This is a genomic window from Isoptericola sp. NPDC057559 (assembly GCF_042801555.1).
GTDB lineage: Bacteria > Actinomycetota > Actinomycetes > Actinomycetales > Cellulomonadaceae > Isoptericola.
This window is the reverse complement of record NZ_JBHVFQ010000022.1, coordinates 1-56,363: the sequence shown is the minus strand read 5'-3', so window position 1 is coordinate 56,363 and position 56,363 is coordinate 1. Positions and strand designations below refer to the sequence as shown.

At 74.3% G+C, this 56,363-nt stretch carries 52 protein-coding genes (1 of these 52 running past the window's edge); 16 read left to right on the top strand and 36 right to left on the bottom strand.

The window, feature by feature from the left end; translation table 11 throughout:
* Positions 1–736, top strand: the 3' portion of a protein-coding gene (locus ACFU5J_RS17335) for an LLM class F420-dependent oxidoreductase (RefSeq protein ID WP_430579555.1). The gene continues 50 nt to the left of window position 1, outside the view; the window shows 736 of its 786 coding nt (coding positions 51–786); its start codon lies beyond the left edge, outside the window; its stop codon occupies positions 734–736.
* A 49-nt stretch (positions 737–785) separates the two neighbouring features.
* Here the strand turns inward: ACFU5J_RS17335 and ACFU5J_RS17330 are convergent, their stop codons facing one another.
* The 4 genes from ACFU5J_RS17330 to ACFU5J_RS17315 form a co-directional block, all read right to left on the bottom strand.
* A complete protein-coding gene (locus ACFU5J_RS17330) occupies positions 786–1,682 on the bottom strand; it encodes an SDR family NAD(P)-dependent oxidoreductase (RefSeq protein ID WP_430579554.1) in 897 nt (298 codons plus the stop codon).
* Positions 1,675–4,287, bottom strand: coding sequence for a phenylalanine--tRNA ligase subunit beta (pheT, locus tag ACFU5J_RS17325; RefSeq protein ID WP_430579553.1), 2,613 nt, complete (start codon positions 4,285–4,287; stop codon positions 1,675–1,677). The genes ACFU5J_RS17330 and pheT overlap by 8 nt, the downstream gene beginning before the upstream one ends.
* Positions 4,287–5,360 (bottom strand): phenylalanine--tRNA ligase subunit alpha, encoded by a 1,074-nt coding sequence (gene pheS, locus ACFU5J_RS17320; RefSeq protein WP_430575292.1) that lies wholly within the window; start codon positions 5,358–5,360, stop codon positions 4,287–4,289. The genes pheT and pheS overlap by 1 nt, the downstream gene beginning before the upstream one ends.
* 179 nt (positions 5,361–5,539) lie before the next feature.
* A complete protein-coding gene (locus ACFU5J_RS17315) occupies positions 5,540–6,211 on the bottom strand; it encodes a 2'-5' RNA ligase family protein (RefSeq protein WP_430579552.1) in 672 nt (223 codons plus the stop codon).
* 87 nt (positions 6,212–6,298) lie between these two features.
* On the opposite strand from ACFU5J_RS17315, the gene ACFU5J_RS17310 reads away from it, so the two are divergent.
* Positions 6,299–6,964: an SRPBCC family protein gene (locus tag ACFU5J_RS17310; protein WP_430579551.1), complete on the top strand. Its 666-nt coding sequence runs from the start codon at positions 6,299–6,301 to the stop codon at positions 6,962–6,964.
* Positions 6,965–6,990: 26 nt separating this feature from the next.
* Here ACFU5J_RS17310 and ACFU5J_RS17305 read toward each other — a convergent pair whose 3' ends face one another.
* The 4 genes from ACFU5J_RS17305 to infC all read right to left on the bottom strand — a co-directional run bounded on the left by ACFU5J_RS17305 (position 6,991) and on the right by infC (position 9,645).
* Positions 6,991–7,854: a TrmH family RNA methyltransferase gene (locus ACFU5J_RS17305; RefSeq protein WP_430579550.1), complete on the bottom strand. Its 864-nt coding sequence runs from the start codon at positions 7,852–7,854 to the stop codon at positions 6,991–6,993.
* A gap of 46 nt (positions 7,855–7,900) precedes the next feature.
* Entirely contained in the window at positions 7,901–8,284 is a 384-nt protein-coding gene (rplT, locus tag ACFU5J_RS17300) for a 50S ribosomal protein L20 (RefSeq protein WP_079576292.1), read from the bottom strand.
* A 90-nt stretch (positions 8,285–8,374) separates the two neighbouring features.
* Complete coding sequence (gene rpmI / locus ACFU5J_RS17295) at positions 8,375–8,569, bottom strand: 50S ribosomal protein L35 (RefSeq protein WP_430575288.1); 195 nt, start codon at positions 8,567–8,569, stop codon at positions 8,375–8,377.
* Positions 8,570–8,670: 101 nt separating this feature from the next.
* Entirely contained in the window at positions 8,671–9,645 is a 975-nt protein-coding gene (gene infC / locus ACFU5J_RS17290) for a translation initiation factor IF-3 (RefSeq protein WP_430575382.1), read from the bottom strand.
* A 463-nt stretch (positions 9,646–10,108) separates the two neighbouring features.
* On the opposite strand from infC, the gene ACFU5J_RS17285 reads away from it, so the two are divergent.
* The 5 genes from ACFU5J_RS17285 (at position 10,109) to ACFU5J_RS17265 (ending at position 14,049) form a co-directional block, all read left to right on the top strand.
* Complete coding sequence (locus ACFU5J_RS17285; protein ID WP_430579549.1) at positions 10,109–10,579, top strand: Fur family transcriptional regulator; 471 nt, start codon at positions 10,109–10,111, stop codon at positions 10,577–10,579.
* A gap of 33 nt (positions 10,580–10,612) precedes the next feature.
* Positions 10,613–12,130 (top strand): catalase, encoded by a 1,518-nt coding sequence (locus tag ACFU5J_RS17280; protein ID WP_430579548.1) that lies wholly within the window; start codon positions 10,613–10,615, stop codon positions 12,128–12,130.
* A gap of 92 nt (positions 12,131–12,222) precedes the next feature.
* Positions 12,223–12,588, top strand: a complete 366-nt coding sequence (locus tag ACFU5J_RS17275; RefSeq protein ID WP_430575285.1) for a DUF1844 domain-containing protein — start codon at positions 12,223–12,225, stop codon at positions 12,586–12,588.
* A 1-nt stretch (position 12,589) separates the two neighbouring features.
* Positions 12,590–13,183 (top strand): hypothetical protein, encoded by a 594-nt coding sequence (locus ACFU5J_RS17270; RefSeq protein WP_430579547.1) that lies wholly within the window; start codon positions 12,590–12,592, stop codon positions 13,181–13,183.
* Entirely contained in the window at positions 13,180–14,049 is an 870-nt protein-coding gene (locus ACFU5J_RS17265) for a trypsin-like peptidase domain-containing protein (protein ID WP_430579546.1), read from the top strand. Before ACFU5J_RS17270 ends, ACFU5J_RS17265 begins: the two co-directional genes overlap by 4 nt.
* A 17-nt stretch (positions 14,050–14,066) precedes the next feature.
* Here ACFU5J_RS17265 and ACFU5J_RS17260 read toward each other — a convergent pair whose 3' ends face one another.
* From ACFU5J_RS17260 to ACFU5J_RS17235, 6 genes are all read right to left on the bottom strand, one after another.
* Positions 14,067–14,879, bottom strand: coding sequence for an SseB family protein (locus ACFU5J_RS17260; RefSeq protein WP_430579545.1), 813 nt, complete (start codon positions 14,877–14,879; stop codon positions 14,067–14,069).
* On the bottom strand, positions 14,876–15,607 hold the full coding sequence (gene priA, locus ACFU5J_RS17255; protein ID WP_430575281.1) for a bifunctional 1-(5-phosphoribosyl)-5-((5-phosphoribosylamino)methylideneamino)imidazole-4-carboxamide isomerase/phosphoribosylanthranilate isomerase PriA: 732 nt from the start codon (positions 15,605–15,607) through the stop codon (positions 14,876–14,878). The genes ACFU5J_RS17260 and priA overlap by 4 nt, the downstream gene beginning before the upstream one ends.
* Positions 15,608–15,673: 66 nt before the next feature.
* Positions 15,674–16,456 (bottom strand): imidazole glycerol phosphate synthase subunit HisH, encoded by a 783-nt coding sequence (gene hisH, locus ACFU5J_RS17250; protein WP_430575280.1) that lies wholly within the window; start codon positions 16,454–16,456, stop codon positions 15,674–15,676.
* An 8-nt stretch (positions 16,457–16,464) separates the two neighbouring features.
* On the bottom strand, positions 16,465–17,013 hold the full coding sequence (locus ACFU5J_RS17245; protein ID WP_430575279.1) for a hypothetical protein: 549 nt from the start codon (positions 17,011–17,013) through the stop codon (positions 16,465–16,467).
* A 4-nt stretch (positions 17,014–17,017) separates the two neighbouring features.
* Positions 17,018–17,620, bottom strand: coding sequence for an imidazoleglycerol-phosphate dehydratase HisB (gene hisB, locus ACFU5J_RS17240; protein WP_430575278.1), 603 nt, complete (start codon positions 17,618–17,620; stop codon positions 17,018–17,020).
* A complete protein-coding gene (locus ACFU5J_RS17235; RefSeq protein ID WP_430579544.1) occupies positions 17,620–18,834 on the bottom strand; it encodes a histidinol-phosphate transaminase in 1,215 nt (404 codons plus the stop codon). Before ACFU5J_RS17235 ends, hisB begins: the two co-directional genes overlap by 1 nt.
* Before the next feature lie 291 nt (positions 18,835–19,125).
* Between ACFU5J_RS17235 and adhP the strand changes: the two genes are divergently transcribed.
* Complete coding sequence (gene adhP, locus ACFU5J_RS17230) at positions 19,126–20,157, top strand: alcohol dehydrogenase AdhP (RefSeq protein ID WP_430575276.1); 1,032 nt, start codon at positions 19,126–19,128, stop codon at positions 20,155–20,157.
* A gap of 88 nt (positions 20,158–20,245) precedes the next feature.
* On the opposite strand, the gene ACFU5J_RS17225 is transcribed toward adhP, so the two are convergent.
* Complete coding sequence (locus ACFU5J_RS17225) at positions 20,246–20,761, bottom strand: Rieske (2Fe-2S) protein (RefSeq protein ID WP_430575275.1); 516 nt, start codon at positions 20,759–20,761, stop codon at positions 20,246–20,248.
* Between the two features lie 90 nt (positions 20,762–20,851).
* On the opposite strand from ACFU5J_RS17225, the gene ACFU5J_RS17220 reads away from it, so the two are divergent.
* The 6 genes from ACFU5J_RS17220 (at position 20,852) to ACFU5J_RS17195 (ending at position 29,790) form a co-directional block, all read left to right on the top strand.
* Positions 20,852–21,274 (top strand): hypothetical protein, encoded by a 423-nt coding sequence (locus ACFU5J_RS17220; protein WP_430575274.1) that lies wholly within the window; start codon positions 20,852–20,854, stop codon positions 21,272–21,274.
* A gap of 316 nt (positions 21,275–21,590) precedes the next feature.
* A complete protein-coding gene (locus tag ACFU5J_RS17215; protein WP_430579566.1) occupies positions 21,591–23,831 on the top strand; it encodes a RecQ family ATP-dependent DNA helicase in 2,241 nt (746 codons plus the stop codon).
* Between the two features lie 189 nt (positions 23,832–24,020).
* A complete protein-coding gene (locus ACFU5J_RS17210) occupies positions 24,021–25,004 on the top strand; it encodes an ABC transporter permease (protein ID WP_430575273.1) in 984 nt (327 codons plus the stop codon).
* Position 25,005: 1 nt separating this feature from the next.
* Positions 25,006–25,941, top strand: coding sequence for an ABC transporter permease (locus tag ACFU5J_RS17205; protein WP_430575272.1), 936 nt, complete (start codon positions 25,006–25,008; stop codon positions 25,939–25,941).
* A complete protein-coding gene (locus ACFU5J_RS17200) occupies positions 25,938–27,992 on the top strand; it encodes a dipeptide ABC transporter ATP-binding protein (protein WP_430575271.1) in 2,055 nt (684 codons plus the stop codon). Before ACFU5J_RS17205 ends, ACFU5J_RS17200 begins: the two co-directional genes overlap by 4 nt.
* A gap of 70 nt (positions 27,993–28,062) precedes the next feature.
* Positions 28,063–29,790, top strand: coding sequence for an ABC transporter family substrate-binding protein (locus ACFU5J_RS17195; protein ID WP_430575270.1), 1,728 nt, complete (start codon positions 28,063–28,065; stop codon positions 29,788–29,790).
* A 97-nt stretch (positions 29,791–29,887) separates the two neighbouring features.
* Here ACFU5J_RS17195 and ACFU5J_RS17190 read toward each other — a convergent pair whose 3' ends face one another.
* On the bottom strand, positions 29,888–33,217 hold the full coding sequence (locus ACFU5J_RS17190; protein ID WP_430579543.1) for an SNF2-related protein: 3,330 nt from the start codon (positions 33,215–33,217) through the stop codon (positions 29,888–29,890).
* A gap of 113 nt (positions 33,218–33,330) precedes the next feature.
* Positions 33,331–34,656, bottom strand: a complete 1,326-nt coding sequence (hisD, locus tag ACFU5J_RS17185) for a histidinol dehydrogenase (RefSeq protein WP_430579542.1) — start codon at positions 34,654–34,656, stop codon at positions 33,331–33,333.
* Positions 34,657–34,714: 58 nt separating this feature from the next.
* Here hisD and ACFU5J_RS17180 point away from each other — a divergent pair, with 58 nt between their 5' ends.
* Positions 34,715–34,942 carry an RNA-binding S4 domain-containing protein gene (locus ACFU5J_RS17180; RefSeq protein ID WP_380316390.1) on the top strand — a complete coding sequence of 76 codons (228 nt, stop codon included), beginning with the start codon at positions 34,715–34,717 and terminating at the stop codon, positions 34,940–34,942.
* Positions 34,943–34,971: 29 nt separating this feature from the next.
* Here the strand turns inward: ACFU5J_RS17180 and ACFU5J_RS17175 are convergent, their stop codons facing one another.
* Positions 34,972–35,376, bottom strand: coding sequence for a pyridoxamine 5'-phosphate oxidase family protein (locus tag ACFU5J_RS17175; protein ID WP_430575267.1), 405 nt, complete (start codon positions 35,374–35,376; stop codon positions 34,972–34,974).
* A gap of 87 nt (positions 35,377–35,463) precedes the next feature.
* On the opposite strand from ACFU5J_RS17175, the gene ACFU5J_RS17170 reads away from it, so the two are divergent.
* Entirely contained in the window at positions 35,464–36,249 is a 786-nt protein-coding gene (locus ACFU5J_RS17170; protein WP_430579541.1) for a DUF899 family protein, read from the top strand.
* 44 nt (positions 36,250–36,293) lie between these two features.
* On the opposite strand, the gene ACFU5J_RS17165 is transcribed toward ACFU5J_RS17170, so the two are convergent.
* The 18 genes from ACFU5J_RS17165 to murF all read right to left on the bottom strand — a co-directional run bounded on the left by ACFU5J_RS17165 (position 36,294) and on the right by murF (position 56,346).
* Positions 36,294–36,809, bottom strand: coding sequence for an NUDIX domain-containing protein (locus tag ACFU5J_RS17165; RefSeq protein WP_430579540.1), 516 nt, complete (start codon positions 36,807–36,809; stop codon positions 36,294–36,296).
* Positions 36,806–40,360: a DNA polymerase III subunit alpha gene (gene dnaE / locus ACFU5J_RS17160; RefSeq protein WP_430579539.1), complete on the bottom strand. Its 3,555-nt coding sequence runs from the start codon at positions 40,358–40,360 to the stop codon at positions 36,806–36,808. The genes ACFU5J_RS17165 and dnaE overlap by 4 nt, the downstream gene beginning before the upstream one ends.
* Positions 40,361–40,428: 68 nt before the next feature.
* The gene (locus ACFU5J_RS17155; protein ID WP_430575263.1) at positions 40,429–40,845 is read right to left on the bottom strand and encodes a YkvA family protein; all 417 of its coding nucleotides are present in this window, start codon (positions 40,843–40,845) and stop codon (positions 40,429–40,431) included.
* Positions 40,846–40,853: 8 nt separating this feature from the next.
* Positions 40,854–41,786 (bottom strand): RluA family pseudouridine synthase, encoded by a 933-nt coding sequence (locus ACFU5J_RS17150; protein ID WP_430575262.1) that lies wholly within the window; start codon positions 41,784–41,786, stop codon positions 40,854–40,856.
* Positions 41,787–41,789: 3 nt separating this feature from the next.
* Positions 41,790–42,440: a signal peptidase II gene (locus ACFU5J_RS17145; RefSeq protein ID WP_430579538.1), complete on the bottom strand. Its 651-nt coding sequence runs from the start codon at positions 42,438–42,440 to the stop codon at positions 41,790–41,792.
* A 76-nt stretch (positions 42,441–42,516) separates the two neighbouring features.
* Positions 42,517–42,978 (bottom strand): TraR/DksA family transcriptional regulator, encoded by a 462-nt coding sequence (locus ACFU5J_RS17140; RefSeq protein WP_430575260.1) that lies wholly within the window; start codon positions 42,976–42,978, stop codon positions 42,517–42,519.
* A gap of 159 nt (positions 42,979–43,137) precedes the next feature.
* Positions 43,138–43,770, bottom strand: a complete 633-nt coding sequence (locus ACFU5J_RS17135) for a DivIVA domain-containing protein (protein WP_430575259.1) — start codon at positions 43,768–43,770, stop codon at positions 43,138–43,140.
* A gap of 154 nt (positions 43,771–43,924) precedes the next feature.
* On the bottom strand, positions 43,925–44,215 hold the full coding sequence (locus ACFU5J_RS17130) for a YggT family protein (RefSeq protein WP_430579537.1): 291 nt from the start codon (positions 44,213–44,215) through the stop codon (positions 43,925–43,927).
* A gap of 114 nt (positions 44,216–44,329) precedes the next feature.
* Positions 44,330–44,803, bottom strand: coding sequence for a cell division protein SepF (locus ACFU5J_RS17125; RefSeq protein ID WP_430579536.1), 474 nt, complete (start codon positions 44,801–44,803; stop codon positions 44,330–44,332).
* A 134-nt stretch (positions 44,804–44,937) separates the two neighbouring features.
* A complete protein-coding gene (locus ACFU5J_RS17120) occupies positions 44,938–45,747 on the bottom strand; it encodes a polyphenol oxidase family protein (protein ID WP_430579535.1) in 810 nt (269 codons plus the stop codon).
* 7 nt (positions 45,748–45,754) lie between these two features.
* Complete coding sequence (gene ftsZ, locus ACFU5J_RS17115; protein WP_430575255.1) at positions 45,755–47,104, bottom strand: cell division protein FtsZ; 1,350 nt, start codon at positions 47,102–47,104, stop codon at positions 45,755–45,757.
* A gap of 211 nt (positions 47,105–47,315) precedes the next feature.
* Positions 47,316–48,266, bottom strand: coding sequence for a cell division protein FtsQ/DivIB (locus ACFU5J_RS17110; protein WP_430579534.1), 951 nt, complete (start codon positions 48,264–48,266; stop codon positions 47,316–47,318).
* Positions 48,266–49,774 carry a UDP-N-acetylmuramate--L-alanine ligase gene (gene murC / locus ACFU5J_RS17105; RefSeq protein WP_430579533.1) on the bottom strand — a complete coding sequence of 503 codons (1,509 nt, stop codon included), beginning with the start codon at positions 49,772–49,774 and terminating at the stop codon, positions 48,266–48,268. Before murC ends, ACFU5J_RS17110 begins: the two co-directional genes overlap by 1 nt.
* Entirely contained in the window at positions 49,771–50,943 is a 1,173-nt protein-coding gene (gene murG, locus ACFU5J_RS17100; protein ID WP_430575252.1) for an undecaprenyldiphospho-muramoylpentapeptide beta-N-acetylglucosaminyltransferase, read from the bottom strand. Before murG ends, murC begins: the two co-directional genes overlap by 4 nt.
* A 10-nt stretch (positions 50,944–50,953) precedes the next feature.
* Entirely contained in the window at positions 50,954–52,291 is a 1,338-nt protein-coding gene (gene ftsW, locus ACFU5J_RS17095) for a putative lipid II flippase FtsW (protein ID WP_430579532.1), read from the bottom strand.
* Between the two features lie 40 nt (positions 52,292–52,331).
* Positions 52,332–53,810, bottom strand: a complete 1,479-nt coding sequence (gene murD, locus ACFU5J_RS17090; protein WP_430575250.1) for a UDP-N-acetylmuramoyl-L-alanine--D-glutamate ligase — start codon at positions 53,808–53,810, stop codon at positions 52,332–52,334.
* Positions 53,807–54,889 (bottom strand): phospho-N-acetylmuramoyl-pentapeptide-transferase, encoded by a 1,083-nt coding sequence (gene mraY, locus ACFU5J_RS17085; protein ID WP_430575249.1) that lies wholly within the window; start codon positions 54,887–54,889, stop codon positions 53,807–53,809. The genes murD and mraY overlap by 4 nt, the downstream gene beginning before the upstream one ends.
* On the bottom strand, positions 54,886–56,346 hold the full coding sequence (gene murF / locus ACFU5J_RS17080; protein ID WP_430575248.1) for a UDP-N-acetylmuramoyl-tripeptide--D-alanyl-D-alanine ligase: 1,461 nt from the start codon (positions 56,344–56,346) through the stop codon (positions 54,886–54,888). The genes mraY and murF overlap by 4 nt, the downstream gene beginning before the upstream one ends.
* Positions 56,347–56,363: the final 17 nt, after the last annotated feature.

Below are 56,363 nucleotides of genomic sequence, written 5' to 3'. Positions count from 1 at the left end.
GCACGCCGACTACGCCCAGATGCGCGACGCCGTCCGGCGCGCCGAGGACGCCGGCGTGGACGTGATCTTCAACTGGGACCACTTCTTCCCGCTCTCGGGCGACCCCGACGGCAAGCACTTCGAGTGCTGGACGATGCTCGGCGCCTGGGCCGAGCAGACCGAGCGCGTGCAGATCGGCGCGCTCGTCTCGTGCAACTCCTACCGCAACCCCGAGCTCCTCGCGGACATGGCCCGCACGGTCGACCACATCAGCGGCGGCCGGCTGATCCTCGGCATCGGCGCGGGCTGGTTCGCCAAGGACTACGAGCAGTTCGGGTACGAGTTCGGCACCGCGGGCTCGCGCATCGCCGACCTGGGCGAGGCGCTCCCCCGCATCAAGGCGCGGCTCGCGGCGGGCAACCCCGCCCCGACGCGGGAGATCCCGGTCCTGATCGGCGGCGGGGGCGAGAAGAAGACGCTGCGCCTCGTGGCCGAGCACGCCGACGTCTGGCACTCGTTCGGCGACGTCGACACCCTGACCCGCAAGTCCGCGATCCTCGACGAGCACGGCGCGGCCGTCGGGCGCGACACCGCCGCGCTCGTGGAGCGCTCGGTCGGCGTGGGTGCCCCGCCGGAGGAGGTCGGGCAGAAGCTGCTCGACGCCGGCGCCACCCTGTTCACGATCGGCACGAGCGGGCCCGACTACGACCTGTCCCTCGTCGAGCAGTGGGTCCGCTGGCGCGGCGAGCGCCACTGACCCGTCCGCCCTGGGCCCGCCGGCCGCCGGTCAGCGACCGGTGAGCACGTCAACGACCGACGAGCATCGGGCCGAGCGGGTCGTCGTCCGCCGCCGGCTGCACCCGCAGCCGGCGTGCGGCCGGCGCCGTCGCGGCGCGCGCGAGCCGCGACAGCGAGTCCGGGGTGTCGTGCGAGGCGCGGACGAACCACCCGGAGCAGGCGTCCAGGTCGCCGCGCGCGAACGCCGTCACCAGGTCCACGGTCCGCTCGACCGGCGTCCACTCGGTCCGCCCCACGTGCGCGCGCATCGCGCCCGTCATGTCCGTGCGCACCACCCCGGGCGCGACCTCCAGGACCCGCAGGCCGCGCGAGTGGCCGGCGTCGTGGAGGCCGGCGCCGAGGCGCATCAGCGCCGTCTTGCTCGCGTTGTAGGCCGTCGCGTCCGCGTTGTCGTGCGAGCCCGCGCCGCTGTTGAGGTCGACGACGCGCCCGCCGCCCCGGGCGAGCATCCCCGGCACCGCGTGCCGGGCCAGCAGGAACGGCCCGCGGACGTTGGTCTCGACCACCGCCCACCACTCGTCGGGGTCGGCCTCCCACAGCGGCACCTCGGCGTCGATGCGGCCCGCGTTGTTCACGAGCAGGTCCACCGAGCCGAGCCCGCCGTCTGCCGGTGCCGCCTCGGCGGACCGCACGGCGGCCGCCACGGCGGCCACGTCGGTCACGTCGGTCGGGAGCTGGAGGGCGACCCGGCCGAGAGCGCGCACCTCGGCCGCCACCTCCGCGAGGCGGCCGGGGTCGCGCGCGACGAGGGCGACGTCCAGGCCCGCCGCCGCGAGCCCGAGCGCGACGGCGCGGCCGATGCCCCGGCTCGCGCCGGTGACGAGCGCGGTCCGGGCCGCGGGGACCGTCGTGGGGACGACCTCCCGCGGCCGGGGGCCGACGCGCGACCCGGCCTGCTCAGCCACGCAGCACGGCCCCCACGCGCTCCGCGGCCGCCGCGACGACGCCCTCGCGGACGGCACGCACGTCGTCCGCGGTGAGGGTGCGGTCCGCGGCGCGCAGCCGCACCGAGTAGGCGAGGGACTTCTTGCCCTCCCCCACCTGGTCGCCGGTGAAGACGTCGAACAGGCGCGCGTCCTCCAGCAGCGAGCCGGCGCCCGCCACGACGGCGGCCTGCACGTCCGCGGCGGGCACCGCGGCGTCGACGACGAACGCGAAGTCCTCCTTCGCGGCCGGGAACGCCGACACCGGGGACGCCGTGACCGGCTCGTCCCCGCCCGCGGCGATCAGCGCACCGAGGTCGAGCTCGAACGCCGCCGCGCGGGCCGGCAGGGCGAGCGCCTCGACGACCTTCGGGTGCAGCTCGCCCGCGTGCCCGACGACGGTGCCGTCGGCGAGCGTGAGCGCCGCGCAGCGCCCGGGGTGCCACGGCATGGTGACCGCGTCGGCCACGACCGTGACCTCGGCCCCGGTCCGCTCGGCCACCAGGCGGGCGGCGGCGAGCGCGTCCGTCCAGTCGGCCGCGCGGCCGTCGCCCCACCAGCCGGCCGGGCGCGCCCTGCCGGTGAGCACACCCGCGACGTGCCGCGGCTGGGCGGGCACCGCGGTGACCAGCGCCGTGAGGTCCTCGTCGGACGGTCGGACGCCGACGGGCAGCTGCGGCGGCGCGGGCGTGCCCGGCACCGGCCGCGTGACCAGGCCGACCTCGAACACCGCGACGTCCGGCAGCCCGCGCGAGACGTTCCGGCGCGCGGTCTCGAGCAGCGTCGAGAGCAGGTCGGCGCGCAGGAACGGGCGGTCGTCGGCCAGCGGGTTGGCCAGCCGCAGCGTCTCGCGGCGGACGTCGTCGGCGGGCAGGCCGAGCGCGTCCAGGTCCGCCTGCCCGACGAACGGGTAGGACAGCACCTCGACGAGCCCTGCCTCCGCGAGGGCGCGCGCCACCGAGCGGCGAGCGCGCTGCTCGCTGGTCAGGCCGCGCCCGCCGGGCGCGGCCGGGAGCACCGACGGGATCTGGTCGTAACCCGCGATGCGCACGACCTCCTCGACCAGCGCCGCCGGCTCGGTGAGGTCGGGACGCCACGACGGCGGCGTCACGCGCACCGCGTCCACGGCGGCACCCGCCACCGCGTCGGTCACGGTGCAGCCGATCTGGACGAGGATGCCCACCACCTGCGCCCGGTCGTACTCGACGCCCGACAGCCGGGTGGGCAGCGTGACGTCGAGCCGCACGGGCTTGGGCGGCGTCGTCGCGTCCAGGTCGCTCACGGCCGGGTCGGCGGTGCCGCCGCCCAGCTCGACCAGCAGGTCGACCACGCGCTGCGCCGCGACGGCGGGCAGCAGCGGGTCCACGCCGCGCTCGAACCGCTTGGCCGCCTCGGACGGCAGCCGGTGGCGGCGCGCCGTGCGGGCCACGGTGATCGGGTCGAAGTGCGCGGCCTCGACGAGCACGTCGGTGGTCGCGTCGCCCACCTCGGACGACGCCCCGCCCATGACGCCGGCCAGGCCGAGCACCCGCGCGCCGCGCCCGCCCGCGGGCGAGTCGGTGATGAGCAGGTCCTCGGCGTCCAGCGCGCGGTCCACGTCGTCGAGCGTCGTGAGGCGCTCCCCCGGAGCCGCCCGGCGGACGACGATCGGCGCGGCGACCCCGGCCAGGTCGTAGGCGTGCAGCGGCTGTCCCAGGTCGAGCATCACGTAGTTGGTGACGTCGACGGCCAGGGAGATCGAGCGCATGCCCGAGCCCTCCAGGCGCCGCTTCATCCAGTCCGGGGTCGGGGCGGCGGGGTCGATGCCGCGCACGACGCGGGTGACGAACCGGTCGCAGCCCACCTGGCCGTGGATCGGCGCCGCGTCGTCGACCTCGACCGCGAACCCGTCGGCCGTGGCGGCCGGCGGGGGCACGGGGAGGTTCGCGGCGAGCCCCCGGTCCGTGAAGCGCGCGCCCGTGGAGTGGGAGTACTCGCGCGCCACGCCGCGGTAGCTGAACGCGTACCCGCGGTCCGGGGTCACGTTGATCTCGAGCACCTCGTCGCCGAGCCCCAGCAGGGCGATCGCGTCCTGGCCCGGGGTGAGGTCCGCGGCGTCGAAGCCGGCGCGGGTGAGCACGAGGATGCCGTCGTGGTCCTCGCCGATGCCCAGCTCGCGCACCGAGCAGATCATGCCGTCCGAGACGTGGCCGTAGGTCTTGCGCGCCGCGATCGCGAAGCCGCCGGGCAGCACCGTGCCCGGCAGCGACACCACGACGAGGTCGCCCACGCCGAAGTTGTGCGCGCCGCAGATGACGCCGCGCGCGCCGCCGGCGGGGACGTCGGCGTCGTCGACGCCCTTGATCTGCGTGGCGTTGTGCTCCGGGCCGACGTCGACCAGGCACCAGTTGACGGTCTTGCCGTTCTTCTGCGGCTCGGGCGTCTGCGCGAGCACGCGGCCCACGACGAGCGGGCCGGTGACGGCGGCGGGGTGGATCTCCTCCTCCTCCAGGCCGACCTTCACCAGCGCCGCCGCGAGCTGCTCCGCGGTGAGGTCCGCCGGCAGCTCGACGTAGTCGCCGAGCCAGTCAGTGACGATGCGAGGCATCAGATCTCCGTCCCGAACTGGGTGGAGAAGCGCACGTCGCCCTCCACGATGTCGTGCATGTCCGCGATCGTGTGACGCAGCATGAGCGTGCGCTCGATGCCCATCCCGAAGGCGAAGCCCTGGTACTCCTCGGGGTCGATCCCGGCCGCCCGCAGCACGTTCGGGTTGACCATGCCGCAGCCGCCCCACTCGATCCAGCCGGCCCCGCCCTTCTTCTGCGGGAACCACAGGTCCATCTCGGCGCTGGGCTCGGTGAAGGGGAAGAAGCTCGGGCGCAGCCGCGTACGCGCCTCCGGGCCGAACATGGCGCGCGCGAACGCGTCGAGCGTGCCGACCAGGTTCGCCATCGTCAGGCCCTTGTCGACCGCGAGGCCCTCGACCTGGTGGAAGACCGGGGTGTGCGTGGCGTCCAGCGCGTCGGTGCGGAACACCTTGCCCGGGCACGCGACGTACAGCGGCACGCCGCGGGAGAGCAGCGAGCGCGACTGCACCGGCGACGTGTGCGTGCGCAGCACGAGGTTGGACGGCTTGCCGCCCTCGCCCTCCACGTAGAACGTGTCCTGCATCTGCCGGGCCGGGTGGTCCGGGTCGAAGTTCAGGGCGTCGAAGTTGAACCACTCCGCCTCGACCTCGGGCCCGTCGGCGATCTCCCAGCCCATCCCGACGAAGAAGTCCGCGACGCGCTCCTGGACCAGCTCGATCGGGTGCCGCGCCCCGAGCGGTCGCCGGTCGGTCGGCAGCGTGACGTCGACGGCCTCGTCGACGAGGACGCGCTCGTCCCGCTCGGCCTCGAGCTCGGCCTGGCGCGCGGCGATCGCCTGGTTCACGCGGCCGCGGCGGGGGCCGACGTTCTTGCCGGCGGCGGCCTTGTCGGCACCGGGGAGGGCTCCGATGGCGCGGTTCGCCTGCGCGAGCGGGCTCTTGTCCCCGGTGTGGGCGCTGCGGACGGCCTTGAGCTCGTCGAGGTCGCTCGCCGCGGCGACGGCGGCGAGGGCGTCGTCGACCGCGGCGTCGAGGGCCGGGACGTCGAGCGGGTCGGGGCCGAGGTCTGAGGGGGGTGCGGGCGTGGACATGCGTGCCTTCCTGAGAGGGTCCCTGCGTAGGGGTGTGGCGGCGGGGTCAGTTTAGGTGCCCGCCAGGGCCTGTCAGGTCGGCGTCCGCGGTGCCGCGCGCGCTCAGCGCGCGGGCGCAGCCGGGACCGGGCCCGTGGCGGGCCCGGTAAATCGACGGTCGCGGTGTGTCACGCCTCCCATCATGGCACGGGAGGTTCGGCGCCGTCGTGGCCCGCGAGCGGGACGACCGCGACGTCCTCGTGCAGCGGGCCGCCGGAGCGACCCTCGCCGAGCCGCGAGGCGACCACGTGGACGGTGTCCACCTCCCAGGTGGGCCCGCGGTAGACGGCGAGGGCCTGCGCCCACGGCACCAGCGGCGAGGCCTCCGGTTCACGGCCGCGCGGGCGCCGCGAGCCGCCGCGCGCGCCGGCCACGGCCCGGCCGCCGTCCCCGGCGCGCAGGGTGGCCCGCGCGACGGTGAGGTGCGGGCGGCCCGAGGCGCGGTCGGAGGCGGGCAGGCCGGCAGCGCCGACCGCGGCGTCCTGCGCGAGCCCGGCCGCGCGGCGCAGGTCGTCGACCGCCCCCGCCACCCCCACCCAGAGCGTCCGGCCGCCGAAGGACCCGCTCCCGGCCAGGGCCAGCCCGAACGGCGGCACGTCGGCCAGCGCGAGCCGCAGCGCCTCCACGTAGCCGGGCACGGCGCCGTCGGGCACCTCGCCGTGGAAGACGAGCGTCACGTGGCGCTGCTCGGGCGGCACCCAGCGCAGGCCGCGGCCCGGGTCCGAGCGCGCGCCGCCGCCCACCCCCGCGAGGGCGAGCTCGAGGTGGCCTCCGGCGGCGGCGGAGGGGTACACGGCCGTGAAGAGGCGCATGGCGCGATGCTAGGCCCGCACCGGGCGACCGGACAGGTCGGCGCCCGTTCCCGCGCGCCCCGCCCCGGGTGACGGCAGGCTGGGCTCATGCCCTCGTCCAGACGTGTCCTCGCCGCGACGACCCTGGCCGCCCTCGGGGTCGGGGCAGCCCTCCTGACGCGACGGATGACGCAGACCTGGGGCACGTCGGCCCTGGAGGCCGACCTCCCGCTGCCGGGCGACGACCTCGTGCCGGCGGCCGACGTCGTCGCGACCCGCGCCGTCGGCATCGGCACGCCGCCGTCCGAGGTGTGGCCCTGGCTCGTCCAGCTCGGGTACGGCCGCGGGGGGTTCTACTCCCACGACCGCCTGGAGCGGATGGTCGGGCTGGACATCCGCTCCGCGGACCGCGTGGAGGCGGCGTGGCAGGACCTCGCGGTGGGCGACCAGGTCGACCTCGCCGACGGGTTCGGGCTCCGGGTGGCGGCCGTGCAGCAAGGGCGCCACCTCGTCCTGCACGGCGGCGGTCCCGGGCCCGGTGGGCCGGCGACAGGTCCGCCGCCGTTCGACTTCTCGTGGGCGTTCGTGCTGCTCCCGTGGGAGGGGCGCGCCGTCGGGACGCGGCTGCTGGTGCGCGAGCGCTACCGGGCGCGCGGCGTGGCCGGCCGCCTGGTCGTGGAGGCCACCCAGCTGGTGAGCTGGGTGATGTCGGCCGCGATGCTGCGCGGCATCCGCGACCGGGCGGAGGGGCGCCTCGCGCGACCCGCGGGCTAGCGCTGGGCGCGGCCGCTGGCGTGGAGTCAGTCGGAGCGGACCGCGCGCTGCGCGCGCCCGCTCGCGTACAAGCACACCGTGGCGGCGGTGGCGAGGTTGAGCGACTCGGCGCGGCCGCGGATGGGCACGCGCACGACGGCGTCCGCCAGGGCGCGGTCCGCCTCGGGCAGACCCCACGCCTCGTTTCCGAAGACCCAGGCCGTGGAGCCGGCGAGGTCGGGCCGCCCGGCCGGTGCGGAGCCGGCCACGTCGAGCAGGTCGTCGAGGTCGTGGACGCCCGTGCCGTCGGCGGCGAGGACGACGCAGCCCGCGTCGTGCACCGCGCCGACGACGTCGGCCAGGGGCACCCCCGTCACGACCGGCAGGTGGAAGAGCGAGCCGGCCGTGGAGCGCACGACCTTCGGGTTGTGCACGTCGACGCTCTCGCCGGCGAGCACCACGAGGTCCGCCCCGGCGGCGTCGGACGCGCGGATGACGGTGCCGGCGTTGCCCGGGTCGCGGACGTTCGCGAGCACGGAGACCAGCAGGGGCCGCGCGTCGAGCCCGCGCAGGGCGTCGTCGAGCGCGAGCGGGCGGGCCCGCACGACCGCGAGCACGCCCTGGGCGTCGGGGCTCATCGCCTCGAGCACCTCGGGCGTGCCCACGTGCAGGCGCAGCCCGGCGTCGTCGGCCGCCGCCACGATCTCGTCGTAGCGCTCGGCCGCCGCCGGGGTGAGGTACAGGTCCCGGACGTCGGCGGGCGCGTGGCGCACCGCCTCGCGCACGCCCTGCGGTCCCTCGACGAGGAACTGTCCGTGCCGGGAACGCGCAGGACGCCCGGACAGCGCCCTGACCTGCTTGACCCGGTCGGCTCGCGGGTTGGCGAGCGTCACGTCGGGGATGCGGGGCATCGACAGATCAGGGGTGTCCGGGCGTCCGGGGTGCTGAGCGGTCGGCTCAGGCGGCCTTGGGCGCGTTGACGTCGGCCGGCAGCGCGTCCTTGGCGACCTGGACGAGCGCGTTGAACGCCGCCACGTCGTTGACCGCGAGCTCGGCGAGCATGCGACGGTCGACCTCGACACCAGCGGCCTTCAGGCCCTGGATGAGGCGGTTGTAGGTCAGCCCCTGCGCGCGGGACGCAGCGTTGATGCGCTGGATCCACAGCTTGCGGAAGTCGCCCTTCTTCGCCTTGCGGTCGCGGTACGAGTAGACGAGGGAGTGGGTGACCTGCTCCTTCGCCTTCCGGTACAGGCGCGAACGCTGGCCGCGGTAGCCGCTGGCGCGCTCGAGGGTCGTACGGCGCTTCTTGTGGGCGTTGACCGCCCGCTTCACGCGTGCCACGTGATGCTCCTTGCAGTGTCGGGACCGGAAGTGGACCCGGCGGTCGAGCTCGCCGGTGTGGTACCGGAGAGCGGGTGACCGCCGAGGGCGTCACATACCGAGCAGCTTCTTGATGGTCTTGACGTCGGCGGCCGAGACCACCTGGTCCTGGGCCAGACGGCGGGTGCGGCGGCTGGACTTGTGCTCGAGGTAGTGGCGAGCGTTCGTCTGCTCACGCATGACCTTGCCGCTGCCGGTGACCCGGAAACGCTTCTTGGCGCCGGAGTGCGTCTTGTTCTTCGGCATGACTGCCGTCTCTCCTCGTGTCGGTCACCCGCCGGGTGGCGGGGACGTGGTGCGGACCGGGGCCGGCGAGCGGCCCGGTGCCAGATGGTCGGTATGAGGCCTCAGCGCCCCGCGCGGGGGGTCGGCTTCGGACGCGGGGCCGGCGGCCGCGGGGTGCCGGGCTTCGGCGTCGCGGGCTTCGGCGTCGCGGCCGCAGCCGGCTTGGCCGGGGTCGCGGGCTTCGGCGCAGCGGCGGGCTTGGCCGGCGCCGCCGCAGCGGCCTTGGCCGGAGCAGCCTTCGCCGGAGCGGCCTTGGCCGGGGCGGGCGCCTTCTTCTCGGCCACCTTCCGGGGCTCCGGAGCCGGCTCGGCGACGGGCGCCTCCTCGACGACGGGCGTCTCGGGGGCCTCGTCGACGACGGGAGTCTCGGGAGCCTCGTCGACGACGGGCGCCTGCTCGACCGCGGGCGCCTCCTCGACGACGGGCGTCTCGGGGGCCTCGTCGACGACGGGCTCGGCGGAGACCGGCGTGGTGTCGCCCTCGGCGCGCGCACGCGCCTCGGCCTTGACCTCCGACTTGGTCTTGCGCTGCGCGTTGATCTCGCTGGACCGCTTGCGCTGCTCGACCTTGGCGTCGGCCTTCTTCTTCACCGGGCCGAGCACCATGGTCATGTTGCGGCCGTCCTGCTTCGGCATCGACTCGACGAAGCCGAGGTCCGACACCTCTTCCGCGAGGCGCTGCAGCAGGCGCACGCCCATCTCCGGGCGCGACTGCTCGCGACCGCGGAACATGATCATGACCTTGACCTTGTCCCCCGCCTCGAGGAAGCGGACGACGTGGCCCTTCTTGGTGCCGTAGTCGTGCGGGTCGATCTTCAGGCGGAACCGGATCTCCTTGAGGACCGTGTTCGCCTGGTTGCGCCGCGCCTCGCGCGCCTTCATGTCCGACTCGTACTTGAACTTGCCGAAGTCCATGAGCTTGGCGACGGGCGGACGGGCGTCCGGGGCCACCTCGACGAGGTCGAGGTCGGCGTCCTGGGCAAGCTTCAGGGCGACTCCCGTGGCGACCACGCCGACCTGCTCCCCGCCCGGGCCGATGAGTCGGACCTCGGGGACGCGGATCCGATCGTTGATGCGAGGCTCGCTGATGGTGATGCTCCTAGGAACTCGTCGGTAGACCGCCAGGGACGGGAAAGGCCCCCGACCTGAGCACAGGTGGAGGCCATCTACCGACGCCGGGGCGCGAACGCTCCGGCGACCGAGGCGGACGCCCACGACGAGCGTCCGACCGGGACCCGGCCCCTGTCGGCGCCATGGGCGCTCGGTCGGTGCTCGGGTGGGATGGAATCCACTTGATGCACCTGGACCCGACGACGGCGGCTCGCTCGGAGCACCGTGCGCACGGATACAGGTCGGTCAGCCATCGAGATTAGCACGAGATCGGCGCCGGCACGGTCTCGGCCACGGCCCGCCGGGTGTGACGTGCGGCTCCCGCGCGCCCCCGACGCCACCCCGCGGACTTTACTGGAATCGTTCCAGAATGTGTGGCAGGGTCGCCGTCATGACCACGGCAGGGACGGACGACGTGCTGCTCCGGGAGCGCGGACTGCGCGTCACCGGCTCGCGGCTCGCCGTCCTGCGCGCGCTCTCCGAGCACCAGCACGCCACCGCGGACGACGTCGTGCGCGCGGTGCGCGCCGACCTCGGCTCGGTGTCCGTGCAGGCCGTCTACGACTGCCTGCACGCGCTCACGTCCGTCGGCCTGCTGCGCCGCATGGAGCCGGCGGGCCACCCCGCGCGGTACGAGCGCCGCACCGGCGACAACCACCACCACGTGGTGTGCCGCTCCTGCGGCACGGTCGCCGACGTCGACTGCACGGTGGGGCACGCGCCCTGCCTGACGCCGAGCGCGTCCCACGGCTTCGCCGTCGACCTCGCCGAGGTCACCTTCTGGGGCCTGTGCCCCGCCTGTGCCGGCGGCACCGCTGCCGACCCCGTCCCGGCGGCCGGGTCCACCGGCACGACCATCTGAACCGGAACCCCCCCTGAGAGAGGACGTCATCACATGACGACGCCGTTCACGACGACGCAGACCGGTACCCCGGTCGCGAGCGACGCGCACTCCCTGACCGTGGGTGCGGACGGGCCCACCGTCCTGCACGACCGCTACCTGGTCGAGAAGCTCGCCTCCTTCAACCGCGAGCGCGTGCCCGAGCGCAACCCGCACGCGAAGGGCGGCGGCGCCTTCGGCGAGCTCGTCGTCACCGAGGACGTCTCGCGCTACACCCGCGCCGCCGTCTTCCAGAAGGGCGCGACGAGCGAGACGCTCCTGCGCTTCTCCTCCGTCGCGGGCGAGCAGGGCTCCCCCGACACCTGGCGCGACGTGCGCGGCTTCTCGCTGCGCTTCTACACGACCGAGGGCAACCTCGACATCGTCGGCAACAACACCCCGGTGTTCTTCCTCCGCGACGCGATGAAGTTCCCCGACTTCATCCACTCCCAGAAGCGCCTCGGCGCCTCGGGCCTGCGGGACGCCGACATGCAGTGGGACTTCTGGACCCTCTCCCCCGAGACGGCCCACCAGGTCACCTACGTCATGGGCGACCGCGGCCTGTCGAAGTCGTGGCGCCACCTCAACGGCTACGGCTCGCACACCTACCAGTGGGTCAACGCCGAGGGCGAGCGCTTCTGGGTGAAGTACCACTTCATCTCCGCACAGGGCGTGGAGCACATGTCGGCCGAGGACGGCGAGCGCATCGCGGGCGAGGACGCGGACTACTACCGCCGCGACCTGTACGAGGCCATCGACCGCGGCGACTTCCCCTCGTGGGACGTCAAGGTCCAGGTCATGCCGTACGAGGACGCCAAGGACTACCGCTTCAACCCCTTCGACATGACGAAGGTCTGGCCGCACGCGGACTACCCGCTCATCAAGGTCGGCACGTTCACGCTGAACCGCAACCCGCGCAACTTCTTCGCGGAGATCGAGCAGGCCGCGTTCTCGCCGGGCAACCAGGTGCCGGGCACCGGCATCTCGCCCGACAAGATGCTCATGGCCCGCGTGTTCGCCTACAACGACGCGCACCGCCACCGCATCGGCGCCAACTTCAACCAGCTGCCGGTGAACCAGGCGCACGCCGCGCCCGTGGCGAACTACATGCACCAGGGCCCGATGCAGTACCACTTCAACGGCCCGGAGCACCGCGTCTACACGCCGAACTCCTTCGGCACCGAGGGCGGCCCCGTGGCCGACCCGGCCCGCGGCGCCGAGGCGGCGTGGGAGTCGGACGGCGCCCTGCTGCGCTCCGCCCAGACCCTGCGCTCCGAGGACTCCGACTTCGGCCAGGCGGGCACCCTCTACCGCGAGGTCTTCGACGACGGCGCCAAGGCGCGCTTCCTCGAGACCCTCACGGGCCAGGGCCTCGCGATCACGATCGACGAGATCCGCGAGCGCTTCTACGGCTACTGGACGAACGTCGACGCCGAGCTCGGCGCCAAGCTGCGCGCCGAGGTCGAGGCCGGCCGTGCCCCCCGCCCCACGGCGGTCGGCTCCGGCCCCGACGTGGAGCCCGTCGGCATCTGACCGTCGCACCACGCGCAGCCGAGGCCGGGTCCCCGCCGGGGGCCCGGCCTCGGCCGTCGTCGCCCGCCCGCCCCGATGCGAAGATGGTCCCCATGAGCACCACGCCCGACGCGACCCCCACCACCACCGAAGACTCCGCGACGCGCGACATCGCCGATGTCGCCGCCGTCGAGGTGATCACCGCCGCCGCGGTGCACCTCATGAGCGCCGCCGCCGTGAAGTGCGGCCTGGCAGAGGACGCCGAGGCGCAGGATCACCTCGACCTCGACGAGGCCCGCAAGCTCATCACCGCGCTGGCCGCGCTCGTCACGGCCAGCGCCCCCGACATCGGCAACCAGCACGCCCGCTCCCTGCGCGACGGGCTCAAGTCGCTGCAGCTCGCGTTCCGCGAGGCGTCGGTCGTGCCGGACGCCCCGGGCGAGGGCCCCGGCGAGAAGTACACGGGCTCCGTCGTCTGACATGTCCGCCCCGTCCGCCTGGCCGCCGCCTCCGTCGCCGGACCCGGCACCGGACCCGGCGACGCCGGCCGGCGCCGGGCCGGCGCGACGCCGCGACCGGCGGACGGCGGTCGTCGTGCTCGCCCTGCTCCTCGCGGGCGCGCTCGGCGTCGGCGCGTACCTGTGGGTCACCACGGCGCGCTGGCAGGCCCACAGCGACACCTGGGAGGGCGAGGCCCGCGGGTACGCCGACCGCGTCGCGGCCCTCGACGCGGAGCTGAGCGCCACCGACGCCGAGCTCGTCGCCGCCCGCGAGCAGCTCGCCACCGCGACCGCCCGCATCACCGACCTCGCCAACGAGAAGGCCCAGCTCGGCGACGAGAACGTGGCCTCGCAGCAGTACGTGGACTACCAGCGCCGCGTGAGCGAGGCGGCGGGCGTCGTGACGACCGCCCTGGGGGACTGCGTCGACGCGCAGTCCCAGCTCATCTCCGCGCTGGAGGACCGCGACGCCTACGACGCGAAGGACCTCGACCGGTTCGCGTCCGACGTCGGCACGCTGTGCAAGCAGGCCTCCAAGGCGAGCGACCAGCTCCAGCGGGAGCTCGATCAGTGACCCGGCCGCCCGGCCGCCGGGCCGAACGGGCGCTGCGGGCGGCGCCCGTCCTGCTCCTCGCCGCGGCCCTCGCCGGGTGCGGGGTGCTGCCCTCGTTGCCGGACCCGGTGCCGAGCGACGTCGTACCGACCGGTGTGGCCCCCAGCGCCGCCCCGTCGCTCGACCCGAGCGGCGCCGAGGGCCTCTCCCCCGACGGCTTCGACGCCGTCCAGCGGATGGCCGTGCGGATCCGCAACGTCGGCTGCAGCGGGCTGTCGACAGGCTCGGGCTTCGCGGTCGACGAGCACACCCTGATCACCAACCGGCACGTGGTGGCCGACTCGGAGACGCTCGAGGTCAGCACGTACGACGGCCGTGACCTCACGGTCGCGGCCGCGGGAAGCGCGTCGCTCGCCGACCTCGCCCTCGTGCGTACCGCCGACCCGCTGCCCAGCCACCCGACCCTCGCCGACGCCGACCCGGAACCGGGCGACGCCGTGACCGTGGTCGGCTACCCGGAGGGCGGCCGTCTCACGATCACGGCCGGGGAGGTCATCGGGCCCACGACGGACCCGTTGCACGAGAACCTGGGCGAGGTGCTGCTCACCGACGCGACCGTCGAGCCCGGGTCGTCCGGGTCCGCCGCCCTCGACGAGGACGGCAGGGTGATCGGCGTCGTGTACGCGAAGACCTCCGACGACCGGTCCCTGCTGGTGCCCGTGTCCACGCTCGAGCGCGTGCTGGACGACACCGACGGCTTCCGGGCGCTGCCGCCCTGCGCCGAGCCGACCGACCAGCCGACCGATCAGCCGACCGATCAGCCCACGGACCAGCCCTCGGGCGAGGCGACGGACCGCCCCGCCGGCACCGCGACCGACGAGCCGTAGCCGCGCCGGGCGCGCGGTCAGCGAGCGGCGCCGACGCGCAGCTCGAGGGAGTCGACGCGCGAGGAGATCACCGCCGAGGCGCCCAGCCGGGCGTTCACCTGGGCGAGCACGCGGTCCAGCCCCGCCCGGTCCAGGCCGGGGTCGAGCGCCAGGACGACGGCGATCTCCGCGCGCCGGCCGCGCTCGGCGTGCGCGCGCACGACGTGCTGCACGGGGGCCGCGGCGTCCGCCACGGCCGCGGCGACCTCCGCGTCGACCTCGGGGGCACCCTCCGGGCCGTCCACGAGGGCGGGCAGCCACTCGTGCCCCTGCGCGAGCGCCCACACCGCGGGGCGCGGCACGAGGGCGGTGGCCGGGCCGGCGGGGTCGACCACGAGCAACGACCAGTCCTCGCTGACCGCCGACAGCGCCGCGCGGGGCGCCTCGACGGGCACGGGGCGCGCATCGGCGCGCCAGGCCCGCATCGCGTCGACCGACGTGAAGACGGGCAGGGCGCGGCGTCCGTCGGGCGCCTCGATCGCCACGACGCCGGCCGCGGCCTCCTTGTCGACGTGCAGCTCCTGCGTCCCGGACGGGCCCTCGTGCTCGACGACGTCCGCCACCGCGAGCTCGGCCAGCACGGGCACGAGCACGCGGGTGGCGGCGAGGCGGCGGACGACGTCCCGGAGCGACCCGGCGCCGTCGGCGTGCGCCCGGAGCAGCTGGGCGAGCTCCGGGTCGGCGGTGCCGTCGTCGCCCGCGAACTGCGAGGTGGGCTGGATCGACTTCAGGTGGCCCGGCAGGGCCCGCCCCTCGCCGGCATCGCCGGTGCCGCCGGCGGGGGTCGTCACGGCCGGCCCGCCACGTCGAGCGCCTCGGGGAGCGTGAACGCCCCGGCGTACAGCGCCTTGCCCACGACGGCGCCCTCGACGCCGTCCGGCACCAGGGCGCGCAGCGCCTCCAGGTCGGCGAGGGACGAGATCCCGCCCGACGCGACCACCTTGGCGGGCGTGCGCGACGCGACCTCGCGCAGCAGGTCGACGTTGGGGCCGCGCAGCGTGCCGTCCTTGGTCACGTCGGTGACGACGTAGCGCGCGCACCCGGCGTCGTCGAGCCGCGCGAGCACCTCCCACAGGTCGCCGCCCTCCTGCGTCCAGCCTCGGGCGGCGAGCGTCGTGCCGCGCACGTCGAGGCCCACCGCGACGGCGTCGCCGTGCTCGGCGATGACGCGGGCGGTCCACTCCGGGTCCTCGAGCGCCGCGGTGCCGATGTTGACGCGGCGCGCGCCGGTCGCGAGGGCGCGCTCGAGGGACGCGTCGTCACGGATGCCGCCGGACAGCTCGACCTGCACGTCGAGCTCGGCCACGACCTGCGCGAGGAGCTCGGCGTTCGACCCGCGCCCGAAGGCGGCGTCGAGGTCGACGAGGTGGATCCACTCGGCGCCGCCGGCCTGCCAGTCGCGGGCGGCGGCCAGCGGGTCGCCGTAGGACGTCTCGGAGCCGGCCTCCCCCTGCACGAGGCGGACGGCCTGGCCGTCGGCGACGTCGACGGCGGGCAGGAGCACGAGGCGGTCGGTCACGGGGTTCTCTCCATCGGTCGGTGAGGTCGGGGTGCCCCCGGCGCTGCGCGGGCCGGGCGGCGGGGGTCAGAGCGAGCGCACCCAGTTCTCCAGCAGGGTGGCGCCGGCGTCGCCGGACTTCTCGGGGTGGAACTGCGTGGCGGCCAGCGGACCGCTCTCGACGGCGGCGACGAACCGCGCCTCGGAGCCGGGCGCGCCGTGCCGGGCCCACGTGACCAGCGGCGGCGTGTACCGCGGGTCCGCGTCGCCGTCGTGCCCCTGGGTGAACTCCTGCGCGGCGTAGGAGTGCACGAAGTAGAACCGCTCGTGCTCGACGCCGGCGAACAGGCGCGACCCGTCGGGCACCTCGACCGGCGACCAGCCCATGTGCGGCACGACCGGGGCCTCGAGGCGCTCGACGACGCCGGGCCACTCGCCCAGCCCTTCGGCGCGCTCGCCGTGCTCCACTCCGGCGTCGAACATGACCTGCATGCCGACGCAGATGCCGAGGACGGGTCGCCCGCCGGCGAGGCGACGGTCGACCACCTGGTCGCCGCGCACCGCGCGCAGGCCGGCCATGCAGGCCGCGAAGGCACCCACGCCGGGGACGACGAGCCCGTCCGCTTCTGCGGCGCGCGCGAGGTCGGCGGTGAGCTCCACCTCCGCGCCGACGCGCTCGAGCGCGCGCACGGCCGAGCGGACGTTGCCGAAGCCGTAGTCGAGCACCACCACGCGGCGGCGCCCGGCCGACGGCGTGGTGGGCGCGGGGTTCAGGTCGGCGGCGGCGCCACCGTGCGGCAGCAGCGGGGAGATCCCCGCGGCGGCCTGCACGGCGGCCAGGTCGGCCCCCTCGCGAGGCGTGTCGGGCATCCGTCCCCCTACTGCTGCTTCTTGCGGGCCTTGCGCGCGGCGCCCGTGAGCATCCGCATCGCCTTGAACCGGCCGATGCTCGCCGACGGCACGACGCCCGGCAGGTCGGCCACGGTGATCTGACCGGTGACGAGGTCCTCGAGCGCCTCCGGCGCGCCGCCGAGCACCAGCCCCGGCGGCAGCTCGCCCTCGGCGGCGCCGTCGACATAGCGCACGCAGGTGAGCTGCTCCCCCTGGCGGGTCACGAGGACGAGCGGCACCCCGGCCACGAGCTTCGAGATCGCGGCGGCGGCCTGCGCGGGCGCGTCGTCGCCGGTGGAGCGCAGCACGGCGAGCGCGCCGACCGGCGTGGGCGCGGCGTCGACGTCGAGCTCGGCGAGCGCGCAGGCGGCCGCCAGGGGCTCCGCCCCCGCGATCTGCGTGATCAGGACGGCCAGGTCCGGGTCGGCCGACGTGCCGTCGAGGCCCGACAGGTCGTCGGGGACCTCGAAGCCCTCGGGCAGCTCGTCCGGCAGGCCCGGCTGCTGGTCAGGGTGCTGGTCGGGATCGGTGGTCATGCTTCTACAGCGCACCCTTCGTGGACGGGACGCCCTCGACCCTCGGGTCGGGGGCGACGGCGGCGCGCAGCGCACGGGCCAGCGCCTTGAACTGGGCCTCGACGATGTGGTGCGGGTCGCGGCCGGCGAGGACGCGCACGTGCACGCAGATGCCCGCGTGGTGCGCGATCGACTCGAGCACGTGCCGCGTGAGCGACCCGGTGAAGTGCCCGCCGATGAGGTGGTACTCCTGCCCCTCCGGCTCCCCCGAGTGCACCAGGTACGGGCGGCCCGAGACGTCGACCACGGCGAGCGCGAGCGCCTCGTCGAGCGGCACCGTCGCGTCGCCGAAGCGGGAGATGCCGCGCTTGTCCCCGAGCGCCTCGCGCAGGGCCTCCCCGAGCACGATGGCGACGTCCTCGACGGTGTGGTGCGCGTCGATGTGGGTGTCGCCCGTGGCGCGCACGGTGAGGTCGATCAGCGAGTGCTTGCCCAGCGCCGTGAGCATGTGGTCGTAGAAGGGCACGGTGGTCGAGACCTCCGTGCGCCCCGTGCCGTCGAGGTCGAGCTCGACGACGACGCTCGACTCGCTCGTCGTGCGCTCCACGCGGGCCGTGCGGTGCTGCATCAGTCCTCCTTCTCGGGCGCCTCGGCGCCGGTGACGACCTCGGTGAAGGCGGCCCGGAACGCGGCGTTCTCCGAGGGCGTGCCCACGGAGACCCGGAGCCAGCCGTCGGGGCCGGTCTCGCGGATGAGGACGCCGCGGTCGAGCAGGCCCTGCCAGACCGCGTGCCGGTCGCCGAACGTGCCGAACAGCACGAAGTTCGCGTCGGAGTCGGCCACCTGCAGGGGCCGGCCCGCGACCCGCTGCTCCCGCAGCCAGCCCACGAGCGCGTCGCGCTCGCCGCGCACGTCGCGCACCTGGGCACGCAGCTCCTCGTGGTGGGCGAGCGCGCCCCGCGCGGCCGCCTGCGTCACGGCGGACAGGTGGTACGGCAGGCGCACGACCCGCAGCGCGTCGACGAGCGCGGGCGACGCCGCGAGGTAGCCGAGCCGCAGCCCGGCCGCGGCGAAGGCCTTCGACATCGTGCGCGTCACCGCGAGGTGCGGGTGCGCGGCGAGCAGCTCGAGCGCCGACGGCGTGCCCGGGCGGCGGAACTCGGCGTAGGCCTCGTCCACGACGACGACGGCGCCCGCGCGGCGGCCGGCGTGCGCCGGGGCGTCCGGCACCTCGACCCGCGCCGCGGCGGCGAGGATCGCCTCCACCGTCGCGAGCGGGAGCGCCGTCCCGGTCGGGTTGTTGGGGCTCGCCAGGAGGATCACCGACGGGCGGACCTCCTCGATCGTCGCGACCGCGTGCTCGACGTCGAGCGTGAAGTCGCTCTCCCGCCGGCCGGTGACCCAGCGCGTGTGGGTGTCCCGCGCGTACTCGGGGTACATCGAGTAGGTGGGCGCGAACGACACCGCCGTGCGTCCGGGGCCGCCGAACGCCTGCAGGAGGTGCAGCATGACCTCGTTGGACCCGTTCGCGGCCCAGACCTGCTCGGGCGCGAGGCGGACCCCGGACTCGAGCTCCAGGTAGTCGGCCAGGTCGCCACGGAGGGCGGCGAAGTCGCGGTCCGGGTAGCGGTTGAGCCCGCGCGCCGCGTCGGCCACGTAGCGGGCGATCGTCGCGACGACGGCCTCGGACGGCGCGTACGGGTTCTCGTTCACGTTCAGCAGCACGGGGACGTCGAGCTGCGGGGCGCCGTAGGGCGCCTCGTCGGCGAGCTCCGGGCGCAGCGGCAGCCGCGCGCCGTCGACCCCGCCCGCGGGCGCGGGGGCGGACAGAGGGGTGGTCACCTCGTCAGTCTACGGAACCGGCGGGACGCCGGGAGCGCCGTCCGCCCCTCGGCCGCGTGCCCTGTCGCACACCCCCGCCCGACGTCGCCCCGCACCCCCGGATGCCGCTCCGCATCCCATGCCCGATCGCTTGTGAATGATTTCACATGCCACGACCGGCCGGATCCTGCGGCTTGTGACGGTATTCACAATCCGCTCCCGGTGCGACGGCGGTGCTCTGCGCCTACCGTCGAGATATCAGCAGCACGCCGTGTGGGCCGCCCGTCGCGCGGCCCGTGAAGGGAGAAGCAGATGAGCACCATGCAGGCCGCGGTCGTCCACTCGTTCACCGAGCCACTCGTCGTCGAGGACCGGGAGATCCCCGCCCCCGGACCCCACGAGGCACTCGTCAAGGTGGACTACACCGGCGTCTGCCACACCGACCTGCACGCGGCCCACGGCGACTGGCCGGTCAAGCCGGCCCCGCCGTTCGTCCCCGGGCACGAGGGCGTGGGCCACGTCGTCGCCGTGGGCGACCAGGTGACGCGCGTCAAGGTCGGCGACACCGTCGGCAACGCCTGGCTGTGGAGCGCCTGCGGCGAGTGCGAGTACTGCGAGACCGGGTGGGAGACGCTCTGCCCGAACCAGAAGAACGGCGGCTACTCGGTCGACGGCTCCTTCGGCCAGTACATGCTCGTCGACTCCCGCTACGCGCCGATCGTCCCCGAGGGCGTCGACCTGTCCGCCGTCGGGCCGATCCTCTGCGCCGGCGTCACCGTCTACAAGGGCCTCAAGGTCACCGACACCAAGCCCGGCGAGTGGGTGCTGATCTCCGGCATCGGCGGGCTCGGGCACATCGCCGTCCAGTACGCGGTCGCGATGGGTCGCCGCGTGGCCGCGGTCGACGTGGACGACGCGAAGCTGGAGCTGGCGCGCAAGCACGGCGCCGAGGTGACGGTCAACGCGGCGACGTCGGCCGACGCGGCCGCCGAGCTCCAGGAGAAGACGGGCGGCGGCGTGCACGGCGCGCTCGTCACGGCGGTCAACGCGCACGCCTTCCCCCAGGCCGTCGGGGCCCTGCGCCGGGGCGGCACGGTCTCGCTCGTCGGCCTGCCCCCCGAGAAGTTCCCGCTCGACATCTTCACCACCGTCCTGTTCGGCCTCACCGTCCGCGGCTCGATCGTCGGCACGCGCAAGGACATGGCGGAAGCCCTGGACTTCTTCGCCCGCGGCAAGGTCGACCCGACCTACACCGTCCGCCCGCTCGGCGACATCAACGCGATCTTCGACGAGATGATCGCCGGCAAGATCGACGGCCGCGTCGTCATGGACATGCGGAGCTGACGCTCCCTGGCCCGCGACGCGACGAGGCCCGGCGGCGCGTGCCGCCGGGCCTCGTCGCGTCACCGGACCTGCCGCACGCCCCGGGCGCTCAGGCGAGGACGACGTCCGACCCCGACACCTCGACCTGGATCGCCGGCAGCGGCTCGGGAGCGGGCCCGCCCAGCACCGCGGCGTCCGTGAGCGCGTACCGCGACTGGTGGCACGGGCACACGAGCTCGCCGTCGCCGGGCGCCACGGTGCACCCCGCGTGCGTGCAGATCGCGCTGAACGCGTGCACCTCCCCCTCGGTCGGCCGGGTGACCAGCACGTCCTGGCCCGCCACCTTCGCGGACACCGCACCGCCCACGGGCACGTCCGCGAGCGCCACGACGACGGTCCCCGCCCCCGCGGCGCTCGCGGAGGCCGCGGCCTGCTGCGGGGTGGGCTTCTGCTCGACGCAGGCGGCGAGCACCCCCGCGCCGGCGACCGCGCCCGCCAGCACGCCGGTGCCGCGCAGCAGCTGCCGGCGGGTCGGCCCGCAGGCGCAGGCGCGCACCGCCTCGGCGGTCGGCGTGGGCGACGGCGTGCGGGGCATCGTCGAGCTGGGCAAGGGCGTGGTGGGCATGGGGCCTCCGGGCTGGTCGGTCCCCGGACGACGCCGCGTGCGCGTCCCGCTCCGGAGACGGCGGGCCCGAGGAGTGGGAGCATCATCATCATGGACTCGTCCCACGGCGCGGTGCCACCCAGCCCCCGGGCCACGGGTGGTGCACGGCCGCCCTTCGCCCGTGGATGGCGGCTGGCCGCGGCCGCCGCGGCGCTCGTGTCGGCGATCGTGCACGTGCTGCTGTACGTCGACGGCTACGACGCCATCGCGGTCGTCGGGCCGCTGTTCCTGCTCAACGCCGTGGCGGGGCTCGTGCTCGCCGTGCTCCTGGTGGTCTGGCGGCACTGGCTGCCCCTCGTCGGCGGCATCGGGTTCGGCGGCCTGACCCTGCTGGCGTTCGTGCTGTCGACGACGGTCGGCTTCTACGGCGTGAACGAGACGTTCGCGGGGACGAACGAGCTCCTCGCGGCGGTGTCCGAGGTCGTGGCGGTGGTCGCGTCGGCGGTCGCGCTGCTGCGCGAGTACGTGCGCTGACCGACACCCCGGCAGGTCGCGGCACGCTGTGGAGGACGGCCGCCCGCCGTGGGCGGCGCCCCCTACGATCGGGAGCGTGAGCCATCCCGACGACCCGTACGCCGACCTCGTCTTCGACCCGACCGACGACGACGCCCCGCCGCCGGACGACCAGGCTCCCGAGCCCGAGGCCCGCCGGGCGGTGCGTCCGGCGCCGCCCGCGGACGCGCCTCCCGCCCCGGCGCCGGTCGCCCCGGCCTCCGAGGCTCCGGAGCCGCCTGCCGCCCCGGGGCCGGCGGCCGGGGACGCCGACCCCACGAAGCGCGCGAAGCTCGCCATGCTGCGCGGCCTCCTCGACAGCGCGGGCGAGGGCGGCGGCACGCTGCGCGAGCAGGCGGAGGAGTCGCTCCGGGCGCTCGTCGGCCGCGAGGACGCCGCCCTGCGCGACGACCAGTGGCGCGCGATCGAGGCGCTGGTCGCCTTCCGGAGGCGCGCCCTCGTCGTGCAGCGCACCGGGTGGGGCAAGTCCGCGGTCTACTTCGTGGCCACCTCCCTGCTGCGTTCCCGGGGTGCCGGGCCGACCGTCATCGTGTCCCCGCTCCTCGCGCTGATGCGCGACCAGATCGCGGCGGCCGCCCGGGCCGGGATCCGGGCCGTGACGATCAACTCCTCGAACGTCACCGAGTGGGACCAGGTGCACGCCTCGATCGCCGCCGGCGAGGTGGACGTGCTGCTCTGCTCGCCGGAGCGGCTCAACAACCCGGCCTTCCGCGACGAGGTGCTCCCCCGGCTCGCCGCCGACGCCGGCCTGGTCGTGATCGACGAGGCCCACTGCATCTCCGACTGGGGCCACGACTTCCGCCCGGACTACCGCCGCATCCGCACCCTGCTCGCCGACCTGCCGCCGGGCATCCCCGTGCTCGCGACCACCGCGACCGCGAACGCCCGCGTCACGGCCGACGTCGCCGAGCAGCTCGCCGTGCACGGGTCGCTGCCGGCCGCCGAGGGCGCCGCCGGCGGGGACGAGGTCCTCGTGCTGCGCGGCGGGCTCGACCGCGAGTCGCTGCACCTGGCCGTCCTCGAGCTGCCGGACCAGCCGACGCGCGTCGCGTGGCTCGTCGAGGCGCTGCAGGACGTGGACGGCTCCGGGATCGTGTACTGCCTCACTGTCTCCGCGGCCGAGCAGGTGGCCGAGCAGCTGCGCGGGGCGGGGCTCGCCGTCGCCGCGTACACCGGGCGCACGGACCCCACGCAGCGGGAGCAGCTCGAGGAGGACCTCAAGGAGAACCGGGTCAAGGCCCTCGTCGCCACGTCGGCGCTCGGCATGGGCTTCGACAAGCCGGACCTGGCGTTCGTCGTGCACCTGGGCGCACCGTCGTCGCCCATCGCCTACTACCAGCAGGTGGGCCGCGCGGGCCGCGGCGTCGACGACGCCGTCGTCGTCCTGCTGCCCGGGCAGGAGGACCGCGCCATCTGGGACTGGTTCGGGTCGCAGGCGTTCCCGGCCGAGCCCCAGGTGCGCGCGACGCTCGGCGCCCTGTCCGCGTCCGAGGGCGCGCAGAGCACCGCGGCGCTCGAGACCCAGGTGGACCTCAAGCGCTCCCGCCTGGAGACGATGCTCAAGGTGCTGGACGTCGACGGGGCGGTGCGGCGCGTGCAGGGCGGCTGGGTCGCCACCGGCACGCCGTGGGCCTACGACGCAGAGCGGTACGCCCGCGTGGAGGCCACCCGCCACGCCGAGCAGCAGGCGATGGTCGACTACGTCGCCACCGACGGGTGCCGGATGGCGTACCTGCGGGCGCAGCTGGACGACCCGGAGCTCCCGCAGGGCTGGACCTGCGGCCGCTGCGACCGGTGCGGCGGCGTCACGCTGCCCGCCGTCCCCGACGCCGAGGCCGTCGCCTCGGCGCGCGCCGAGATGGACCGGCCGGGGGTCGAGGTCGGCTCCCGCGCGATGTGGCCGTCGGGCCTGGCCGCGCTCGGGCTCGACCTCAAGGGCAAGATCGCGCCCGAGGAGCGCGCCGCCCCGGGCCGCGCCGTCGCCCGGCTCGACGGGCTGGGCTGGTCCGGGCCGCTGCGCGACCTCTTCGCGCCCGGCGCCCCCGACGGCGAGGTGCCGGTGCCCCTGCGCCGCGCCGCGGCACGGGTGCTGGACGACTGGGAGGCCGTCCGCGGTCCCGCCGAGGGAACGTCGTCCGACGACGGTGCCGAGGGTGCGCGCCGCACCCTCGTCGACGGCGTCGTCGCCGTCCGCTCCACCACCCGGCCGCAGCTGTCCTACCACCTGGCGTCGGGCCTGGCCGCCTACCTCGGCGTGCCCCTCATCGGGGCGGTGGGCCCCGCCCAGGGCGCCGAGGAGCCGGCCCGGCACGACGTGAACTCGGCGATGCGCCTCGCCGGGGTGGCTCGGCGGCTCCGGCTCGAGCTGAACGACGCGGCCCTGCGCGGGCTGCCCGGGCGCTCGGTGCTCCTGGTCGACGACTGGACCGAGTCGGGCTGGACGCTCACCGTCGCCGCCCGGCTGCTGCGCCAGGCGGGGGCGACGGCCGTGCACCCGTTCGTGCTGGGCGTGCGCTGACCCCACCGGCCGTACGGGACTGCCCCGGAGCCCTCGCTCCGGCGGCGGTCCCGCATGTTTCGGGAATGTGAGCCTCGGGCACAAAACCGTAACGATCCGAGTCCGCGCCGTCCAGATGTGTCGGAGGCCACTCCGGACGCCTGTAATCTCACGGCACCGCCATCGTCCCTGAAGAAAGCCCCTCCGACATTGACCCGATATCTGCTGCGCCGCACCACAGGCTGGTTGCTCATGGTCGTGGCCGTCACGAACCTGACGTACTTCCTCGCCTGGGCCTACCTCGACCCCCGGAGCAACTACGTGGGGAGGCGGCCCCCGCTCAGCGAGGAGCAGATCCACAACCTGCTCGAGCCGCGCAACCTGGACGACCAGACGCCGCTCCTCGTGCGGTGGTGGAACTGGTTCAGCGGAATCCTCTTCCACTGGGACTGGGGCGTCAGCCCCACGGGTCAGTCGGTCAACGAGCAGGTCTCGTACCGCATGTGGGTGTCGGCTGAGCTGATGCTCGGCGCCACGATCCTCCTCACCCTCATCGGGATCGCGCTGGGCGTCTACAGCGCCTCGCGCCAGTACCGCGTCGGTGACCGGATCGCCCAGGGCACGTCGATCATCACGATGAACATCCCGATCGTCGTGGCGGCGCTCGGCCTGGTGCTGCTCGCGATCGCCTTCAACGGCGCCGTCGGCACCACGGTCTTCTACGTCACCGGATCATCGAGTCCCGGGGTGAGCGGGTTCTTCCCCACCCTGGTCGACACGATCCAGCACCTGACGTTGCCCACGCTGGCCCTGATCATCGTCGGCTACGCGCAGTACCACTTCCTGCAGCGCTCCCTGCTGCTCGACAACATCAAGTCCGACTACGTGCGCATGGCGCGGGCCAAGGGCCTGACCAAGCAGCAGGCGATCCGCAAGCACGCGCTGCGCACGTCGCTGATCCCCGTCACCACCCAGGTCGCGTTCTCGATCCCCGGCATCTTCACCGGCGCCGTGCTGACCGAGTCGATCTTCGCCTGGAAGGGCATGGGGCAGTACTTCATCGACACGATCTCCAAGAACGACATCAACGGTGTGGTCGCGGTCGCGGCGTTCGGCGCGGTCATGACCGCGATCGGCGCGATCCTGGCGGACATCGCCGTCGTCGCCCTCGACCCCCGAGTGCGGGTGAGCTGACATGGCAACCGATCCCTCCATGGTCGACCCTCTGGCCGAGGCCGAGACCGTGCCCCCCGTCGCCGAGACCGGCGAGCGCAAGCGCCTGTCGAAGTGGCGGCTGTACAGCCGCCGGTTCGCGCGCAACCGTCCCGCCCTCGTGGGCGTGGTCATCTTCGTGCTGCTGGTGCTGTTCGCCCTGTTCGGCTCGCTGTTCCAGAAGTACGACCACGTCGAGCTCGACTTCCTCGCGCTGTCCGACCCGCCCAGCCCCGAGCACTGGTTCGGCACCAACAACGCGGGCAACGACCTCTACGCGATGGTCGTCGTGGGCCTGCAGCGCTCGCTGCTCATCGCCGTCGTGGTCGCCACGGGCACGACGGTCCTGTCCGCCGTCATCGGCACCGCGGCCGCCTACTTCGGGGGCCGCATCGAGCGGGTCGCGCTGTTCATCATCCACTTCCTGATGGTGGCGCCCACGTTCCTGCTGCTCGCCATGATGTCGAACGACTCCGGCGGCGACTGGAAGGTCATCGCGCTCGTCCTGATCCTGGTCAGCTGGTTCTTCCAGGCCCGCACGATCTGGACGCTGTCCCTGTCGCTGCGCGAGCGGGAGTACGTCCACGCCGCCCGGTACATGGGCGTCCCCGGTCTGCGGATCGTGATGCGCCACCTGATCCCGAACATCGGGTCGCTGCTCGTCATCAACTTCACGCTCGGCGTCGTCGGCGCGGTCATGGCCGAGACCGGCCTGTCCTTCCTCGGCTTCGGCGTCAAGCTGCCCGACGTGTCGCTCGGGTCCCTCATCGGCATCGGCGCCTCGAGCATCTCGAGCGCCCCGTGGATGTTCTACTTCCCGGCCGCCGCCCTGACCCTGCTGACCGTCTCGATGGCGCTCGTCGCCGACGGCCTGCGCGACGCCCTCGATCCCACCTCCGCTGCGGGAGGCCGCGCATGACCACCCCTGTTCTCTCCGTCCGCGACCTCACCGTCTCCTTCCCGTCCGAGGCGGGGCGCGTCGACGCCGTCCGCGGCGTCTCCTTCGACGTCGCCGAGGGGCGCACCCTCGGGATCGTCGGCGAGTCCGGCTCCGGCAAGTCCGTCACGTCGCTCGCCGTCATGGGCCTGCTGGACGACAACGCCCGCATCGGCGGCTCGGTGATGTTCGAGGGCCAGGAGCTGCTCGGCAAGAGCGACTCCCAGATGTCCAAGATCCGCGGCAACGGCATCGCGATGATCTTCCAGGACCCCCTGACGTCGCTGACGCCGGTGTTCACCGTCGGCGACCAGCTGGTCGAGGCCCTGACGATCCACAACGCCCGCATGTCGCGCCGCGCGGCCTGGGACCGGGCCGTGGAGCTGCTGCGCCTCGTCGGGATCCCCCGGCCGCAGGAGCGCGTGAAGTCGTTCCCGCACGAGTTCTCGGGCGGCATGCGCCAGCGCGTGGTCATCGCCATCGCGATGGCGAACAACCCGAAGCTGATCATCGCGGACGAGCCGACCACCGCCCTCGACGTGACGATCCAGGCGCAGATCCTGGACCTCATCAAGACGGCCCAGCACGAGACCGGCGCCGCGGTCATGATGATCACGCACGACATGGGCGTGGTCGCCAACATCGCGGACGACGTGGTCGTGATGTACGCCGGCCGCGCCATCGAGCAGGCCCCCGTCGAGACGCTGTTCGCGGACACGCGCATGCCGTACTCGATCGGCCTCCTCGGCGCGATCCCCCGCGTGGACAAGTCCGTGAAGCAGCCGCTCGTGCCCATCAAGGGCAGCCCGCCGCTGCTGGTCGACCTCCCGGACGCCTGCCCCTTCGCGGCGCGCTGCCCGATCGTCACCGACGCCTGCCGCACCGCCGAGCCGGAGCTCCTCGCCGTGGCCGGGCAGCCGGACCACCGCGCCGCCTGCATCCGCGCGGAGGAGATCCGTGCCGGCCGCATCGACGACAGCCCGGTGTACCCGGTCCCAGAGATCCCCGCGTCGACGCTCGAGGAGGTGCCGCGCGACCTGCGCAAGCCCACCCTCGAGGTCGAGAACCTCACGAAGTCGTTCCCGCTCCTCAAGGGCTCCTTCCGCAAGAAGAAGGTCGGCGAGGTGCACGCCGTCAAGGGCGTCAGCTTCGACATCCGCGAGGGCGAGACGATGGCGATCGTCGGCGAGTCCGGGTCGGGCAAGACCACCACGCTGCTCCAGATCATGGACTTCGCCGCGCAGGACGACGGCGACATCCGGATCGTCGGCACCAGCGTCTCCGACATCAAGGGCGGGCGCGAGGAGCGGCAGCTGCGTCGCGACGTCCAGATCGTCTTCCAGGACCCGGTCGGCTCGCTCGACCCGCGCATGACCGTCTTCGACGTCATCGCCGAGCCGCTGCGCACCGTCGGCACCCCGCACGCCGAGGTCGGCCCCCGGGTGGACGAGCTCATGGGCCTGGTCGGGCTCGACCCCGCCCACAGCGACCGCTTCCCCGCGGCGTTCTCCGGCGGCCAGCGGCAGCGCATCGGCATCGCGCGCGCCCTGGCGACCAACCCGAAGCTGGTCGTGCTCGACGAGCCGGTGTCCGCGCTCGACGTCTCCGTCCAGGCCGGCGTGATCAACCTGCTCGACGAGCTCAAGGTCCGCCTCGGGCTGTCGTACCTCTTCGTCGCGCACGACCTGTCCGTCGTGCGGCACATCGCGGACCGCGTCGCCGTGATGTACCTCGGCAGCTTCGTCGAGCACGGCGAGGTCGACGCGGTGTTCGACGACCCCCAGCACCCGTACACGCAGGCGCTCCTGTCGGCGATCCCGGTGCCGGACCCGGTGGTGGAGCGAGGCCGCGAGCACATCGTGCTCAAGGGCGACCTCCCTAGCCCGACGGACACCATCCAGGGCTGCGCCTTCGTCTCGCGGTGCCCGCTCTACCAGACGCTCGACGACCCCGAGCGGGTCGCCTGCGACACGAAGGTGCCCGCACTCAGCGGACGGACGGGCGTCCACGTGAACGCCTGCCACCACCGCTGACCACGCTTCTCCATCCATCCCGCACTCCCAACCATCAAGTCAGCGCCCACGAGGCGCGAAAGGAGCACCCATGAGGCTGCAGAAGAGACTGGCCGGCAGCGTCGCCGTCGCCGGCGTGCTTGCCCTGGCCCTCACCGCCTGCGGCGGTGGCGGCAACGACGGCGGCGGCGACAAGCCGACGGCCGAGGCCCAGACGATCCAGGGCGCGGACTACAACCCGCAGCCCCGCGAGAACCTCGAGCAGGGTGGCGAGGTGACCTTCCCGCTGACGGAGATCACCCCGCAGATGAACCCGAACCACTCCGACGGCTCGGTCGACACCGCGCGGATCTGGGAGTGGTACAACCCGCAGATGATCCTCATGTCCCCGGAGGGCGAGGCGTCGGCGAACCCGAACTACCTGTCCGACTGGACCACCGAGGTCAAGGACGGCAAGACGGTCGTGACCTACACGATCAACCCCAAGGCGGTCTGGAACGACGGCAGCCCGATCACCTGGAAGTCGTACGAGGAGCTCTGGAAGGCCAACCGTTCGACGGAGGAGGGCTACGTCCCCAGCTCCACCGACGGCTACTCGCAGATCGAGTCGGTCGAGCAGGGCGCGGACGAGCGCCAGGCCGTCGTCACCTTCAAGACCGAGTTCCCGTGGACCGACGGCCTGTTCTGGCACATCATGAACCCGGCCGTGAACTCCCCGAAGGCCTTCAACGAGGGCTACATCGAGGACGCGCACGCCGACTGGGGTGCCGGCCCGTACAAGATCGAGGACTTCGACCTCAACGGCGGCGTCATCTCGTTCGTGCCGAACGACAAGTGGTGGGGCGACAAGCCCATGCTCGACAAGGTCACGTTCCGCGTGCTCGAGCCCACCGCGGCGGTCAACGGCTTCCAGAACGGTGAGGTCAACTACGTCGACAACCTGTCGGCGGACAACCTCGAGCAGCTCAAGGACGTCGACAACGCCGAGACGTACCGCGCGCAGCGCACGTCGACCAACCTCCTCGAGCTCAACGCCGAGCGGCCGCAGTTCAAGGACCTCAAGGTCCGCGAGGCGCTCTTCAAGGCCGTGAACCGCGACCAGATCAAGGAGGTCGTCTGGAACGGCCTCAACTACACCGAGCCCGACGCCGGCTCGCTGAACCTGTTCCCGTTCCAGGAGGGCTACGTCGACGCTCTCGCCAACGCGGGCTACAAGTTCGACGTCGAGGGCGCCAACAAGCTGCTCGACGAGGCCGGCTGGACCAAGAACGGCGACGTCCGCGAGAAGGACGGCGAGAAGTTCGAGGGCCGTCTGCCCATCTTCGGCGACGAGCCGATCACCGAGGCCCGCGCCAAGGTCGTCCAGCAGCAGCTCGCCGCGATCGGCTTCAAGCTCGACATCGACAAGCGCCCGGCGAGCGACTTCTCGACCGTCCTGTCCACCAAGGACTGGGACCTGGTCATCCTCGGCTTCTCGTCGAGCGACCCGTACGGCGTGGCGTACATGTGCCAGCTGTACTGCTCGGACTCCGGCCTGAACCTGTCGGCGACCGGCACCAAGGAGATCGACAAGAAGATCGCCGACCAGGTGTCCGCGCTGCCCACGGCCGAGGAGCAGACCGCGGCCGGCATGAAGCTCGAGTCGGAGATCATCTCCGAGACCTGGGGCATCCTGCCGCTGTACAACGGCCCGTGGATCTCCATGGCCACGAAGGGCCTCGCCAACCTCACGCCCGAGACCTACACCGGTCTCGACCTCTTCGGCCTGCAGCCGGTGGAGAACGTGGGTTGGGAGAAGGGCACCAACCCCGCGAAGTGAGGCCCGTCGGCTGAGCCGACGCCTCTCGCACGGAGAGCCCCCGGTCCCGGTGGTCACGACCACCGGGACCGGGGGCTCTCCTGTGCCCGCACATGCCCTACGGCTCGAGCAGCCCCCGGACGTCGTCGGCCGCGAGCGCTCCCGCGAAGGCGCCGGACGCGTCGTCGAGGACGGCGTCGAACAGGGCCGCCTTGCGCCGGGCCAGCGCCATCACCTTCTCCTCGATGGTGTCCTGGGCCACGAGGCGCGTGACCACGACGTGCCGGGTCTGCCCGATGCGGTGCGTGCGGTCGACGGCCTGGGCCTCGGCGGCGGGGTTCCACCAGGGGTCCAGCAGGTAGACGTAGTCCGCCTCGGTGAGGTTGAGGCCCACCCCGCCCGCCTTGAGGCTGACGAGGAACACGGGTTGGTCGCCCTCCTTCCAGCCGCGGATCACGTCCGCGCGGCGGCGGGTGGCGCCGTCGAGGTAGGCGACGGGCAGCCCGGCCTCGGCGCAGCGCGTCTCCACGCGGCGCAGGAACGACGTGAACTGGGAGAACACCAGGGCACGATGTCCCTCGGCGGCGATCTCGACCAGCTCGTCGGTCACCACGTCCAGCTTGGCCGATCCGACCCCGGCGTACGCGTCGTCGACGAGGGAGGCGTCGAGCGCCAGGCGCCGGAGCGTGGTCAGCGAGCGGAAGATGGCCACGCGGTTCGCCTCGAAGTCCTCCAGCAGCCCGAGCAGCCGCTGCCGCTCGCGCTGGAGATGGGTGTCGTACACCTTGCGGTGGTCCGCGGTGAGCGGCACCCGCAGCACGCGCTCCTGGCGCTCGGGCAGCTCGGGGGCCACCTGATCCTTGGTCCGGCGCAGCACGAGCGGGCGGATCCGGCGCTTGAGCCGCGCGAGCGCCCGGTTGCCGGCCGCCACCACCTGCGGGTCGTCGTCGGTGGCGGCGGCGTCGACGAGGCGGGCCGTCTCCGCGCGGAAGCGGTGCATCGACGGGTAGAGGCCGGGCGCGACGACGGCGAGCAGCGCCCACAGCTCCAGCAGGTTGTTCTCGAGCGGCGTGCCCGTGATCGCGAGCTTGAACGGGGCGTCGAGCAGGCGTGCCGTCTCGTGCGCCCTCGTGCGCGGGTTCTTCGCCACCTGCGCCTCGTCGAGGATCAGCCCGCTCCAGGCGTGGGCGTCGAAGGCGTCGAACTCGAGCCGGAAGACGGCGTAGGACGTGACGACGACGTCCGCGTCCGCCGCGAGCTCCGCCACGCCCGAGCCCAGGGTACGCGCCGTCGCCGGCATCGACGCCACGCGCAGCCCGGGGGTGAAGCGTGCGGCCTCGTCCACCCAGTTCCCCACGACGGACGCCGGCGCCACGACGACGAACGGCGGTGCGTCCGGCGCGGCGGCGCGGGCGTGCGCGAGGAACGTGAGCGCCTCGACCGTCTTGCCCAGCCCCATGTCGTCGGCCAGGATCCCGCCGAGCCCGTGGCTCCACAGGAAGGCCAGCCACTCGAACGCCTCCCGCTGGTAGGGGCGCAGCTCCGCGCGCACCCCCGCCGGCACCGCGGTCGGCTCCGGCACGCTCTGCCCGGCGGCGAACGACCGCAGCCCGGCCAGCGAGCGGCGCCACGCCTCGGCCGCCTCCACGACGTCGGCGACGTCCTCGAGCTCGCCCCACAGGTGCGCGTCGTACCGGCTCACCCGGGCGCGGCCGGGCCGGTCGCTCAGCGCGTTGGCCTCCGCGATGAGGTCCCGCAGCCGACCCAGCACGGGCTGGTCGAGGCGCAGCCACGAGCCGTCGACGAGCAGGAGGCGCTTGTCACCGCGCGCGAGGGCGGTGAACAGGCGGGCGAAGGGCAGCTCCTTGCCGGCCACGGTCACCGCGATGCCGAGGTCGAGCCAGTCGGAGTCGCCCGAGGGGGCGCCGGACACCACCACCCGCGGGGCCGCGTCGAGGTGCAGGTAGTGCGGGACGTCGGAGGACTCGACGCGGACGTCGGCCTCCGCCGCGAGCACGGGGAGCACGCCGTGCGCGAGGTCGAGGGCGTCCAGCCCCCGCAGCTCCGTCCGGGCGGCGAGGTCGAACCGCTCGAAGCCGGGCACGCCGCGCACGGCGGCCTGTGCCTTGGCGCGGATCTCCTCCTCGACGTCCGGCTCGCGCAGGGGGTCCGACGCCGCGCCCTCGAGCGGGACACGGCGCGGCGGCGCGGACGGGGCGAGGTGCGGGGGCGCGGGGTACTCGTAGGCCCACGCGAGCCGTGCGTGCTCGGGGGACGCGAACCCCGCCTCCGCGACGAGCACGGGGCGTGGCGGGTCGGGGAGAGTCACAGACCCGTCCGAGAGCACGCGCACCGCGCGGCGCAGCACCGGGACGTGCTCCGCGAACAGCTCGCCGACGTCGTCGGCCGGCACCTCCACCCGGCCGACGGCCACGAGCTCCCGCGCCGCGTCGGACAACCGCCGCGCCGTGGGCCCGAGCCGCAGCACCGTGCGCTTCCCCTCCGTCTCGACGGCGTACAGCCCCGTGTCGCCGACGGCGCCCAGCGCCGCGCCCTCGGGGGCGTCCGTGCCGTCGAACGCCACCACGGGGTCGAGCCGCACGCCGTCGTCGGCGGCGCCGACCAGGAGCCGCGCCTCGGCTCCCCGCGCCAGGTGGACCTCGTCACGCGAGCCGTGCGCGACCAGGGGGATGTCCAGGTCCGCGGCCTCGGCGAGGAGCGCCCAGAGGCCGCGCCCCCCGGCGGCGAGCGGTCGCCACGCCTGCCGCCCGCGGCCGAAGCCGCCGTCGGCGAGGGCGGAGCCCAGGTCGGCGAACCAGCGGCGCACGGCGGGTGCGGGCGTGGCGCGGACGTCGGCGAAGGCGTAGAGCCCCGTGGCCAGGGCCTCCCAGCTCGCCTCGGGCGCCACCTTCCAGCCCGTGCGGCCGCGCACCACCGGGCGCACGGACAGCTGGGCCGGCAGGTCGCCGAACGCCTCGTCCAGGCGGAAGCGCAGCGCGACGGGCAGGATCCCGCCGCCGGACGCGACCGGCGGCTCCCCCGCCCCGTGCCCCCGGGTCCCTCCGGTCACCGCCGCGAGCCGGCCCCGCCAGCCGGTCGCCGCCACGGGCCCGTCGCCCGCGGAGCCGTCGAGCTCGGCCGCCTCGGCACGGCGTCCCACGTGCAGGAGCGTGGCCGCGACGTGCTTGCACTCCTCGCGGACGGGGCAGGTGCACGACGAGCCGACGTAGGCGTACCGGCCCTCGGCGTCGACCTCGAACGTCACCCGGCACGTGTACGGCTGCGACCCGCTCCCCGCGACCCGCGAGGTCAGGACCAGCCCGTCGGGGTCCCACCGCCACGTCGAGACCATCCCCGAGCGCTCGTACCCCTGGGCGCGCCGGAACGTGGCGGTGCCGACGATGCCTCCCACGACGACGGGGTCGAGGCGGGGCGGCGGGGCGGGCATGCGTCCATGCTCGCACGCGCCTCCGACGCGGCGGGCGGGTCTACGCCCGCCGCTTGGCACACTATTCGTCGCCGGCGATCACGGCCGCGGGCGGCGGGAGGGCGACACCGGCGTCAGAGGAAGCGGCCGCGCACGGCCTCGCCGTGCGCGGGCAGGTCCTCGTCGTCCGCGACGGCGACGATCCGGTCCGCGAGCTCCTCGAGCGCGTCCCGGGTGTACTCGATGACCTGGACCGAGCGCAGGTACGCGTGCACCCCGAGGCCGCTCGAGAAGTGCGCGGAACCCCCGGTGGGCAGGACGTGGTTGCTGCCGGCCATGTAGTCGCCGAGGGACACCGGGGACCAGGGCCCGACGAAGATCGCGCCGGCCGACCGCACCCGCTCCGCGAGCGCGGCGGCGTCCTCCGTCTGGATCTCGAGGTGCTCGGCGCCGTAGGCGTCGACGACCGCGAGACCACGCTCCAGGTCGTCCACCAGCACGACCGCCGACTGCGGGCCGCTCAGCGCCTGCAGCACCCGCGCGGAGTGCTTCGTGGCGCCGACCAGGTCGCTCAGCCGCGCCTCGACCGCGCCGGCCAGCTCCACGGACGGCGTCACGAGGACGGACGCCGCCATCGGGTCGTGCTCGGCCTGGCTGATGAGGTCGAGCGCGACGTGCCCCGGGTCGGCCGTCTCGTCGGCCAGCACGGCGATCTCGGTGGGCCCGGCCTCCGCGTCGATGCCGACCACACCCCGCACGAGCCGCTTGGCGGCCGCGACGTAGACGTTGCCCGGCCCGGTCACGACGTCCACCGGCTCGCACAGCACGGTGCCGTCCTGCGGCTCGGTGCCCGCGGCCCCGTAGGCGAACATCCCCACGGCCTGGGCCCCGCCCACGCCGTACACCTCGTCGACGCCGAGCAGCGCGCATGCGGCGAGGATCGTCGGGTGCGGCAGCCCGCCGGACTCCTTCTGCGGCGGCGACGCGACGGCGAGACCGGGCACGCCGGCCTCCTGCGCCGCGACCACGTTCATGATCACGGACGACGGGTAGACGGCGAGGCCGCCGGGCGCGTAGAGCCCCACCCGCTGGACCGGGATCCAGCGCTGGCGGACCACGGCGCCCGGACCGAGCTGCGTCGTGTGCTCCGTGGGCACCTGGGCCGCGTGCACGGCGCGGACGCGGCGGATCGCCTCCTCGAGCCCCGCCCGCACCTGCGGGTCGAGCTGCTCCAGGGCCTCCGCCAGCGCGGCCGTCGGCACCCGCAGATGCTCCGGCCGCACCCCGTCGAACTGCTCGGCCAGGTCGCGCAGCGCGGCGGCGCCCCGGGTCCGGACGTCGGCGAGGATCGGGGCGACGGCGGCGGTCGCCTGGTCCACCCCGATCTCGGGGCGCGGCAGCACCCCGAGCAGCTCGGTGCGGGACAGCTCCTGCCCGCGGAGGTCGATGCGTCGGATCACCGGGCCAGTCTATGCAGCGCAGGTCGGGATCCGGGGCCGGTTGCCGGAGAATGGACGCATGAGCGCCGCCACCGACGTCCCCATCCGCGACGACATGATCCGCCTCGGGCAGTTCCTCAAGCTCGCCGGCCTCGCCGAGTCCGGCACCCACGCCCGCGACCTCGTGGCGGACGGCGAGGTGCAGGTCAACGGCGACGTCGAGACGCGACGGGGCCGCCAGCTCGTGCGCGGCGACCGTGTCACCGTCTCCCTCCCCGAGGGCGACGAGTCCGTCGTCGTCGCCTGACGAGGCGCTCCCGCGGCCCGCGACGACGCTCAGGCCATGTAGGTCGACGCCATCGCGCGGTCCGGGGTGAGGCGCAGCACCACGCGGTCCGGGTCGTGCTCGAGCGGCCGGTACCGCTTCGTGTACCGCGCCACCGCGTCGGCCACCTCCGCGGGATCCTCGCTCACCTCGAGCGTGCCCTCGAGCGTGAGCCACCGGCCCCCGTCCACCTGGCACAGCGCGGCCCGCGGGCGCGAGCCGTCCGCGGCCGACCGGCGGGCGTTCGCGACCTTGACGGACGTGCGACGCGCGGTGGTGCGGGCCACCCCGGCGTCGGCGTCCCAGGTGAAGGCGACGGGCACGACGTGCGGGCTGCCGTCGGCGCGGAGCGTGGTCAGGGTGGCGAGATGGCGCTCGGTGACGAACACGAGCTGCTCGGGGTTGAGGCGGAACACGCCACGAGCCTACGGCGGACGCCGATGAGTCCGGGACGGGCCGCCGGTCTCATCCGCGACCGGTCTGCCCTGCCGAGGAGCCACGCCATGCCCTCCGAGCCCACCCCCGCCAGCCGCCCCGCGCCGTCCCCCGCCCCGGGCGGCGCGCCGGTGCCCGCCGCCGTCGACCGCGCCAGGTGGCTGCGCGAGCGCTCGACGCTCCGCGACCGCGAGAAGGCCCACACCCGCGAGGGCGACGCGATCGCCGCCGCGCGCCGCCGTCTGCCGATGACGGAGGTCGACGCCGGCGCCGTCCTCGTCGGGCCCCACGGGCCGACGCCGCTCCTCGAGGTCTTCGAGGGCCGCGACCAGCTCGTCGCGTACAAGCACATGTGGCACGCCGGGCAGCCGGTCGAGGGCCAGTGCGAGGGGTGCACCGCGAGCATCTGGAGCGTCCAGGACGCCGCCTACCTCCACCATCGCGGGGCCACGTTCGCCGTCTTCTGCGAGGGCCCGTGGGAGGAGGTGGCACCGTACGTCGCGTTCATGGGCTACGAGGTCCCGTGGTACTCGATGCAGGGGGTGACGGACGAGGCGGTCGGCGGCGGGCTCAGCGACGACCGCGGCCTCATCTCCTGCTACCTGCGCGTCGGCGACCGGGTCTTCCTCACGAACGAGACGACGCACCGCGGGGTCGAGGCGATCATGGCGCAGGCGCAGCTGCTCGACATGACCGTCTACGGGCGCCAGGAGCGGTGGGAGGACTCCCCCGCCGGCTGGCCGCAGCACCCCACCGCGACCTGGTGGAAGGACCGCGGCCGCCCCGTCCCGCAGTGGGCCCGGCCCGGCGCCGCGCCGTACGACCCGCACGCGGCGCACGGGCACCACCACTGAGGGGCGCTCCCGCAGGCGGCGGCGTCAGCGCCCGTCGCCGCCCGTCAGAACCCGTCGGAGAGGATCGGCGGCACCCGGGTGCCGTGCCTGCCCTCGTCGTGCAGGGCGCGCAGCACGGTCAGCTCGTGCGGCACCACCGGGTCGGGCAGCGTCACGAACGGGAACCACCGCAGGTCCGCGACCTTGCCCGGCTCCCGGATCTCCGGGCTGCCCGACCACCGGGTGGCGGTGAAGAAGAAGTCGACCCGCTGCTCCAGGGCCGGCCCGCCGGGCTGCCCGCGATGCATCGTCGTGACGGGGACCAGGTCCGCGGCGTCGACGACGACGCCGAGCTCCTCCCGGGCCTCCCGCACGGCCGCCTCCTGCACGGACTCCCCCGCCTCGACGTGCCCGGCCGCCGCGGCGGCCCAGTGCCCGTCCATGAAGCCCGTGCCCTGGCGCAGCTGCAGCAGGACCTGCCCCTCCCGGCGCAGGTACAGGTAGGCCGCGGGCACCACCCGGAAGCGGTGGTCGGCGGAGCCGTCGTCCCAGCCCGCCGTCGCGGGAGCGGACCCGGTCACGAGAGGCACGCCGGGCCGAGGAGAGCCTTCAGGTCGCCGAACAGCGCGGGCGACTTCTCCACCCGCAGCGTGTCGGCGGCCCGGACGATCGTGCGCTTGCCCGGCTCCGCGACGCTCACGTGCACCTCCGCCGAGCCCGGGTGCGAGGCGAGCACCTCGCGCAGCCGCGCCATGACCGGCTCGACGCACCGCGTGTGCGGCACGGTCACCAGGACGGGCGCGTCGGCCACGGCGGACGTGTCGGGCAGCGACACCTCCATGGCCTGCAGCTGCATCTGGTCGTCGCGGCGCCGCACGCGACCGCGCAGCGTGACCACCTGGTCCTCCGCGAGGATCGTCGAGTAGGCCAGGTACGTCTCGCCGAAGAACATCACCTCGACGCCGCCCTCGAGGTCCTCGACCGTGACCGCGGCCCACGGGTTGCCGTTCTTGCTCATCTTGCGCTGCACGCTGGTGAGCAGGCCGGCCACCGTGACGGTGGACCCGTCCGGGCGACCCTCGTCGGCCATCAGGGCGGCGATCGAGGTGTCCGCCGCGCGCGCGAGCACGTGCTCCAGCCCGGACAGCGGGTGGTCGGACACGTACAGGCCGAGCATCTCCCGCTCGAACGCGAGCCGCTGCTTCTTGTCCCAGTCCGGCAGGTCCGGGACGTCGACGGCGAACGTCATCGCCGCGTCGTCGTCCGCGCCGCCGAAGCCGGCGAAGAGGTCGAACTGGCCCTCCGCCTCCTTGCGCTTGACCGAGATGACCGAGTCCACCGCCTGCTCGTGCACCACGAGCAGCGCACGTCGCGGGTGCCCGAGCGAGTCGAACGCGCCCGCCTTGATGAGCGACTCGATGGTCCGCTTGTTGCAGACGACGGCGGGCACCTTGTCGAGGAAGTCCGTGAACGAGGTGAAGGCGCCCTTCTCCTCGCGGGCGGCGATGATCGCGTCCACCACGTTGGCGCCGACGTTGCGGATCGCCGTGAGGCCGAACCGGATGTCCTTCCCCACGGCGGTGAACTTGGCCGCGGAGTCGTTGACGTCGGGCGGCAGCACCGTGATGTGCATGCGACGGCACTCGCCCAGGTAGAGCGCCATCTTGTCCTTGTCGTCCCGCACGCTCTGGAGCAGGCCGGCCATGTACTCGGTCGGGTAGTTCGCCTTGAGGTAGGCCGTCCAGTAGGAGACCACGCCGTAGCCGGCGGAGTGCGCCTTGTTGAACGCGTACCCGGCGAACGGGACGAGCACGTCCCACACCGCCTGGATCGCCGCGTCGGAGTAGCCGCGCTCCCGGCAGCCCGCCTGGAACGGGACGAACTCCTTGTCGAGGATCTCCTTCTTCTTCTTGCCCATCGCGCGGCGCAGCAGGTCGGCCTGGCCGAGCGAGTAGCCGGCGAGGATCTGCGCGGCGCGCTGCACCTGCTCCTGGTAGACGATGAGGCCGTAGGTCTCGCCGAGCACCTCCGCGAGCGGCTCCTCCAGCTCGGGGTGGATCGGCTCGATCTTCTGCATGCCGTTCTTGCGCAGCGCGTAGTTGATGTGCGAGTTCATGCCCATCGGCCCCGGCCGGTACAGGGCGATGACGGCGGAGACGTCCTCGAAGTTGTCGGGCCGCATCTGGCGCAGCAGCGAGCGCATCGCGCCGCCGTCGAGCTGGAACACGCCGAGCGTGTCGCCGCGGGCCAGCAGGTCGTAGGTGGGCTTGTCGTCGAGCTCGACCGTCTCGATCGCCACCGGGTCCTTGCCGTTCATCACGATGTTCTCGAGCGCGTCGTCGAGGATCGTGAGGTTGCGCAGGCCCAGGAAGTCCATCTTGATGAGGCCGAGGCCCTCGGACGTCGGGTAGTCGAACTGCGTGATGACCGCGCCGTCCTGCGGGCGCCGCATGATCGGGATGATGTCGATCAGCGGGTGGCTGGACATGATGACGCCCGCGGCGTGCACGCCCCACTGACGCTTCAGGCCCTCGATGCCGCGCGCCGTCTCGACGACGCGCTGCGCCTCGGGGTCGGCGTCGTGCACGGCGCGGAACTCGGCGGCCTCGGCGTACCGCTCGTGCTTCGGGTCGAAGATCCCGGACAGCGGGATGTCCTTGCCCATCACGGCCGGCGGCATCGCCTTGGTGAGCTTCTCCCCCATCGCGAAGGGGAAGCCCAGCACGCGGGACCCGTCCTTGAGCGCCTGCTTCGCCTTGATCGAGCCGTAGGTGACGATCATGGCCACGCGGTCGTCGCCGTACTTCTCGGTGACGTACCGGATGACCTCGGCGCGCCGGCGCTCGTCGAAGTCCACGTCGACGTCGGGCATCGAGATGCGCTCCGGGTTGAGGAAGCGCTCGAAGATCAGGCCGTGCTTGAGCGGGTCGAGCTCCGTGATGCCCATGACGTAGGACACCATCGAGCCCGCCGCCGAGCCACGGCCCGGCCCCACGCGGATGCCCTGGTCCTTGGCCCAGTTGATGAAGTCGGCCACCACGAGGAAGTACCCCGGGAAGCCCATCTGGATGATGACCTCGACCTCGTAGTTCGCCTGCTTGCGGACGTCGTCGCCGATGCCGTCCGGGTAGCGGCGGCGCAGGCCCGCCTCGACCTCCTTGACGAACCAGCTGACCTCGTCCTCCCCCTCGGGCACGGGGAACCGCGGCATGTAGTTCGCCTTGGTGTCGAACGAGACGTCGCAGCGCTCCGCGATGAGCAGCGTGTTGTCGACCGCCTCCGGGTGCTCGGAGAACAGCCGGCGCATCTCCGCGCCCGAGCGCACGTAGAACGTGTCGCCGCTGAACGCGAACCGGCTGCCGCCCTGGTCGTAGGTCGGCTCGTCGAGCGTCGACCCCGAGTTCACCGCGAGCAGGACCTCGTGGGAGTGCGCGTCCTCCTGCTTCGTGTAGTGCAGGTCGTTCGTGGCCACCAGCGGCGCGTCGATCGTCTCCGCCAGCCGCAGCAGGTCCTTCGTCACCCGGGACTCGATGTCGATCCCGTGGTCCATCAGCTCGACGAAGAAGTTCTCCTTGCCCAGGATGTCCTGCAGCTCGCCCGCAGCCCGCACGGCCTCGTCCCACTGGCCCAGCCGCAGGCGCGTCTGCACCTCGCCCGACGGGCAGCCGGAGGTGCCCATGAGGCCCTTGCCGTAGGTCTCGAGCAGCTCCCGGTCCATGCGCGGCCACTTGCCCATCTGGCCGTCCAGGGACGCGAGCGACGACGCGCGGAAGAGGTTGTGCATCCCCTCGTTGTCCCGCGCCCACAGGGTCATGTGCGTGTACGCGCCGCCCGCGGAGACGTCGTCGCGCCGCTGGTGCTGCTCGCCCCACAGCACCTTGGTGCGGTCCTTGCGGCTGGTGCCGGGCGTGACGTAGGCCTCGACGCCGATGATCGGCTTCACGCCGTACTTCTGCGCGGTGCTCCAGAAGTCGAAGGCGCCGAACAGGTAGCCGTGGTCGGTGATCGCGATGGCCTTCTGGCCCAGGCGCTGCACCTCGCTGAACAGCTCGTTCATCCGCGCCGCGCCGTCGAGCATCGAGTACTCGGTGTGGACGTGCAGATGGACGAAGTCGTCAGTCTCGGCCGGCATGTCGACGAGTCTAGGAGGCGCCACCGACGCCCCCGGACGCACGCGCCGAGAGCCGCCTCACACCGGTGTCACCAGCGCACGAGGAGGCGCAGCACGCGCAGCCCGTCCTCCGTGCCCGGCCAGTGGCGGCGCACGACGTCGGGCCCGGCGCTGCGCACCACCGCCCGGAGGACGAGCACGACCACGACGACGTCGTCGGCCCAGCCCAGCACGGGGATCACGTCGGGCACGATGTCGAACGGCATCGCGAGGTAGGCGAGCAGCACCGCGACCAGCGCCCGCACGCGGCGGGTGAGGGTCCGGTCCACCGCGAGCCGCCGGACCAGGCGCAGGACGTCCGGCAGCAGCCGTACCGCGCCGCGCAGCGAGCCGCGGCCGGTGCGCCGGCGCACGACGAGCAGTCCGACGAACAGCACGCCCCACAGGGCGAGCACGGCGACGACGAGCCCCAGGAGCAGGTCGGCCCAGACCGGCAGGTCGCGCACCGGGGTACCTACCGGTACGCCCCGCGGACGACCTCGAGCGCGTGCGCCAGGTCGTCGGGGTACTCGCTGGTGACCTCCACCCAGCGGCCGGTGAGCGGGTGCTCGAAACCGAGCCGCACGGCGTGCAGCCACTGGCGCTCCAGCCCGACCTTCGAGGCGAGCACCGGGTCCGCCCCGTAGGTGAGGTCGCCCACGAGCGGGTGCCGCACGGCCTGGAAGTGCACCCGGATCTGGTGCGTGCGCCCGGTCTCGAGGTGCACCTCGACGAGCGACGCGGAGGGCAGCATCTCGAGCACCTCGTAGTGCGTCACCGAGTGCTTGCCGTCCGCCACGACGGCGAACTTGTAGTCGGCGCTGGGGTGGCGGCCGATGGGTGCGTCGATCGTCCCGGTGGTCGGCTCGGGGTGGCCCTGCGCGAGCGCGTGATAGACCTTCTCGACCGTGCGCTCCTTGAACGCCCGCTTGAGCCCGGTGTACGCGGCCTCACTCTTGGCGACGGCCATGAGCCCCGACGTGCCGACGTCGAGCCGGTGCACGATGCCCTGGCGCTCGGCGGCGCCGGACGTCGCGATCCGGTAGCCGGCCGCGGCGAGCGCGCCCACGACGGTGGGCCCGGTCCAGCCGGGCGACGGGTGCGCCGCGACGCCGACCGGCTTGTCGACGACGACCACGTCGTCGTCCTCGTACGCGATGGACATGCCGGGCACGGGCTCCGCGACCACGGCCGGCGTCGCCGCGCGGGCCTCCGGGACCGTCACCTCGAGCCAGCCGCCGGCGACCACGCGGTCGGACTTGCCGACCTCCCGCCCGTCGAGCAGCACGGCGCCCGACGCCGCGAGGTCGGCCGCCTGGGTGCGCGAGAAGCCGAGCATCCGCGCGAGGGCCGCGTCGACCCGCTCGCCGGCGAGCCCGTCCGGGACGGGCAGCGTGCGCGTGGACACTCCTCAGCGCCCCTCGTCGACGTGCCGGCGGCCGTCGAGGCCGATCCCGCGGAACGACAGGATGACGATGAGCGCCGCCGCCGCGACGATGGCGATGTCTGCCACGTTGCCGACGAAGACGCCGTAGTCGATGAAGTCGACCACGTACCCGCGCGCGAAGCCCGGCTCGCGGAAGAAGCGGTCGCCGAGGTTGCCCACCGCGCCGCCGAGCAGCAGGCCCAGCGCGACGGCCCAGCCCACCGAGCCGATCCGCCGGATCGCTCGCAGGATCACCACGACGACCACGACCACGACGATCGTGAGCACCCACGTCATCCCCGTCGCGATCGACAGGGCCGCGCCCGGGTTGTAGATCAGCCGCAGCTGCAGCAGCTCTCCGACCAGCGGCTTCGGCTCGCCGCCGAGCACCAGCGCGGACTCCGCCCACCACTTGGTGAGCTGGTCCACCAGCAGCACGAGCGCGGCCAGGACGAAAGTCCAGGTGATGAGGCGGCGACGGCGCTCGGCCGGCACGGGCGCGACGTCCGCCTCCGGCTCGGTCGACGCGCTCTCGGGGGCGGCGTCGGCGGGCGCGCCCGTCACGGGCTGCTCGGGGGCGCCGTCGCGGGGCGCGGGCTCGGGGGCCGGGGCGGAGCCGGCGGGCGTGGTCGACATCGTCGGCCAGTCTAGGCGGACGGCGCCCGCCGCAGGACCGGCGGCGCCGAACCGGCGCCGCCGGACGCGAGCAGGGTCAGCGCCGCTCCTCGCGCGCCTTCGCCTCGACGGACAGCGTCGCGCGCGGGAAGGCCTGGAGGCGGGCCTTGCCGATGGGCAGCCCCGTGATCTCGCAGGTGGCGTAGGTGCCCTTGCGGATGCGGTCGACGGCGTGCGCCGTCTGCGCCAGGAGGTCCCGCATGTTGTTGACCAGAGTGAGCTCCTGCTCACGCTCGAGGGCGCTCGAGCCGTAGTCGGCCTGGTCGTCGCCCGCCCCGTCGCCGGAGTTGCGCAGCAGGTCGGACAGCTCCTGGTCGGCGACGGCGAGCTCGCGCTCGAGGCGCTCCTTGTCCTCGAGCAGGAAGGCCGCGAGCTCCTCCACCTCGTGCAGGGTCCAGGGCTCCTCGCCCTCGCGGACCGGGAACGACTTCACGTCCCGCGAGAGGTGCGGGAAGTTCTCGCGCAGTGCCGCGCGAGTGGTGGTCGAGAGCTTGGCCATCGGTGCCCTTTCCGTGGTGCGTCGACGACGAGTCACCGCAGCGTAAGTGCGCCGAGCGGCCCGCACAACAGCACGCGCGGGGTGGCGCGTGAGTCGTGCGGACCGCTCGGCGAGAGGCTAGGACGAGGGAGCGGGGTGCGCGGGGTGACGGCCCCCCGCTCAGAGCTCCGAGCCGCGGCCGGCCGCGGCGTTCTGCCGCTGCGGCGGCAGGGCCGAGCCCCGGGCGTCGAGGTCGCCCAGCAGGTTCTGCAGGAAGCTCTTGAGGCGCGTGCGGTAGTCGCGCTCGAAGAGGCGCAGCTCGTCGATCTTGCGCTCGAGGAGCGACCGCTCCTGCTCGAGCTGGGACAGCGTGCGGTGGCTCGTCTCCTCCGCCTCGCGGACGATGCGCGTGCCCTCGGACTTGGCCTCCGAGATGAGGCGGTCGCCCTCCTCCTGGCCCGAACGCACGTAGTCGTCGTGCAGCTTCTGGGCCAGCTGGAGCATGCCGGTCGCGGACTCCGGCTCCGCCGGCTGCTGCTTCGCCGCAGCGGGGGCCGGCGCGGGCGCCGGCGTGGGGGCCGGCGTCGGCGTGGGCTGCGACTGCTGGGCCGCGTCCGAGCGGCTCAGCTCGGCGACCCGGTGCTCCGCCGCGGTGAGCTTGGAGCGAAGGTCGTCGTTCTCCTCCTGCACTGCCGTCAGGGTCCGCACGACCTCGTCGAGGAAGTCGTCCACCTCTTCGACGTCGTAGCCCTCGCGGAACTTGGTCGCGGCGAACTTCTTGTTCAGGATGTCCTCTGCCGTCAGCAGCGCCATCGTCTCACCTCATCGTCTTGCAGGATCGTCGGAGACCCGGGTCGCGGGCCGTCTGGGTGACCACGGTAGCGGACACGTTGCCGGGCGACTCGTCCGGGGAGGTCGGGTCGTCCCGCCCACACGACGTCTTCACACGTCAGCGCCGTGGTGAGCGTCACCGACCCAGGTTGAGGAACAGCTGCTGGAGGATCGACGTCCCGATGAACAGGATGAGGAACGCGAGGTCCAGGCGCACCTGACCGAGCGTCAGGGGCGGGATCACGCGCCGCAGCGCCCGCAGCGGCGGGTCGGTGACCGTGTACACGGCCTCCGCGATGACCAGCATGACCCCGCGGGGCCGCCAGTCGCGGGCGAAGAACTGCACCCAGTCGAACACCAGGCGCACGACGAGGCAGAGCAGGAACAGGCCGAGGAGGAAGCCGATGAGGGTAAACACTGCGTTCACGGGACGAACCTACCCGAGCACGCGGCAGGGCCGGGGCAGAAAGCCCCGGCCCTGCGGCGGACGGATCCGTCGGCGCGATCGGTGGGCGGCCGGCCTGTCGACCGGCTCGAGCGATCAGCTCTGGTTGTAGAAGGCCCCGCGGCCGGTCGGCTTCTCCGGCGGCGGCGGCTCCTCGCCGGAGATCTCGACGTGCTCCGGCGAGAGCAGGAAGACCTTGTTGGTCACGCGCTCGATCGAGCCGCGGAGACCGAAGATGAGGCCCGCGGAGAAGTCGACGAGACGCTTGGCGTCCGCGTCGTCCATGTCCGACAGGTTCATGATCACCGGGGTGCCGCCGCGGAACGCCTCACCGATGGTGCGGGCGTCGTTGTACGAGCGCGGGTGGATCGTCGTGATGCGCCGCAGGTCGGAGGCGATCACCGACTCGTTCGCCCCGCCGCGGTGCAGCGGGGTGACCTGCGCCTGGTAGTCGTCACGGTCACGCACCGGTGCCTCCAGCTCCTCGTACTCGTCGAGGTACTCCTCCGACTCCCCCTGGTCGTCGGCGAGCCCCAGGTACAGCATCGTCTTGCGAAGCGCTCCGCCCATCGCCTTGCTCCGTTCGTCGCCACGTCCCGCCCTCCGTCCCGGACGGTGTCACGACGTTAACCACGCCCACAGCGGCATCGGCGCACGACACGCCGGTGTGTCGCGCTCGCAGGGCGTGTCTTCCTCGCGCCACGTCAGATCAGGACGACGACCCCGGCCTGCCGGCCCGTCGTCGTGCCCTGGGCGGTCGCGCGACGGTGGGAGTAGAGGTCGGTGTCGGTGAGCGTGCACCGGTCCACCCGGGTCGCGTCGACCCCTCGCGCGGACAGCTGGGCCAGCACACCGGCGGGGAGGTCGAGCGCGGGCGTGCCCGCCCCGGTGGTCGACCACGTCTCGGGGACGACGTCGGCCACCTCGGCACGCATCTCGGCCGGCACCTCGTAGCAGGTGCCGCAGACCGCCGGACCGACGGCGGCGCGCACGTCCTCGACGCGGGCGCCGCGCGCGAGCATCCCGTCGAGGACCCGGTGGACCACGCCGACGGCGACGCCCTTGCGCCCCGCGTGCGCGACGGCGGCCACGCGGGCCACCGGGTCGGCGAGCACGACCGGGACGCAGTCCGCCACGAGCACCCCGAGCGCGAGCCCCTGCTCCGCGGTGACCATCGCGTCGGCCTCGCCCGCCGCCCCCGGGGGCTCGGCCGAGGACCACTCCGCGAGCTCCGCGGCGCCGAGGTCGAGCACGCGGTCGCCGTGCACCTGCGCGACGAAGGCCACCGGCGCGCCGACCCACTCCCCGAGCCGGGCACGGTTCTCCCGCACCCGGACCGGGTCGTCGCCGGTCGACGTACCCAGGTCGAGCGAGGACCACGGGGCGGGCGACACCCCGCCGTGGCGCGTGGTGAAGCCCGCCACGACGCCCTCCCCGAGGTCCACCCGCAGCAACCCTGCGCCGAACTGCGCCGGCAACAACGCCTCCTGGGCCCAGCCGACCGTCCCGCTCACTCCGCGCTCACTTGAGGAAGTCGGGCACGTCGAGCTCCTCGGCAGGGCGGCGCGGCTCCTCGAACAGCCGCGGCACCTCGACGGGGCGCTCCACCGTGACGCCCTCGCCCTCGGCGTCCTCCACCACCGTGAAGGGACGACGCCCGTCCGCCGGCCGCGCGCTCACCGGCGGGGCCGGCGGCGCGTCGAGGCTCACGGGGACGTCGTCGGGCTCGGCCGGGATCGGCCGGGGCTGGACGCTCGCCGCCGGCACCGACTGGGTGGCGGGCTGCGGCGGGCGCGGCGGCGCCGTCTGCACGCCGGGCGGCGGCACGGGCGCGGTGGCCGGCGTCCCGTCGGCCGACGTGGCCGGCTTGGCGGACGCGCCGGCGATCTGGCCGAGGCCGCGACCGTCCTTGCGCGCCTGGGGCACGCCGCCGTCGAACCCGGCGGCGATGACGGTCACCCGCACCTCGTCGCCCAGCGCGTCGTCGATGACGGTGCCGAAGATGATGTTGGCCTCGGAGTGCGCGGCCTCCTGGACCAGGCGCGCGGCCTCGTGCACCTCGAAGAGGCCGATGTCGCTGCCGCCCTGGATCGACAGCAGGACGCCGTGGGCGCCGTCGATGGAGGCCTCGAGCAGCGGCGACGAGATCGCGAGCTCGGCGGCCTGCACCGCGCGGTCCTCGCCCCTCGCCGAACCGATGCCCATCAGCGCGGACCCCGCCCCCTGCATCACGGACTTCACGTCCGCGAAGTCGAGGTTGATGAGGCCCGGGGTCGTGATGAGGTCCGTGATGCCCTGGACGCCGGAGTGCAGCACCTGGTCGGCGGAGTGGAACGCCGCGATCGCGGAGACGTTCCGGTCCGACATCGACAGGAGCCGGTCGTTCGGGATGACGATCAGGGTGTCGACCTCCTCGCGGAGCGCCTCGATCCCCTGCTCGGCCTGCACGGACCGGCGACGGCCCTCGAACGTGAACGGCCGCGTGACGACACCCACCGTCAGCGCGCCGAGCGCGCGGGCGATGCGCGCCACCACGGGGGCGCCGCCCGTGCCGGTACCGCCGCCCTCGCCCGCCGTCACGAAGACCATGTCGGCGCCGCGCAGGACGTCCTCGATCTCCTCGGCGTGGTCCTCGGCCGCCTTCTTGCCGACCTCGGGGTCGGCGCCGGCGCCCAGGCCGCGCGTGAGCTCGCGACCGACGTCGAGCTTGACGTCGGCGTCCGACATCAGCAGCGCCTGTGCGTCGGTGTTGATGGCGATGAACTCGACACCCTTGAGCCCGACCTCGATCATGCGGTTCACGGCGTTCACGCCGCCACCGCCGATACCGACCACCTTGATCACTGCCAGGTAGTTCTGCGGAGTTGCCACGTCGTTGCCTCTCGGGTCGTTCCTTGTCCCGACGTCCGGTCCTCGCTCCCCCTCGTCGACCCCGCCAGGGTCTAACCTTAAGGTTCGAGTTGAGGGTTAGAGTTATGTCAGGTTGCTGCTGCGATCGACGGTAGGCGCCGCGTCGGGCGCGGCGCCGGACGTCTCCCGGCGTGTCGCGCGCGCCCGGTGCTTGCGCCCGGGACGGCCCGGCTCACCGGGTCACCGGCAGCTCGGGCGACGACACGTCGATGGTGCGCGCGCCGTCGTCCAGCTTGCGCACGGTGCGCACCGCCTCGACCTTGAGGGCCAGCCTCGAGCTCCCGCCCCACACGACCGTGGTGCCGTCGTCGAGCACCGTCGTGACGGCGTCCTGGGTGTCCGCACTGACCTGCTCCACCTGCTTCGCCAGCCCCGGCGGCAGCGCCGCGAGCACGTGCAGCGCCGCCTGGAGCGCCAGCGCGTCGTCCAGCGGCACGTCCACCTGCGGGAGCCCCTGGGGCGCCGAGCCGCGGGTCGCCACGCGGACGCCCGAGGAGTCGAGCAGGGCGAGACCGTCGCCGTCGGGCACCGCCGCCACCGGGACCCGCGGCGTCACCTCCACGGCGAGCCCGTGGGGCCAGGAGCGCGCGATGCGCACGTCCTTGACGCCGCGCAGCCGCAGCACCTGCTCCCGCAGCGACACCGTGTCGAGCCGCGGCAGGGGCGTGCCGTCCGGAGCCTCGACGATCTCGCGGACCGCCCCCTCGTCGACGTACTGGTCCACGCCCGAGACCGAGACCTGCGCCTTCTCGAGCGCCAGGACCGGGGACCACAGGGCGGCCACGCCCAGTCCCACCACCAGCACCACCGCGAGCACCCACGCGAGCACGCGGCGCCAGGCGCGGTGCCGCCGCATCGCCGTGCGCTCGGCGAGCCGGTCCGCCATCGCGGTCGACACGCGCGGGGACACCTCCAGCCCGGCCGGGACGACCGCGGTCGCCTGGGTCCGCGCCGGCTCGGCCCGCTCCGTGCCGCGCGCGGCGGTCCGCGGTGCGCGGCTCGCGCGGGCCGACGGCGCACCCGTGGGGGCGGTCGCCGGGGCCGGGCGCGACGACGCCGAGCGGGTCGCGCCCGTCGCCGGACGCTTGCCCGGGCCGGGGCGAGGTGGGGCTGGCGGTCGCATCACCCCATGCTCTCGTCGCGGGGCGAGCCGGCGGGCGACGCCACGCCGGAGCCACGCGCGGCGAGGTCCGCGAGGATCACGGGTCCGAGCTCGGTCACGTCGCCCGCGCCCACCGTGAGCAGCAGGTCGCCCGGCCGGGCGAGCGCGGAGGCGACGTGCGCCGCCTCGAACCGGTCCTCCACGGCACGCACTCCCCCGCCGGAGGCCGTGCGCTCCAGCAGGTCGGTGATCGTCCGCGGGCCGACCGCCGGGTCGACGTCCTCGCGGGCCCGGTACACCCCCGTGACGACCACCTCGTCGGCGAGCGCCAGGGCGGCGGCGAACCGGTCGGCGAAGATCCGCGTGCGCGAGTACAGGTGCGGCTGGAAGAGGACGACGATGCGGCCGTCCCCCGCCAGCGGGCGCGCGGCCCGCAGCAGCGCGGCCACCTCGGTCGGGTGGTGGTCGTAGCTGTCGAAGACCCGGACGCCGTCGGCCTCGCCCTTGGGCTCGAAGCGCCGGCCGGTACCGACGAACGTCGCCGCGCCGCGGGCCGCCGCGGCGGGGTCGGCCCCGAGCAGCACGGCGGTCACGACGGCCGCCGTCGCGTTGAGGGCGTTGTGCGCGCCGGGGACGGCGAGCCGCAGCTCGCGCGCGGCCGCCCCGAGCGGGCCTCCCGACACGACCGCGGACACCGTGCCCGCGCCGACCACGACGTCGCTGACGCGGACGTCCGCGCCCGCCGCCTCGCCGTAGGTGACGACGGCGCGCCCGGCCTCCCGGTGCGCGGCCGCGAGCGCCGCCGACCCGGCGTCGTCCGCGCACGCCACGAGCGTGCCGCCCGGGACGATCCGGCCCGCGAACTCCTCGAAGGCCCGCTCGAACGCCTCCTGGGACCCGTAGTGGTCGAGGTGGTCGGGCTCCACGTTGGTCACCACCGCCACGAAGGGCGCGTAGTTGAGGAACGAGCCGTCGGACTCGTCCGCCTCCGCGACCAGCACGTCGGAGGCGCCCAGGTGCCCGCCGGGCACCGCGCTCTCGTGGCCGTCGGCGTCGAGGACCCGCACGGTCCCGCCGATCGCGAACGAGGCGTCCACGCCGCAGGCGCGCAGCACGGTCGCCACCATGGCCGAGGTCGTGGTCTTGCCGTGCGCCCCGGCGACGGCCACCGCACGACGGTCCAGCATCAGCGACGCGAGGGCCTGCGAGCGGTGCAGCACCCGGACGCCGGCCGCGCGCGCGGCCGCCAGCTCGGGGTTGGTCTCCCGCACGGCCGAGGACACCACCACCGTGTCGACCAGCGGCGCGCCGTCCGGGCCCACGACGTGCGCCGCGTCGTGGCCGACCCACACCCGCACGCCGTCGGCGCGCAGCGCCTCGAGCGCCGGCCCGGCGACGGCGTCCGAGCCCTGCACGTCCGCCCCGCGGGCGGCCAGCAGCCGGGCGACGACGGAGACGCCCGCCCCGCCCACGCCCACGAGGTGCACCCGCCCGAGGGCCTCGACCGGCAGCACGTCCGCGGCGCTCACGCCGGGTCCCCCGCACGGGACCCGGCGCCCGCCGCGACGGCCTCCGCGACGAGGTCCGCCACGCGGGCGGCGCCGTCGCGCACGCCGGTCGCCCGCGCCGCGTCCGCCATCGACTCGAGGCGGGCCCGGTCGGCGAGGAGCGCCGGCACGTGCTCGGCGACCCACGCGGGGGTGAGGTCCGCGTCGTCGACCAGGAGACCGCCGCCCGCCTCGACGAGGGGCGCGGCGTTGAGCCGCTGCTCGCCGTTGCCGATGGGCAGCGGCACGTAGACCGCCGGCACGCCGAGCGCCGCCAGCTCGCACACGGTGCCCGCCCCCGAGCGCGCGACGACGAGGTCCGCGACGGCCAGCGCGAGCTGCATCTCCGAGAGGTACTCGCGCACCTGGTAGCGCGCGGCCTCGTGCCCGCCTGCGGCCGTGGCGGCCTCGACGGCGGTACGGACCGGGCCGTCCTTGCCCTTGCCCGTGAGGTGCAGCACCTGGACGCCTGCGCGCAGCAGCGCGTCCACCGCGCCGGCGAGCGCCGCGTTGACCGAGGCGGCGCCCGAGGAGCCGCCCGTGACGACGAGGGTGGGCAGCGCAGGGTCGAGTCCGAGCGCGTCGGCCGCCTCGACCCGCGCGCCGACCGGGTCCGCCTCGCGGCGGGCGACGAGGTCCGCGATCTCCGCACGCAGCGGCAGGCCCACGACCTGCGCGCCGGGCAGCGGGGTGCCGGGGAACGTCGCGCCGATGCGGGCCGCCCACCGGGCGCCGAGCTTGTTGGCCAGGCCGGCGCGCGCGTTCTGCTCGTGGATGACCACCGGGACGCCCTTGCGCCGGGCGGCGAGGTAGGCCGGCGTCGAGACGTACCCGCCGAACCCGACGACCGCCTGGGCACCGATCTCGTCGATCGCGGCCTCCGCCGCCTTCACGGCGGCGCTGAGCCGGCCGGGCAGCTTCAGCAGGTCGACGCTCGGGCGCCGCGGCAGCGGCACGCGCGGGATCGGCCACAGCCGGTAGCCGCGCTCCGGGACGAGGTCGGCCTCGAGCCCCGACGTGGTGCCGAGGGCGAGGATCCTGGCCTCCGGCTCGCGGGCGCGGAGCTCGTCCGCGACGGCGAGGAGGGGGTTGACGTGGCCGGCGGTGCCGCCCCCGGCGAGGACGACGGACGTGACTGCAGAGCTCTTCACACGCAGGACCCTATCGGCCGGAGCGGTCCCCGCGGCCCTGCCCGCCTCCGCGACGCCCGCGGCGCGAGAGCACGGCGACAGACCTCCGCACCACGCTGCGGCGCGCGGCGAGGGCCTCGGCGGCGCCGGGCTCGCTGCGCGCGAAGCTGATCACCATGCCGAGGGCCACCATCGTGGTGATCAACGCCGACCCGCCGGCCGAGACCAGCGGGAGCGGGACGCCGATCACGGGCAGCACCGCGGTGACCACGCCGATGTTGACGAACGCCTGGCCCACCACCCAGCAGCCGACGGCGGCCGTGGTGATCTTCACGAACGGGTCCGGGTGCCGGCGCACGACCCGCGCCATCGCGACCCCGAGGACGGCGAACAGCGCGAGCACCAGCAGCGTCCCGAGCAGGCCGAGCTCCTCCCCGATCACGGAGAAGATGAAGTCATTGTGCGCCTCGGGCAGGTACTTCCACTTCTCGCGGCTGGCGCCGAGCCCGACGCCGAACAGCCCTCCCGTCGCGAGCCCGTACAGGCCGTGGATCGACTGGTAGCACTCGCTCGCGGCGTCGCAGGTGGAGCCGTAGGTCGCGAGGATGCGGGTGAGACGGTCGGAGCTCCCCTGGTTGACGATGAACGCCCAGCCCACCACGAGGGCCGCGCCCACCCCGCCGACGGCGAGCATCGACGCCGGGGCGCCCGAGACCCAGTACGCGCCGAGTCCCAGCAGCGCGATGATGAGCGCCGTGCCGAGGTCGTTGCCCATCATGACGAGCCCGAGCACCGCGGCGAGGCCGATCGCGCCCGGGACCAGCGCCTGGGTCCAGCTGCCCAGCAGGCGCTGCTTGCGGCCCAGCACCGCGCCCAGCCACACGGCGAGGGCGAGCTTGGCGAGCTCGGACGGCTGGATCCGCAGCGGTCCCAGCGACAGCCAGTTCTGGTTGCCCTTCACCGTGTCGCCGAAGAGGACCACCGCGGCCAGCAGCGCGAGCGCGACGATCAGGGCGGGCCAGGCGAACCGCTTGTACCAGCGCACGGGCAGGCGGGCGGCGATCAGCATGAGCGGCAGCCCCATGAGGGCGTACCGCGCCTGCACCAGGAACGCGGCGTACGGCGAGCTCCCCGCCGCGATCGACGTCACCGTCGAGCTGGAGAGCACCATGACGAGCCCGATGACGAGCAGCAGCCCGGTGGCGCCGACCAGCAGGTAGTAGCTCGTGACGGTGGAGTTCCACTGCCCGAGCCACGGCCGCTCGGCGGACTTCTTCGACGCCCCCTTCGACGGGCCGGGGGTCCGGCCCTTCGACGGCCGGCCCGCGGACCCGCGGGGTCCGCGCCGGGTGCCCGTCGTGACCGCCATCCCGACACCCCTCGCTCGCGTTGCGACGGCTGCCTGCCGCCTACAGCTCCGCCACGGCCGTGGCGAACGCCTCCCCGCGCCGGGCGTAGGAGGCGAACTGGTCCTGCGACGCACCGGCGGGCGCCAGCAGCACGGTGTCGCCCGGCCGTGCCAGGTCCCGTGCCGCCGCGACCGCGCGCCGCATCACGGACCCAGTGTCGCCGGGATCGACCACGACGACGGGGACCTCGGGGGCGTGTCGGCCCAGCGCGCCCCGGATCGGCTCCGGGTCGACGCCGATCACCACGGCGGCGCGCAGGCGGTCGGCACGGTCCGCGACCAGCGCGTCGAACGACGCCCCCTTGGCCAGGCCTCCGGCCACCCACACCACCGTCCCCGCGGGGAAGCCGGCGAGCGAGGCCGCCGCGGCGTGCGCGTTCGTCGCCTTGGAGTCGTCCACCCAGGCCACGCCGTCGAGCTCGCGCACCCGGGCGATGCGGTGCGCCCCCGGCCGGAAGGCCCGCAGGCCGTCCCGCACGGCGGCGGGCGACACGCCGTGGGCGCGGGCGAGCGCGGCCGCGGCCAGCGCGTTCGCGACGACGTGCGCGGGCACGGCGCTCCCCTCGGGGCCCGGGGCGAGGTGTGCCAGGTCGGCGAGGGTGCCCAGCTCGGCAGCGGTGCGCTGCCGGTCGCGGGCGCCCGGCGCCGCGTGGAAGGCGCGGTCGACGAGCACGTCCTCCACGACGCCGAGCTGGCCGGGGCCGGGGGCACCGAGCGTGAACCCGACGGCGAGCGCGCCCTCGGTGACGTCGGCGTCGCGCACGAGCTCCTCGGTGCGCGGGTCCGCCAGGTTGTACACGCACGCCCGCTGGGCGCGGGTGTAGATCCGGCCCTTGTCGGCGGCGTACGCCTCGAGCGTGCCGTGCCAGTCGAGGTGGTCGGCCTCGACGTTGAGCACCGCGGCCGCCTCGAACGACGTGCTGAGCGTGTGGTGCAGCTGGAAGCTGGACAGCTCGACGGCGAGGACGTCGAGCGAGGGGTCCTGGGCGGCCTGGACGACAGGGGTGCCGACGTTCCCGACGGCCGCCGCGCGCAGGCCCGCCGCGGCGAGGATCGACGCGAGCATCTCGACGGTGGTCGTCTTGCCGTTGGTGCCCGTGACGGCGAGCCAGGGCGCGGGCCCGCGGCGCTCCTCGGGGCCGGCGCCGTCCGGACCGGGCGTGCGGTCGACCCGCAGCCGCCAGGCGAGCTCCACCTCGCTCCAGACGGGGACGCCCGCGGCGCGCGCCGCCGCGAGCAGGGGCGCGCGCGGCGCCCACCCCGGCGACGCGACCACGAGGTCCGCCTCCGCGACCAGCCGCGCCGCGGTCGCCGGGTCGTCGGCGTCGCGCACGTCGGCGTCGGCGGCCCGGCCGTCGACCGTCACGACCGAGCCCGCCCGGCCGGCGAGGGCCTCGACGACCGCCCGGCCGGTGACGCCGAGACCCGCCACGACGACGCGCGCGCCGTCCGGCAGGGTCGCGGGGACCGGCTGCGTCACGTGGCCACCCACTCGGCATAGAAGATGCCCATGCCGAGCGCGGCGAACAGGCCCGCGATGAGCCAGAACCGGATGACGATCGTGACCTCGCCCCACCCGGACAGCTCGAAGTGGTGGTGCAGCGGCGCCATCTTGAACACGCGCCTGCCGGTCATCTTGAAGAAGCCGATCTGGATGACGTCCGACATCACGATGATGACGAACATCCCGCCGATGATGGCGGCGAGGATCTCCGTGCGCGACAGGATCGAGATGCCGGCCAGGGCGCCGCCGAGGGCGAGCGCCCCGGTGTCGCCCATGAAGATCTTCGCGGGGCTGGCGTTCCACCACAGGAAGCCGATGCAGGCGCCCGCCACCGCCGCGGCGACGATCGCCAGGTCCTGCGGGTCGCGCACCTCGTAGCAGCGCGGCCCGGCCGCCGCGAGCCGCTGGCACGACTGGTTGAGCTGCCAGATGCACACGAGGACGTACGCGCCGAAGACGATGATCGACACGCCGGTGGCCAGGCCGTCCAGGCCGTCGGTGAGGTTCACCGCGTTGGACCAGGCCGTGATGAGGAAGTTCGCCCAGACCACGAAGAGGATCAGCCCGACCGTCACGCCGGCGAAGGCCAGGTCGAGGTTGGTGTCCCGCAGGAACGAGATGCGCGTGGACGCGGGCGTCCGGGCGTTCGCGTTCGGGAACTGCAGGGCCAGCACCGCGAAGCTGATCCCGACGAAGCCCTGGCCGATGATCTTCGCCTTCGGCGTCAGGCCCAGCGACCGCTGCTTGCGGATCTTCGTGAAGTCGTCGAGGAAGCCGACCACGCCGAGACCGGTCATCAGGTAGAGGCACAGCAGCGCGGACGCGCTCGGCGGCCGGCCGGCGACCAGCATCGACACCGCCACGCCGACGAGCGCCGCGGCGATGATGACGACGCCACCCATCGTCGGGGTGCCGCGCTTGGTGAAGTGTGCCGTCGGACCGTCCTGGCGGACGAACTGGCCGTAGTTGCGGTGGATGAGGAACCGGATGAACAGGGGCGTCCCGAAGAGCGCGACGAGCCCGGAGACGCCGGCCGAGACCAGGATCGCGATCACGGGGCGACCTCCACGGCGGGTTCGGCGGACGCCGGACCACCCGCGGCGAGCTCGTCGCCGAGCTCCCACAGCCCGGACCCGAGGGACGACTTCACGAGGACGACGTCGCCGGGCTCGAGCGCCTCGGCGAGCACCGCGCGCGCGGCGTCGAGGTCAGGCACGAAGACCGACTCCTCTCCCCAGGAACCCTCCTGCATGGCTCCCTCGTGGATGTGGTACGCCCCGTCGCCGACGACGACGAGCAGCTTGACGTTCAATCGCACCACGAGGCGGCCGATCGCGTCGTGCGCGGCGCGCGCACCGTCCCCCAGCTCGAGCATCTCGCCGAGCACGGCGACCGACCGGCGCGACCGACCGGCCATGACGGCCAGCGCGCGCAGCGCGGCGCGCATCGAGTCCGGGTTCGCGTTGTACGCGTCGTCCACGACGGTCACGCCGTCAGGACGCTCGGTGACGGCCATCCGGTGCGGGCTGACGGGCGTCGCACGCGACAGCCCGGCCGCGACCGCCTCCACCGTGCCCCCGAGGGCGAGGACGACGGTGGCCGCCGCGAGCGCGTTGCTCACGTGGTGCGCGCCGACGAGCCGCAGCTCCACCGGGGTCGCGTCCGCTCCGCCGACGACGAGGCCGAACCGGGCCCGGCCGGAGGTGTCGACCTCCACGTCCGCGGCGCGCACGTCGGCCGACGAGATGGTGCCGAAGGTGGTGACGGTGTGCTCCGGCGTCGCGAGCGACGCCATCGCCGCGACCCGCTGGTCGTCGGCGTTGAGCACGACGGTGCCCGCGGGCACGACGCCCGAGACCATCTCGGCCTTGGTCGCCGCGATCGCCTCGACCGAGCCGAACTTGCCCACGTGGGCGACGCCGACGGCGAGCACGACGCCCACGTCGGGCGGCGCGACACGGGTGAGGTACGCGATGTTGCCGGGGCCGTCGGCGCCCATCTCCAGGACGAGGTACCGGGTGGCCGCGGTGACCCGCAGGACGGTCAGCGGCAGTCCCACCTCGTTGTTGAACGAGCCCGTCGGCACCACGAGCGCCTCGGCGGGCGCGACGCCCTCGGGCAGCAGGTCGGCCAGGAGCTGGCCCAGCAGGTCCTTGGTGGTCGTCTTGCCCACGGAGCCGGTGACCGCGACGACCCGCAGGTCGCCCCCGGCGCGCACGCGCGCCAGGACGGCGCGGGCGAGGTCGCCCAGCGCGGCCTGCACGTCGTCGACCACGACCGTCGGCACGCCCTCGAGCTCACGGGCGGCCAGGACCAGCGTGGCTCCGGCCTCGACCGCGCCGCGGGCGAAGTCGTGCCCGTCGACCCGCTCGCCCGGGAGCGCGACGAACAGGCTCCCGGCCCCGACGCGGCGGGAGTCCACCTCGACGGGCCCGGTCACCGGCGTGTCGGCGGCGGCGTGCAGCCGTCCCCCGGTCGCCTCGGCGACGTCGGCGGCGGTCAGCGCGATCATGCGGTCGTCCTCTCGTG

Coding starts and splice junctions, on each gene's coding strand:
- ACFU5J_RS17305 (WP_430579550.1), bottom strand. CDS start 7,854: ATGCCCCGCATCCCCGACGTGACGCTCGCCAACCCGCGAGCCGACCGG.
- ACFU5J_RS17215 (WP_430579566.1), top strand. CDS start 21,591: ATGCTGCGCGGCCTCCTCGACAGCGCGGGCGAGGGCGGCGGCACGCTG.
- ACFU5J_RS17315 (WP_430579552.1), bottom strand. CDS start 6,211: ATGCGCCTCTTCACGGCCGTGTACCCCTCCGCCGCCGCCGGAGGCCAC.
- murF (WP_430575248.1), bottom strand. CDS start 56,346: ATGATCGCGCTGACCGCCGCCGACGTCGCCGAGGCGACCGGGGGACGG.
- ACFU5J_RS17200 (WP_430575271.1), top strand. CDS start 25,938: ATGACCACCCCTGTTCTCTCCGTCCGCGACCTCACCGTCTCCTTCCCG.
- ACFU5J_RS17190 (WP_430579543.1), bottom strand. CDS start 33,217: ATGCCCGCCCCGCCGCCCCGCCTCGACCCCGTCGTCGTGGGAGGCATC.
- ACFU5J_RS17310 (WP_430579551.1), top strand. CDS start 6,299: ATGCCCTCGTCCAGACGTGTCCTCGCCGCGACGACCCTGGCCGCCCTC.
- adhP (WP_430575276.1), top strand. CDS start 19,126: ATGAGCACCATGCAGGCCGCGGTCGTCCACTCGTTCACCGAGCCACTC.
- ACFU5J_RS17180 (WP_380316390.1), top strand. CDS start 34,715: ATGAGCGCCGCCACCGACGTCCCCATCCGCGACGACATGATCCGCCTC.
- ACFU5J_RS17125 (WP_430579536.1), bottom strand. CDS start 44,803: ATGGGCGGAGCGCTTCGCAAGACGATGCTGTACCTGGGGCTCGCCGAC.
- ACFU5J_RS17135 (WP_430575259.1), bottom strand. CDS start 43,770: ATGGCGCTGCTGACGGCAGAGGACATCCTGAACAAGAAGTTCGCCGCG.
- ACFU5J_RS17225 (WP_430575275.1), bottom strand. CDS start 20,761: ATGCCCACCACGCCCTTGCCCAGCTCGACGATGCCCCGCACGCCGTCG.
- ACFU5J_RS17205 (WP_430575272.1), top strand. CDS start 25,006: ATGGCAACCGATCCCTCCATGGTCGACCCTCTGGCCGAGGCCGAGACC.
- hisB (WP_430575278.1), bottom strand. CDS start 17,620: ATGCAGCACCGCACGGCCCGCGTGGAGCGCACGACGAGCGAGTCGAGC.
- pheT (WP_430579553.1), bottom strand. CDS start 4,287: ATGCCTCGCATCGTCACTGACTGGCTCGGCGACTACGTCGAGCTGCCG.
- ACFU5J_RS17285 (WP_430579549.1), top strand. CDS start 10,109: ATGACCACGGCAGGGACGGACGACGTGCTGCTCCGGGAGCGCGGACTG.
- ACFU5J_RS17220 (WP_430575274.1), top strand. CDS start 20,852: ATGGACTCGTCCCACGGCGCGGTGCCACCCAGCCCCCGGGCCACGGGT.
- ACFU5J_RS17270 (WP_430579547.1), top strand. CDS start 12,590: ATGTCCGCCCCGTCCGCCTGGCCGCCGCCTCCGTCGCCGGACCCGGCA.
- ftsW (WP_430579532.1), bottom strand. CDS start 52,291: ATGGCGGTCACGACGGGCACCCGGCGCGGACCCCGCGGGTCCGCGGGC.
- ACFU5J_RS17110 (WP_430579534.1), bottom strand. CDS start 48,266: ATGCGACCGCCAGCCCCACCTCGCCCCGGCCCGGGCAAGCGTCCGGCG.
- ACFU5J_RS17275 (WP_430575285.1), top strand. CDS start 12,223: ATGAGCACCACGCCCGACGCGACCCCCACCACCACCGAAGACTCCGCG.
- ACFU5J_RS17170 (WP_430579541.1), top strand. CDS start 35,464: ATGCCCTCCGAGCCCACCCCCGCCAGCCGCCCCGCGCCGTCCCCCGCC.
- ACFU5J_RS17280 (WP_430579548.1), top strand. CDS start 10,613: ATGACGACGCCGTTCACGACGACGCAGACCGGTACCCCGGTCGCGAGC.
- rpmI (WP_430575288.1), bottom strand. CDS start 8,569: ATGCCGAAGAACAAGACGCACTCCGGCGCCAAGAAGCGTTTCCGGGTC.
- pheS (WP_430575292.1), bottom strand. CDS start 5,360: ATGTCCACGCCCGCACCCCCCTCAGACCTCGGCCCCGACCCGCTCGAC.
- ACFU5J_RS17195 (WP_430575270.1), top strand. CDS start 28,063: ATGAGGCTGCAGAAGAGACTGGCCGGCAGCGTCGCCGTCGCCGGCGTG.
- ACFU5J_RS17245 (WP_430575279.1), bottom strand. CDS start 17,013: ATGACCACCGATCCCGACCAGCACCCTGACCAGCAGCCGGGCCTGCCG.
- ACFU5J_RS17145 (WP_430579538.1), bottom strand. CDS start 42,440: ATGTCGACCACGCCCGCCGGCTCCGCCCCGGCCCCCGAGCCCGCGCCC.
- ACFU5J_RS17140 (WP_430575260.1), bottom strand. CDS start 42,978: ATGGCCAAGCTCTCGACCACCACTCGCGCGGCACTGCGCGAGAACTTC.
- dnaE (WP_430579539.1), bottom strand. CDS start 40,360: ATGCCGGCCGAGACTGACGACTTCGTCCATCTGCACGTCCACACCGAG.
- hisH (WP_430575280.1), bottom strand. CDS start 16,456: ATGCCCGACACGCCTCGCGAGGGGGCCGACCTGGCCGCCGTGCAGGCC.